Source organism: Candidatus Zixiibacteriota bacterium (assembly GCA_018820315.1).
Lineage (GTDB): Bacteria > Zixibacteria > MSB-5A5 > JAABVY01 > JAHJOQ01 > JAHJOQ01.
On record JAHJOQ010000030.1, the window covers coordinates 1 to 56,167 of the forward strand.

Consider the following 56,167-nt stretch of genomic DNA (forward strand, 5'->3'; position numbering starts at 1 on the left):
CTGACATCGCAGTTGGCATAGCCGCCACCGATTTCTGAGATGTCTTTGCCGCCTGAGAGGCCACTGCTCCATGCCCATGTTCCTGTTCCTTCGTCAGCACGCGAGTTGTAGCGAACTGTCCGGGGACCATGATCGGTTGACCACCTTGACCAAACAAAATGAATCCGATTGTTCGCGCTTGACCATGCGATTTGGCGTCCCATCGAGCCATTCTGCTGGAATTCATAATACGTGCAGCCGATAGTGTCACCGGGCGGATATGGCGCGGGAGATGATCTCGATGGTCCTATGCCAGGGGCAGTGGAAACCGCCTCGTCGCCGATGAAATGCCGTGAGGTCGTTTCTTTCAGTGGAACGCGGACGCGGCTTTCTCCGATCGCCTCAAACCGGAAGATTGATAGCGTCGATGCCAGCAATATAGATGAGAATACGACTTTTGTTCTGAATGACATTCGAGTTCCCCTTTGTTTCAGCAATCAGCTCACGTTGAACCGATCAGTGAGTTTATCGACGGCACCAAGAGTCCCGTTTGGTTAGCTCAAACGTGCGCCAAGTGAGTTATACGATTTTGCCTCCTTTGCCCAGATCAATCCAGCCATATTGGCTGTTCGCATTGAACAGGACGTTCCCAATGTAATGGATCGCGGTCGATACTGTCAAGTGTGGAGTTGCATTTCTCCTGAAGCACCCATTGCATCCTGCCATTTTCAGTTGACATCAGCAAACCAATACAATATCATTCAACCGGTTGAGCGCGCCAACTTGTGAAGCAATTCACATAACACCTGACCACAGAATCGCGTTCGCTCAACGTAATAGAAGGTGACAACATGCGATAGCAGAGGTGATACATGGATACTGAGCGTGAAGTTCTTGAAATTGATGTTCTCGTTGTTGGCGCTGGTCCTGCCGGACTGGCGTGTGCCTACCGGCTGAAGGAACTTATAGACAGCCATGAAGAGAATCGACAAGCAGGAGATACGACTGCTGAGAAGGATCTCTCGGAAATCATGATTGCTGTCATCGAGAAGGGCGCGCATGTCGGCGCGCATTCGCTGTCTGGTGCAGTCATGGATCCGAAAGGTATCGAGGAGCTGATTCCGGATTACATCGAGAGGGGTGCGCCACTCGAGAAAAAAGTTGAGGATGACACGCTGTACTACCTCAGTGAGACTAGTCGGTTCGCGGTTCCATGGCTGCCCAAGGACATGCACAACCATGGATTCAATATCGTCTCGCTCAATCGTCTGACGGCGTGGCTTGGAGAGAGGGTAGAGGAAAAAGAGGTAGACATTCTCACCGGAGCAGGTGGCGCGGAGATTCTCTATGACGGCGATCGTGTGATAGGTGTACGCACGGATGACAAAGGACGCGATAAAGAGGGCAATCCGCGTGAGAATTTCGAATTGGGCACGGATATTCAGGCTAAGGTCACTGTGCTGGCAGAGGGCGTGCGCGGTTCTTTGACAAAAGCGCATGTAAACAAGTTGCATCTCGATAAAGGCAAGAATCCACAATCTTATGTTACAGGCGTGAAAGAAGTGTGGGAGATTCCCGAGGGAAGATTCACGAAGGGCACGATCATTCACACGCTCGGGTATCCGCTCGATTCTCGCACCTTCGGCGGCGGGTTCATCTATACCATGAGCGAAAATCTGCTTTCGATAGGTCTTGTTGTCGGTCTCAATTATCGAAATCCGCTGACCGATCCACATAATCTCTTCTCGAAATTCAAAACGCATCCGATGGTGAAATCAATTCTCGATGGTGGCAAAATGCTGCGATACGGAGCTAAAGCCATTCCCGAAGGAGGCTACTACTCTATGCCGAAAATGTACGGGGATGGATTTCTGATTGTCGGCGATTCCGCCGGTTACCTGAATTCACAGAGGCTCAAGGGAATTCACCTGGCAATCAAGTCTGGCATCATGGCTGCAGAGACGACATTTGAAGCTCTGTTGGCGGATGATTACAGTGAGAAGCAACTGGGAGCTTACGATAAGCGGTTTCAGGAGTCATGGGCGAAGCAGGAGTTGTGGAAAGTCAGGAACTTCCATCAGGCGTACGAAGATGGCCTGTTCAGCGGTTTCCTGCACACGGGGCTTCAGATGGTAACAGGTGGCAAAGGCACGAAAGAGAAGTATGAAATCGTCGAGGACTACAAGCACATGAAGAAAGTGCGCGAGTTCTTTGATGTCGATGCCGTTGATCCGAAGCGAGATCGTATCGCTCACGACGGGAAGCTGACATGGAATAAGCTCGACAGCGTATATTACTCCGGCACCAAGCATGAGGAAGATCAGCCGTCTCATCTTGTCATCGCTGATTTCGATACATGCAATGACAAGTGCACTTTTGAATACGGCAATCCCTGCCAGCATTTCTGCCCGGCAAATGTCTATGAGATGGAAGAGGATGAGATCGGTAAGCCAAAACTCAAACTGAATCCGTCGAACTGTGTGCATTGCAAGACTTGCGATATAGCGGATCCCTACGCTATCATTACGTGGGTAGTTCCGGAAGGCGGTGGTGGACCGAATTACTCGGACATGTAGCTGTCATCCGGCTTCAAAGAAAATGGCGCGATCTCATGTGAGTTCGCGCCTTACTTGTCTTGAAAATTCTCTAGAAGAGACTCTTAATAAAACCGCCGTCCACCTGAATGGCTGAACCAGTTATGTAGGCGGCGCGCTCAGATGCCAGAAAAGCTACGGCAAAAGCCACCTTTTCCGGTTCGGCAAGTCTGTTGGCCGGGATCGAACGTTGCCACGAGGCATAGATTTGAGCCACAGACACCTTAGACTTCTTGGACAGCTCTTTAGCGAAGTTCTTAAGGCGATCGGTCAACGTATACCCGGGGCAAATGCAGTTGACCGTGATCCTACTGGCTGCGACCTCATTGGCAAGAGTCTTTGAGAATCCGAGCACTCCCGCGCGTGCGGTGTTTGAGAGCATGAGATTGTCGAGAGGCTGCTTCGCAGAGATCGAAGTCAGATTAATAATCCTGCCCCATTTGCGGCTTTTCATCCCCGGCAACGCCAGGCGGCAGAGATTGATGGTCGACATAAGATTCTGATCTACGGCCCATCTGAAGTCAGAGTCGTCAAGTTTGTCGAATGTTCCAAGCGGTGGTCCACCTGCATTGCAAATGAGAATATCGATGTGACTGAATGCCTTTTCGACACTCTGTACCATAGACTCGATCTGCTTCTTGCTGGTGACATCTGCCTTGATGGGAAGCACTTCGGAACCTGTCATTGTACTGATGTTGTCTGCGGTACGCTTCAGTTCGTCCATATTCCTGGCGCAGATCGCAACACGGCATCCTTCCCTGGCGAGTTCGGTGGCGATTGCCTTGCCCAGACCCTTTGACGCCGCCGTGACCAGAGCTGTTTTTTTGTCAAGCCCGAGATCCATAGACTCACACCTTCATTTCTGAGAGTTCTTTGTATAGCACCACTGCGCTGCGGATGCCGCGATGGAAATCATCGAGTCCGAAAAATTCATTCGGAGAATGAGCGTTGCAATCCGGCTGGCAGAGGCCGAGCAGGATAGTGTCGACGCCGAGAAGTTCCTTGAACGTATTGACGGTTGGAATAGATCCTCCCTCTCTGATCCAGAATGGCTTCCTACCGAATCCGTATTCGAGAGCCTTTTCGGCCGCCTGCATTATGGGATTGTCTCTGGATACTATTGCCGCTGGTGCGCCGCTGACTTTGGTCACCTCGACTCTGACAGAAGGTGGTGCGATTTGTTTCAGATATGCCTCCAGCAGATCACAGACTTTCACGGGGTCCATCTTCGGAACGAGCCTCATAGTGATCTTGCAGCCTGCCCACGACGGCAAAACAGTCTTCTGACCTTCTCCCATATATCCGCCGAAGATGCCATTGCAGTCGAGCGTCGGTCTCGCCCACTTCCGCTCAAGCGTCGTATATCCTTTCTCTCCCAGGAGTTCATTGACTTCCAGGTCGCGCTTGTAAGCCATCTCATCGAATGGCAGCTTCGCAAATTCCTCTCGCTCCCAGTCCTGTATCGGCATCACGTCATCGTAGAAACCATCAACTGCAATGCGATTATCGTTATCATGGAGCTTGGCAATCATGCTGCAGAGGACAGTTATCGGATTAGCGACCGCGCCCCCGTATGATCCGGAATGGAGATCGCGATTGGGTCCGATGACTTTGACCTCGCACGGAGCGATGCCTCGCAGCCCGTAAGTAAGCGCAGGCATGTCCTTTCCGAATTGAGCTGTATCTGAAATAATCGCCAAATCCGACTTCAACATTTCCTGATTCTTCTCGATGAACTCATCAAGATGCAGCGATGCAATCTCTTCCTCGCCTTCAAATACGAGTTTCACATTGATCGGCAGTTCGCCTCCGTTGTGCATGAACGTCTCGAGAGCGTGGACATGTGCCATTAACTGTCCCTTGTCATCGGCAGCGCCTCTAGCGTAGATAATGCCGTCCTTGATGACCGGGATGAACGGCGGAGAGTCCCACAAGTGGATCGGATCGACAGGCTGAACATCATAATGTCCGTAAATCAGCGCTGTCGGTTTCCCCCCAGCCTTCAGGTGCTCGGCATACAGGATCGGGTGGCCCGGGGTCTCTATAATTCGTGGTGAGAAACCAATCCTGGATAAGTAATTGCGAAGAAACTCGCATGCCGCACGAATATCTTTCTTGTGCTCCGGCTGAGCCGAAACTGATGGTATTTGGAGAAACTCAACTAACGTGTTATCGAAGCGCTTGATATTCTGACTGATATACTCCTCGTGTTCCTTCATTACGACTCCTTGTGTGAATGGCCTACCTTATGGAAATTTGGTGCGTCTGTCAACACATTTTGAAACAGAGGGGGATGTTAGGTATCTGTCTCCACGACTCTTCGGTGCACAACATTTTTCTTGCAGAAAGACGTAAATGTTCGTAAAATCGGAAACTTATGGCTGCAGAAATGATCAGAATAGATGGAAGCTTCGGAGAAGGCGGAGGGCAAATCCTCAGAACAAGCCTGTCGCTCGCAACTCATCTCTGCCGTCCGATAGAGATAGTCAATATCCGAAAGAGCCGCCGGACCCCCGGCCTTATGCCGCAGCATTTAACTGCGGTCAAGGCTTGCAAGAGAATCTGCGGTGCCGAGGTGCAGGGGGACAAGATCAAATCGGAGAGTCTGCAGTTCCATCCCCAAAAGGTCAAACCGGGCAAGTACACTTTCGACATAGCTGAAGGGAGGAGATCTGCTGGGAGCGCCACCCTCGTCATACAGACCCTTCTCCTGCCGCTCTTCTTCGCCGGTGGTGAGTCGCAGATCAAGGTAAAGGGCGGAACACACGTCCCATGGAGTCCCCCAGCCACATATCTAAAACAGGTGTTCTTGCCTTCATTGGCGATGATTGGCCTTCACTCGCAGATGAAGATATCACGTTGGGGATGGTATCCTGAAGGTGGGGGGGAAATATCCTGCTCGATACAGTCAGCCAAGGGAATAAAACTTCACGACTACACTGACAGAGGGAAGTTTGTCAGATTGACTGGTCTATCGGCTGTTTCAAACCTGCAGTTTTCGATAGCGGAGCGCCAGCGGAAACGTGCGCATCAGATTCTCAAGGAAGCCGGCTATGGAGCGAATATTGTCAGCAAAGAGGTCCGATCATCCGGCAAAGGGACAATCCTCTTTCTGACAGCAGAATTCGAGAAAATTATCGCGGGATTCTCGGTTCTGGGCGAGAAGGGCAAGCCTGCTGAGATAGTCGCTGAAGAAGCAGCAATGCAGTTCATAGATTTTATCGGTAAAGATGTTTGTATCGGCAGTCACCTCGCTGATCAGATATTGCCCTATCTGTGCCTGGCGCGGCGCAAATTCAAGCTTGATGTCTCTGCTCTGACCACTCACCTCATCACCAATCTCTGGGTAATAAAGAAGTTCTTCGACTTTAAGGTCGAGATCAAAGGCCAAGTGGGATTCCCCGGGTATATCACTGTCGAACCCAATAAGTAGGCTTGTATCCAGTCTGACGTGCAGTCGGACTGAAGACATGTCGTAATCTGATTCTAACGACAGGCGTCATTTCTATGTCGGAACCCGTCAAGTACAAAGGCCATGTCGAGGGCTCAGTCCTGAGGAGCATATTCAGGATGGGTCTGCCTTCCATGATTGGGTTTGGTGCCGCAAATGTATACGACATCATCGATATGTTCTGGCTTGCGAGACTCGGTGTAGACCCACCCGCCGCAATCACATTCTTCTTTGCGTTCTTCTGGGTGATATCATCTGTGAACATGATCGCCGGTACTGGAAGTGTCTCTATCATTTCACAGAATTTCGGATCGGGAAATATTGACGCCACTGAGGTCTCAATTAAGGAGACATTCATTCTCAAAGCTATCCTTGCAGTCGGATTCGGCGCCATCGGCCTGCTGATTCTGGAGCCTGTTCTGACACTGCTTGGGGCTGAAGGCAGCGTGCTTCGGATGGCACTCGAATACGGACGTATCCAGCTCTATGCCATGGTGTTTCCCTTCTGTGCGTTCACAGTTTACACAGCCTTGCGGGGAATAGGCAATCCGAAATGGGCAATGACACTGATGCTGACCTCAATCGCTCTGAATATGATTCTCGATCCAGTGCTTATCTTCGGATGGTGGATATTCCCTGAACTTGGAGTTGCCGGAGCTGCGTGGGCTTCCATAATCGGCTACGCATTCTCAGTGATTGCCGGACTTGCGCTGTTTTGCGGAGGTGTCTTTAATGTGAAATTGCACCTGGTCGGAAAGATTCGGCTTGGAATCAACACTATGTTCAAGATTATGCGAATCGGAGCGCCTTCGGGGATAAGCGCGGTATCTTTTTCACTCTCTCGCTCGGTCCTAATGTGGTTCGTAGGCTATTACGGTACAGAGATTGTCGCAGCTTATGGGGTTGGAAACAGGATTTCCGCGTTTGGCATTATGGTGGTTGTCGGGCTCGGGCTCGGTATCTCTGCGCTTATCGGTCAGATTCTGGGTGCTGAGAATCACGAACGCGCATGGAAGACATCAAAGCAGTCGATCTGGCTCTCCACGGTAGTCATGACTGCCTTCGGGGCAGTCTGTTTCTTTGGAGCAGATTTGCTGATGCGAATGTTCTTTGACTCGTCAGCAGGCGGACAATCGGCGCAGGTTCACCATGCGGGAGTAGTCTTTCTGAGAATCATCGCCTTTTCATTTCCGTTTGTCGGGATCTTTATCACTATTGAGCAGGTGTTCTGCGGTGCAGGTAAGAATCTGCCCCCAATGCTCTTCGGCATAGCTGCAAACTGGCTTCTGGAGATTCCGCTTATCTGGGGATTGGCCTGGATGGCCGGCATGAACGAGACCGGGGTCTGGTTAGCCGTAACGGCTGCGCATGTAATCGCTACAGCGGCTTTCATCGTCTACTATCACAGAAAGACCTGGCTGCATTATCGTGTCAAGACGACTGCCCCGGCATGAGACGCTCAGTCGATGCCGAACTCAGCCCTGAGTGCCGTGGCGGCCTCATCAATCTGAGAGACTTTCACCACACAACTTATCGAGGAGAGGGACGTCGAGATCGCCTCGATGTTAATGCCTGCCTTCGATAGAGCCGAAAACAATCTTCCTCCCGATCCGGGCTGGCCTGACAGCATGTGCCAGGAAACAGTGAGGATGGCTATGTCGGAGCGTGAAGATATGTCGTCGAACTGAAGTGTGCTCTTCATATCGTTGAGGAGCTGGATTGCTGCGTCGACATCCTTCTCTCTCAATGCGAATGCAATATTGGCACGATTGTGCTTGCCGGGACTCGAAATCACTAACTCGACATTGTATCCTCGCGCTCCCAGAGCCCCGAATATGTCTGCTGCAATGCCAGGACTGTCAGGCACGTTGTGAATAACGACCTCTGCAACATCGCATATGGTAGTCAAGTGAACATCAGGCATAGGATCTCCTTTTCTTGTTAGGGTAAGACGTTGGTGTATTGATGTCAATTTCTTTTTGAATTGACATCGAAAAAAGAGATCGCTTAAATAACAACATGACATCTCTGCGTATTAGCGGTTCGACCGTTCTTTTGGGAGTAGGGGTCGTATTTATGCTGGTGAGCGGTCTATATGCCGACCTTACCGGTAACATGCGTCCGGCCTCGGTCGTGCACAAAGTGGACGGACGAATCTACTTATCTATGGGACATCTCGAAGGTCTCACGGGAAACTGGATGGTCAGCAGGCTACCGAATAACCTGAGCACACCTCATGTGCCTCTTACGTGGATTGGAGATGATCTCTGCCGCATTGAGCCTGCTGCATTCATTTACGAACAGATTGTTGTTGGAGATACGGTTTGGCTGACGGAGGTCCGGTTGCCGGATACCGAACGAACCGGAACATCCGTCAAACTGGCGGTCACCAAGCTTCCAGTATCGACTGATGAAACGCCTGTCACCTGGAATGATTGGGATTTTCGAGAGGCGGTGTACACACACCTCGGAGAAACAGTAGACAGCTTGTTGGAGGATGAAAGCGGCAATTCCGTCTGGTTCCTTTGGCCCGAGGCAGAGGTGCGGTTCTCGAACGGAAAAGTTCTTCGAGCGGATGCGATCGGGGAATCGCTCAGAAGACTCTGCTCGAACTGGGATCCGTTTTCAGTATGGATCGAGCATTTCAGGCACATCAATGACACCCTGGTGGTGGCGAGGACGAATGAGTTCACATTCGAAACCAATTTTGCCAGCCGTTGTGGCAGACGGCTCTCGTTCATAGATTCCCCAGGATTCTACGCTGTCGACATGACGGATACCGGAGGTATAGCTGAGAGATACGGATTTGGTGCTGGTGCGTATGAAATCTCTGATATCACTGCATCGACTCTAACACTCGTGAAACGCCCTACCTATTACGATCTCAATGCGATCGACACGATTTTTTACGATGCGCACGATTCATACGACGATGCCAAGCTCGCTTTTGAATTGGGTGAGGTGGATATATTGGAGATCGCCCCATTCGATGTAAGGAAATTCGAGGACAGTTATGAGATCATATCTCACAAACTTGATGCCGCAGCATTCCTGAGCGTGAACAATCAGAAACCATATTTCTCCAACAATCTTTTCGCGACGGCACTGAATTATCTCATCGACATTGAGTCGCTATGCCGCGTCCCTCTCGATCGTATGGTAAGTCCGATAAACGTGTCCGCTCTGGCTTGCGACAGCAGTCTGACGGCTACTTTTTCGTACGACAGACGGAAGGGCAGGAAGCTTCTTCAGCAGATTGATGATCTTCCGGAATTTATGTCGCTCTTGCTGACCGACGCTGATGATGTGGCACTTGTCAGAACTGCAGAGTTCATTCGAGGAACACTCGAGCGCGAGAATATTCATCTGACCATATACACTACTCCATTCACCTCGGATACTTCGAAAGTGAATGATATCTTTCGTTCATTTGATCTGATGCTGGCCAGACTCGATAATCCGGCGGGGTTAGATGCTCAGCTCCTGTATCAGTCCTACTTCCACGGAGGAGTCGAAAATCTGCAGTGGAATCGGTCATTGTACCACACCACTGAACTGGATGAACTCTTCGAGCGGTACTATACTTCCTGCTTTGACAATTCGGTCGCCGGACGAAACATGCAGCGGCGGATAGTCGCGTCGCACCTTCATGCGCCCTCCGGAGTCTGGCTGTATCGCCCGGTCAGGTATCTCGCTGTGTCGCCCCGAGTACTCTCTGTGGAGTTCGGTGAGTCCGGCATCATTGATTTGAGACGAATCGAAGTCGAGCAACAATGAAAATCGGCACCAGGTACACCCTGTTCTCTCTTGTTGCAGCCGCTGTGCCTATAGGGTTGATTGTTGCGGTTCTGTTCGTTTTCACGCATCATGAACTTGAGAGGATGCAGGCGAAAGACCTGGAGAATGTCAGGCAAGCAGTCAGTTCCGATATTGCTGATCTGCAGCGTGCGGTGGTTTCGGATATTGGCGTGATTTCGGAAGATCTCGAATGGACAAGGCTCCTCCTTCAGAAGGATGCTTCCGAGCGAATTGACCAGCTTGCGCTGATCGAAAAAGCGACGAGCCACTGTGAGCTGCTTGGCCTCAAATATATTGAATTGATATCACCCGACTCGATTCTTCTCGCGAGATCGGGAGATTACTCCGACTTCGGGCTGGGCATAGATCGCCCTCTGCTTGATACGACTTCTGCCAAATCTGGCGGCGGCGGGCTTGCAGCTCTCGATGTGGCGGGTGATACTGAAGCATGCATGATCGCATCCAGAGGCATCTACTACAGGGGGAATCTAATCGCGTACCTGCAGGGCGGAAAGGTACTGGATTCGAATTACCTATCGCACTTGAAAAGTGTCACCGGGTGTGCATTCGCACTCCTCATTGACGGGAGATTACATGGATCAGGTCTGGATAGAACTGATCGCGATCTAAGTCTGAGCGGGACCGTTGCCTTCACCAGCATTGACGGATCGAGTGACATATTAGTTGGGTTTGAGAAACCGGAATCGAATGTCGAGAGACTGCTCGCGCACAGCCTGTGGCTCTATGGGCTCGTTGCTCTTGCCGGCATTGTTCTTTCCGGAGTGATAGGATATTTCAGCTCACGCCACCTCACAGTCCCGGTCAATGAACTCGTTCGGGCCGCCGAAGATATCTCCCGCGGGAAGTTTGAGCAGAGGATCATTTGGTTCGCCAAAGATGAACTGGGCACGCTTGTCGAAGGCTTCAATTCAATGTATGACAGGCTGAAAGTGTCTCAGGAGAAGCTGATCCAGACCGAGAAAGTAGCTGCATGGAAACAGATGGCACGCAAGGTGGCACATGAAATCAAGAATCCGCTCACGCCGATACGGCTCTCTGTCGAAGACCTCAAAAGGAGCTATGATTTAAAATCACCGGAGTTTGAAGAGATATTGAATGGAGCAGTGGAGACGATAGGGAGCGAAATTGCAAGGCTGACACGCCTGACCGATGAATTTTCGCAGTTCGCTCGTCTTCCTGCGCCTGAATTGCTGAATCGGGACATCCGCCCGGTGATCGCGGACGCGCTGAGAATATATGGAGAGAAGATCAGAGCAGAGAAGCTGAGAGTCAAGTTCCCTCAGAACGTGGTCTCTGTCGCATTAGACGCGGATCTGTTTTCTCAGGCGCTTGTCAATCTTGTCAAGAACGGTTTTGAAGCGGCGGGTGAAAATGGAATAGTCGATGTTGTTCTCGAAGAGGGGAGCCGCATTGCCCGGGTGTGTGTCGAGGACAACGGGCCGGGTGTTTCCGACGAGGCTGTGCAGAAGTTATTCACGCCGCACTTTACGACAAAGAAAGATGGGACCGGCCTTGGACTTGTTATAGCGTACAGGATCGCTTTTGACCACGGCGGTCGGATTCGATTCGAGAAACGCGACCCCAATGGATCGCGCTTCATAATCGTCCTGCCGTTGGTGGAAAGGTAGTTATGAGCAAAAGGATTCTCATAGTCGATGACGAGCCGAATATCCTCAAATCGCTTTCAGGGCCATTGGGCCGCGAGGGGTACACTGTCGAGACTGCAGCGGACTTCGCCGATGCTGTTGGCGCAAATGACGGCAGCTTTGATGTCCTGCTGCTCGATGTGTGGCTGCCGGATGGTGACGGCGTCAAGCTTCTGCAGCAATTCAAGAAGGACTATCCGGATCAGGCTATAATTATGATGTCGGGGCACTCTACAATCGGGACGGCTGTTTCCGCTGTCAAACTCGGGGCGTTTGATTTCCTCGAAAAGCCGCTCTCACTTGAAAAAGTTCTTGTCACGATAGAAAATGCGATTCACTTCCTGTCTCTGAAGAAAGAGAACGTTGAGCTCAGAAAGGCAGTCGAAAAGAAGTACGAACTTATCGGTGCGAGCGACGCTATTCGTGATGTTCAATCGAGGATTCAGTCTGCGGCGACATCAAATGCGCGAATACTGATCCGCGGGGAAAGTGGTACAGGCAAGGAGATTGTAGCCAGGCTCATTCACATTAAGAGCAATCGTTCGAGAATGCCTTTTGTGGCTATCAACTGTGCTGCTGTACCGGATGAGCTGATTGAGTCTGAACTATTTGGCCACCGAAAGGGTGCATTTACAGGCGCTGTCAACGCCAGAGTAGGAAGATTCGAGAAGGCTGACGGGGGCACTCTGTTTCTTGATGAGATCGGTGATATGAATCTCAGGACTCAGGCAAAACTCCTTCGCGTGATCGAAGATGGTGAAGTGGAAATACTCGGCGGTGGGTCTGTCAGTGTTGATGTGAGGATCATCTCCGCAACCAACAGGAATCTTGAAGGAATGATCGCCGATGAGAAGTTCAGAGAGGATTTGTTTTTCAGGCTGAATGTCTATCCAATCGACATCCCGCCCCTGAGATTTCGCAAGGATGATATCCCGCTCTTAGTCGAGCATTTCGTATCGAATATCTGCAGTGAGTACGGCAGGAAGGATATTAATACAAGCAAGGATGCAATGAAATCCCTCATGAAATTCGATTACCCGGGCAATGTCCGCGAGCTGGCAAATCTTGTAGAGCGCATCCTGATCGGAAATGATTTCTCCAACATAAGTGCTGATGACGTGAAGGATGCTCAGGGTGCATCAATACGCATACGATCGACCAGCACCAAACTCAAAGAGGCCACCGAAGAATTTGAGTCGGAATTCATTCAGAGAGTCATCAAAGAAGTCGGGGGCAACATGACCGATGCTGCTGCCCGTCTTGGCCTCGAAAGAAGCCACTTATACAAAAAGATGAGTGCTCTGGGGTTGAAGCGGGATCAGAACCATTAGTTTTAGGCTTCGATCACAATCTACCAGCAGGGTCACATGATCCACAACGGTGAAATCAGCTATGAGCAGAAGGCTCTGGAGTGGTGGCAAGCCGTCCTGCTGGCCGTAGCGTTGTTTTTCCTTGGGATTTTAGTCCTCTCCGCCCTTTCGTTCTTTTTGCACCAGAGAGTGGCTGCACTCATCATGGAACTATGCGTGTACTTTCTGCCCGCGGCTGTCATTGTTCACGTACTGAAACTGCGATCGGCCGGTGTGGGCAGGATCAGACGACTTGCGGACCTGCGCTTGATACTCCTCATACCCATTGCAGGACTTGGCTGGGCAGCTGCAGTCACCCCGCTTGTCGAAGTGGCTCACTCGGTCTATCCCATACCGAAGATCATCCTCGACTCGCTGGTAACGTTGATGATGGCGGACACTGTCCCGGAGTTTATCTGGGTAGTTTTTCTTATTGCCCTTGTCCCCGCAGTTGCTGAGGAGCTCGTGTTTCGCGGAATCGTGCAACCGGCACTGATAGTGCGTTTTGGGCCGATTGCAGGCATCGGGCTGACTTCTCTCGTATTTGCGACAATCCACCTGAACCCCTGGTCATTCGGTCCACTTTTGATTCTCGGAACCTTTTTTGGAATAGTGTCGTACAAAATCGGTACTTTTTGGGCGGGTGCGCTCGCGCATTTTGGGAATAACCTGTTGGCGCTCGCAACGCTTAATAGCATCCGTGCTGTAGATTATACCAGTTTGACTGAGACGACCCCATGGTATATATTCGTTCCAGGCTTGATTGCGGCGATTGGAGGCACGCTCATTATCGCGAGGCGGAAAAGTGATGGCAGTTCTCCGACCGATGAAGATTCTGGTACAATTGCATTGACGAATGAGCCGGTTGATACGATATAGGATATATAACTCATGAGCAAAAACTCGAATGATACATTAATCGATTCCCTGAAGCTGTTCGCGCAGACTGCGAAGATAATGAATCGCACGCTCAATAAGGGCGAGCTGGTGGACATTGTCCTTGAGGAATCACGCGGTATTTCATCATGTCGCGCAGCTACACTGTTGCTGACGGGTCTCGATCCGGCCCACAATGAATTCTACGCGTCCGCTGATCGAATGAAACGCCGTCTTGAGCTGCCTGCCGATTATCTGCCGCAACCGGGAGATGCGGGTTCGTTCGCTGAATTCGTCACAGTTCCCGAAGATGATCGTCTGCGGGCTGTTATTCGCGATCAGTTTGAGGTTGATGTCTCGACTCGTCTGCGGCTCACCCTGCGCAGCAGGGACTCGCATTTAGGTTTCGTGGATTTGTACGATCCTCAGGATCAGTCCGGATTGAGCCGGCATGTTTTCGAGGTACTCGCAGCTTTATCGGATTTGTTTGTGATCGCATGGGACAACGCCGAGTTGTATGAACAGATGCATCGGAAATCACTCCAGAATAAGCTCCTGCTGGACTCAACACAGATGCTGTCATCATCAATTGAACTTGATGAAGTGCTTGAGAACATGATGATCGCTCTTAAGAAAGTCGTCGATTATGACGCGATCGGGATCTTTCTCGTGAAGAAAGAGACGAACCGACTAGAGCCGCGCGTTTGGAGAGGATTCGATCAAAATGACAGCATGCATCGTCTTGGAACGAAGCTCGGTGAAGGTCTGGTCGGTTGGGTTGTCGAACACGGAGTCGGTGTTTACGTTCCAGACACGCTGAAGGATAATCGCTACATAGAGGCGCGACCGGAGACACGGTCAGAACTCGTTGTGCCGATAAAGGCGGATGATAAGATAATAGGCGCATTCAATGTCGAATCGGACCTGGTGGACCCATACTCCCAGGAAGATCTTGATTTCCTGACAGTCTTCGCCTCGCAGGCTGCAGTGTCAATCGAGCGAGCGCGAATGTACAGGCAAATCATGTTCAACCGGCAGTTTGAAGAGCAGTTGAATGTTGCGAGAATGATCCAGCAGACGTTCTTGCCGCGCAAGAATCCTACGGTCAAAGGGTTTGATATTGCCGGAAGGAACATTCCTTCGCAGAAGGTCGGCGGCGATTACTATGATTTTATCCAGATTGTTGACAATCAGATAGGAATTGCCATCGCCGATGTATCCGGTAAAGGCATGCCGGCAGCTCTGATAATGGCAGCATTCAGGGCGTCACTCATCGCTGAGATACGAAATAACTATGCAATACGAACCATACTGCAGAAAGTGAATCGCTTGCTGCATGAGAGCATGGACGGCGGAAGCTTTGTTACGGCAGTCTATGGAGTTCTCGACTGCAAGAACAGGATTCTGACTTTCTCGAACGCAGGTCATAATCCGCCGATACTTCTGAGAAAGGACGGCACGTCTGAGGAGCTTGTGGAAGGTGGTCTGGCGCTCGGAATCCTCGATGACCGTGTATATGAGGAGCGGCCCGTATATGTCGGGTCGGGCGATCTAATTGTCCTTTTCACTGATGGTGTCAGCGAGGCTACTGCCGCAGACGGGGAGCAGTACGGTGAAAAACGGATTGTCGATAACCTGGTGGATAACCGTGAGAAGTCTGCGGAGGAGCTCGTGCAGCTGATAATAGACTCTGTGAACGAATTCTCTGCTGATGACTTTGTGCCGGATGATTTGACCCTCATCGTAGTCAAGGCATTGTAGTCAAAGCGTTTGTTATCATCGAGGAACTGATTATACGAAGCTGCAATCGATGGCTTAACGGGGTTGACAAAACGGGGAACTGCCTGTACCTTGTCCCGTACAATTCGCAGGATTGTGTTTGATTTAACAGGAGAAAGACATGTTCGCAAAGCATTATGGGAAATTGACGATTATGATCGCATTTGGTCTTCTAATATTAGCACTATCCTGCGGCGATGATCCGCTGGAGCCCATTATTATTGAGTTGGGTGGTACGATGGTCGTGGCTCACGTGCCATCTTCCGACGCAATAACCATTGATGGCGTGCCTGACGCTACATGGGACAGGGCCAAGAAATTCCAGATTGTCGCGAAGAGCTCAATCGGGAGCCCTACCGTAATCGATATGAAGGCTGCCACCGATTCGGCGTTTTTCTACATGCTTGTATCCTGGGAAGATCCCACACGGGATGTCGAGCCTGATCATTGGCTCTTTACAGACTCGACCGGTGGACATGTCATGACCGGCGGTCAGGATTTCTTTTTCATGGTGCTCGACGATGGAAGGAACGGCGATGTTGGCGGGGATTGCGCCCAGATGTGTCATACAGTTGAAGTACCTTCCGGTGATTCTACGACTACCGTGGATTCTATGCGCAATAGCGGCACGGGAATGGTTGATGCATGGATTTGGAGATCGGGACAAACCGATCCATCATCTGTTCTTGACGATATGCATTTTCTCGCTGGCGATATCGTCGGATTCGATCTCACCGTGTTGACTGATCCGATCTGGGGATGGAATATAGTAGACCCTGACTCCGTTCGCGATCCAGTTGCAATGCACCGCGATTCTCTTTTCTACACCGGAGAGTTTCTTTATCGAGCAGATTCGGTCGAGTTTAAGGGCGGATTCAAGGGCCCGCAGGGTGAGGCGGTATTTTGGCCGTATCTCGCAACTGTGCCCGGATACGTAGTCGAAGGTTCTCCTCCCAATAATCCGGATGAGAGCTTGTGGGAAGTTGTCGCCAAAGGTGCATACGATGACCTCGCAAACCGATGGACACTCGAGATCAGGCGTAAGATGAATACGGGTCACAGCGACGACATACCGTTTGTCCTTGGGGAGCGGCTTAATTGTTCGGCCGGCATCAAGAACAGCCCTGTCGGGAACTCTCCATACCCGCACTACGCTACCGAGCCGTTCGACATACAATTCTAAGTTATATCCTGTCGAGTTATGGCCGCACATGTCATGTGTGCGGCCTTTTTTGCTGTCCCATGTAATATGTGACTGAATTGCACTCAATTCGATTCGCAGAAGGCAATTCGGCTTGTGGCATCCGCCCATTTTTGTTACTTTTGATCATTGTAATATGTGTGGCTTATAAGGAGGAACCATGGCCCTCAAGACATATGACGAGTATAAGGATTCGCTGAGGAAAATGCGTCCAAATGTGCACAAGTTCGGTGAGCTGATCAATGATGTCACAACGCATCCAGCTACAAAGAGAACTGTAGAAGGACATGCTCAGATTTACAAACTGCAGCATGATCCGGATATGAAACACATGGTAACCGTGCAGTCCGACCTGATCGATGAACCGATCTCGCGATATCTCTCGATCATAAAATCCCCAGAGGAGCAAATCGCCAACTCGATGATGAAGAGACTTATGTTCCACACCACGGGGACATGCACCGGCGGGCGCTGTGCCGGTTGGACCGCCTTGAATGCAATGTACATATCGACATTTGACATGGACAATGATCTTGGCACGGGCTATCATGATAGGCTCCTCACATGGCTGAATGACGCTCAGAAGCGCGATATTACGATCTCCGGCGCGCTAACCGATCCGAAGGGTGATCGCACGAAGAAACCGCACGAGCAGGAAGATCCCGACATGAACCTGCGCATTGTCGATAAGCGCGAAGATGGAATCGTCGTGCGCGGCGCGAAGGTAATGATATGTGGCATAGCAGCGGCCAACGAGGTCTTCATTCTGCCCGGCTCGGCATATAGAGATGAAGATAAAGACTATGCGATATCTTTCGTCATTCCGCGCGATATCGAGGGCCTGACGATTGTCGAGGCGAGGCATATTAGCGATGGACGAGAGGTTGAGGAGGAAGCAGGATTCGATGCGCCGATAGATGGCGGTGGAATCACACAAGCTTACCTGTTTTTCGAAGATGTGTTCGTTCCTAACGAGCGGGTCTTCATGTGCGGGGAGGCCAGATACACGGGGCCGACCGTTGTGAATTTCATCCTGCCGTACAGATCGGCGATAGGCGGATGCGTAGCGGGGCAGGGGGATATCAAGATCGGTTCCGCACTATTGACATCGAGAGCTGGTGGCCTTTCCGATAGAGTGTTCTCCGACAAAGTGACGAACATGATCATAAACAACGAGACGACATACTCAGTCGGCATTGCTGCCGCAGCACTCGGAAGGAAACATCCATCGGGAGCATGGCAGCCCGATCCGCTCCTCGCCAATGTGAACAAAGTGCATGTTGCAACACTGCCGTATGAGACTTCGCGTCTCGCGCAGGATATTGCCGGCGGAATCGGCGAGACCGGCTGCATGCCATCGGCGGTGGATTTCAACGATCCGAACTATGGTCACCTCGTCAGGAAATATCTGAAAGCGGCGAAATCGGCTGAATCCCGCGCGAAAGCTGCACGTATGGTAGAGTGGTCGACAATCGGCGCGGGAGTGCCGGGATGCATGCATGGTGGAGGATCGCCGGATGGTGCGAAGATGTTCGTAAGAATGTTCTACAACACCGAGAAGTCTGTTGAAATGGTGAAGCGCCTGGCAAAGATAGAAGAAGATATTCCCGATCCGGGGAAGAAACCGAAGAAGTAGCCGGGGAAATTATGGTATCTGGAGAAATCGAAATTGCTATATCTGAAATGAGTTCGCCCGTCGGACAGCTGATCGTTGCATCAACATCGAAGGGGCTTTGCAGGATAGCCTTCGGAAGAGATCCGGAGCCCGGCCTGTATACATGGTTCGAAGAGAACTTCCCGACAGCGGTCCCGATCAAGAGTCGTTCTGCGAACAGAGTAATCACTGACGCGCTCAAGGAATACTTCGCTGGCAAGAGAAAGAAGTTCGATTTCAAACTTGATCTCATTGCCGAAGGTTTTCAACGTAAGGCGCTGCTCGCCCTTGCCAGGGTGCAGTATGGCCGCACAGTCTCCTACGGAGAGCTAGCAGCCGAAGCGGGCAATCCGAGAGCAGCACGGGCGGCTGGGACCGCATGCGCGCGAAATCCGATCGCCATTGTGATCCCGTGTCATCGAGTGATAGCCGGAGACGGTTCGCTGGGTGGATACGGAGGGGGTGAAGACCATAAGCGCTTTCTACTGAAACTGGAAGGCGTTAGTATATAGAAATAACCACTCTGAGTATATTTGAAAGGAAGTAGGGATGGATCCTCGCGTGGAAAAACTGGCTGAAGTCATGGTCAACTATTCGCTGGAGTTGAAGAAAGGTGACTGGGTCAAAATTCAGGGCACGGTAGGTGCGATGCCTTTTATTAAGGCGTTTTATAAGAAGGCTGTCGAGGTCGGTGCAAATCCGTTCTACACGGCTGTTGTCGATGATCTTGCTGAGATTTTTCTCAAAAACGCGTCCGATGAGCAGTTGAAGTTCGTTTCCGAGACGCAGAAATACGAAGCGGAGCACATGGATGCACTTATGGCTGTGTTCGGCTATGAGAACACCAAGTTCCTGAGCAACACCGATCCCAAGAGGCAGGCCATGGCTCAGTCTGCCAGAAAACCGCTATTCGAGAAAATCCTCGAGCGCACCTCGAAAGGGGAAATGCGCTGGTGTGGAACCGGATTCCCGCTGCTCTCAGCCGCTCAGGATGCCGAGATGTCGTTATCTGAATACGAGGAATTCGTCTATGGTGCGGGCGCGCTCGATTTGAAAGACCCGGTATCGCATTGGAAAGAGGTCTCTCGCAAGCAGGCTGAAATCTGCGAGTTTCTTGACACAAAGAGCGAGTTCAAGATCGTGGGCAAAGATACGGAATTGACATTCAACGCAGGTGGCCGCAAGTGGATCAATTGCGATGGCAAAGAGAATTTCCCGGATGGTGAGATTTTCACCGGCCCAATCGAAAACAGCGTCAACGGCAAAATTCACTACTCGTTCCCCGCCTGCTATGCCGGTCGTGAAGTGCAGAATGTCGCGCTCACTTTCAAAGACGGCAAAGTCGTAGATTTCACTGCTGACAAGAACTACGATTTCCTCGAAGAGATGCTCAACATGGATGAAGGCGCAAAGTACGTCGGCGAGATAGCTATCGGCACGAATTATCAGATCAAGCAATTCACTCGGAACACGCTCTTTGACGAGAAGATCGGCGGAACGTGCCATCTCGCAGTGGGTGCATCGCTGCCGGAATCGGGTGGAGTCAACAAGTCGGCGCTGCATTGGGATATGGTCTGCGATCTCCGCGAAGGCGGCGAGATTCACGGAGACGGCGAGATATTCTATAAAGACGGCAAGTTCCTGACTCACGAGTGGTAAGAACGTATTGTGAAGGACGAACGTGATTGATGTCGTGATCATAGTCTGGCTGCTCTGCGGCCTCATAGCAATGCTGATTCAGTGGATTGGCTGGTATGATTCCAAGGGCGTGAAGATGCAATATGGTGACACGAGCGATCTGGGCTGCGGGACATTTATGGTCGCGCTACTTGGACCTATTTCGATCATTATTGTACTGGCTATTCGTCACAGAGATAGAAAAGCCAAGTAGGGTGGAACGTGTTCCACCGATTCATCTGACGACCATCTGTGATTCGCGGCGAAGTATTATGTTTACCGTTCCTCGATTGCGAGTTTAGTTTATCATTGCAAGCCGCAGGATGGTGGAACATGTTCCACCCTACGTGGCTTTGCCTAATCTCCGACTAATTCGACACGTGAGAAATCCACGAGTGAAACGACAGCGATTGTCTTCTGGATGGCTATTCCTTCTGCGGGAGCAAATATGTTTACGACTTTTCGACCTTCGACATAAAGAATATTGGCTACTCCATTGTATACAACCGCATTGTCAGACTCTGGATGCTTGTTCAGCCACGCCTGAGAGCGGTGGCAGATTGCCTTTCCCATTTTGTAACTCCATCAGCCCCCGTCATTGGTCATGTTCTTCAATATCACACCAATCATACCACGTTCATTGCGCTGTGTCAAGGCGTTCTAAGCGAGTACAAGACTCCATTCTTAAAGGATGCATAGTAAAGTATCGTGCTGCGCTCCCCTAAGTTAGCTTCCGAAGTGGAGACAGGGTGAATTACCCAGTAGTAACGTATTGTGCCGTACTCTGTCTTCGACTCTTCAGTAACCACCCACCCGCATCGGCGGATGATTACCTCTTTCTTGGCTATGGTGTCTAGGTAAATGGAAGCCTCGCTGACCCAGTTCCGGAACTGATCTTCTGTTGTCGTGCCCGGCTGCATTTGCGAGTATGCCGTTAGACATAATTGCAGATCTCGCGTGTACGTGCTCGTCGTGCACGTGCACAAACATGCTAAGATTAGGCAAGTAGCGAATCCAAAGACGCTCTCCTTGACATCCACATTTACACTCCTTTCCGGCGCTGTCAGTTAAGCAGCGCACGAGCTATTCGGCCACCTCTTCTCCAAGAGAATCACCGTCGCATATCAGCACCCACGTCCCTTCCCGATTGGCTTCCTTGACGGGTTCTTCAGCCTCGTAGGTGATCGGCTTTGCTTTGAGGTTCTCAAGTTGCGCGTCATAGTTTGTGTGGCACTCGTTGGGATTGGATTGTCGTCCGAAAATCCGCGTAAGTCGGCAGTAAAACATCTCTTCGCAGAGCGGGCATGGCACTCGCTGATATTCGTTTACCACTCTCCACTCGCTTCCGTTTTTCAGTCGATACAGCCGATTAGTCTGTTCTGAACGAATCCAGCTACTTTCTTCCATAGTCGCTCTCCAGTTTACATTCATCGGGACAGGGGCGGCATAGCCCTTGGACGGGTGCCCCACAGCTTGCTGTGGCTTAGTCACGTTACCAACCCCGTTTACCCCTGTTGTCAATCACACATTTCAATATCTAACCAATCATACCACGTTCGCTGTGCTATGTCAAGCCAAATGCGGGCCGCGGACATTGCGAGCGTAATGTGTGAAATGTCAGGACCACAAGGGTCCTGACCTACGCTAGAATATTGCGAGATTTGCGGGGAGGTAGCATTCGAGGTCGCCGAAGCGCTTGTTCGACATCAGAAGATTGATTTCACGAATTTGCATCCCAATCTTGAGAAGATGCTGCACCATCTTTGCATTTGACCCGGGGCAGAATATCAAAATCACTTTTGTCTCTCGATCAAGCTGACGCCTGATCGACCAATTCACCATGTCAGCGAGATATTGCGGTTCGCGTGCCGAGATTGGAGCGATAGGACCTTCGGGCTGAAGGACAGAATAGCCGACCGGCCTGCGACCATCATAGAACATCACAACTTCCGTGTCCGGCTTATCGAGTGCGAATTTGTGATCCTCCGGACGCGCGAGCCCTCTGTTCTTCACATCAAGTTTGTTAATGAACCCGAGCTCTTCATAGTCAGTGATGATTCTGGTTGTAAGCTTTGCCGCAGGTTTATTGACTTTGAGTTTGACCTTGCTATCGCGCGGCCACATGAAGACAGGAATCGGCTCCATAGGTGTCATCCCAAATGACGAATAGAGCGCGACGGCGGCAGGATTATAGCTGAATGTGCATAGAGAGAACAGACGAATGCTCTCTGTGTCCGCGATCTTGAGTGACCTTGTCAGCAGCTTGCGTCCGACTCCCTTGTTCCACTTGCCGGGTGCCACGAACAGAAAGGCAAGATACCACTGGTAATCGCGGATTATAGCTGAAGCATAGCCAACCATTCTGTCGCCATCAAACGCACCGATACATCCATCAGGATCAGTCCGCTTAAGATGCAGCAGAAATGGATCGGGCCGAGTGGCTCTATACTTCATCGGATTCAGGTTATTCTTCCTTCTTAAAGCGTTGAAGGAATTCATTACCAGCCGGTATGCCTGCTTCAGCTCTTCGTCCTTGAGCTTTCGGATCGATATTCGATTCATAGCGAACTAGGATGTACTCGCGCGAATCGAATGTCAAGCAAAAAGGCTCATTTTGCTGCGGTTTGAGCGGCCACCCGCATCAATAGTGGCCAAGATTTTGTTTGACTATTCGAGGATGCTGCCGTTAATTCGATGTAATTTGCTTGTGGAGTCGCATATATGATCGGCATGCTGAGCAGAAATGTACTGGTTCTGAACCAGAATTATGAGCCACTTTCCGTGTGTACGGTCAGGCGGGCGGTGCTGATGCTCTTTCTTGGGAAGGCGGAGATGATCGAAAAACACGACGGAGCGCGGATCAGATCGGTAAGTACTAGTATATCAGTACCTTCCATCGTCCGTCTCGGTGCCTACGCGCGAGTTCCCAAGAAGCAGATCATACTTACACGAAAGAACATCATAAAACGTGACGGTGGGCAGTGCATGTATTGTGGATCGCGAGAGGGTTCGATGACGGTCGATCACATAATACCGAAGCGATACGGCGGCACTGATACCTGGGAGAATCTGGTTGCTGCCTGTATGAAGTGCAACAATAGCAAAGGCAACAGAACGCCGGAGCAGGCCGGTATGAAATTGCTTAAGAGACCGCGCCGTCCCAATCACATAATGTTTATTCAACGCTTTATCGGAGTTACGGATCGCCGCTGGAGACCGTATCTATTTCTTGGGGAGAACTGACACTGATGGCAAGAAAAGTTGTGCTTTCGGGAATGCAGCCTACCGGCAGACTCCATCTGGGTAACTATGAAGGTGCTCTCAAGAACTGGGTCGGCTTGCAGGATGAATATGACATGTACTGCTGTATCGTTGACTGGCATGCACTCACATCCGATTTCGATGATACCTCGGGAATGAAGGACAATATATTTGATATGGCCGTCGATTACCTCGCTTCGGGGCTTGACGGGAAGAAGTGCGCAATCTTCATCCAATCACAGGTGAAGGAGCACGCCGAACTTCATCTGCTTTTCTCGATGATAATTCCGATACCGTGGCTCGAGCGCGTGCCATCGTACAAAGAGAAGTCACAGAGCCTCGGCCTCGACTCGTACGGCTTTCTCGGTTATCCGTTGTTGCAATCTGCGGATATCCTTCTCTATAGGGCGGATTTTGTGCCGGTGGGCAAAGACCAGCTGCCGCATATCGAGCTGACCAGAGAAGTTGCGAGGAAATTTCATGCGCTTTACGGTGACGTCTTTCCTGAACCACAGGCGAAGCTGACTAAGTTCGCAGAAGTTCCCGGCACTGACGGCCGCAAGATGAGCAAGTCATATGAGAATGATATTTGCCTTGCTGACACCCCCGAGGAGACGGCGAAGAAGATATCTACGATGTTCACCGATCCGGAGAAGCTGAGAATGGGTGATCCGGGGCATCCGGAGCGTTGCCCTGTTTACTCGCTCCACAAGATATATACGACTGACGGGCTCGATAAGATTGCCGAGACATGCCGATCCGGCGAGTTGGGGTGTGTCGCGGATAAGAAGCACTTGATCGAATCAATAAATTCTGCACTGGCTCCGGTGCGTGCCAAGCGTGCTGAACTCGAGAGCCATCCTGATGTTGTATGGGATGTTCTCAGTGATGGCGCTTCTCGTGCGAGATTGAGAGCCGCTGAAACAATGGAAATGGTTCGCTCTGCAATGCGGTTGATATATGAATAGAGAAGATTTGTTCGCAATAGATCCGATTTCCGGTGAGGAATCGACCACATACTCTGTCAGGCTCGAAAAGTTCGAGGGGCCACTCGATCTCTTGATGTATCTGATTCACAAGGACGAGATCGACATCTACGATATCCCGATTGCCAAGATCACCCGTCAGTATCTCGAATACATTGACTTGATGCGAATGCTCGATCTCGACGTTGCCGGTGAATTCATCATCATGGCAGCGACGCTTATCAGGATCAAGGCAAGGCTGCTTCTTCCAAGGCAGAAGGACGAGTTTGAAGAGGATCCGCGCGAAGAGCTGATATTGGCGCTGCTCGAGTATAAGAAATTCAGGGAAGCATCCGGCATACTTAAAACTCACGAGACAAAAGAACGCGATATTCTCAAGCGTGTAGATTTCAGCATCGTTGACAAGAGTCCGACTGAAGAGTTTGTGTTTGAAGCGACGGTTTTCGATCTCCTTGCCGCATTCAAGAAAGTCATGGATGAATTCGCCCGCGAAGAGCGCCACGATGTCGTCAGTGAGGATGTTAAGGTCGAAGAGTGCGTGGAGCGGATTCTGTCCTTGCTTGCGCGGGAGGATGGGATCGAGTTTGAGAAGCTGTTCACTGACAAGCCGTTCAAGCTGATGATCATCGCCACATTTATTGCAGTCCTGGAACTGGTTAAGCAGAACAGGATCTGGGCGCGGCAGGTGACGAGGTTTGGCGAGATTAGAGTTTACCGACGGGAGGCCTCAGATGACTGATACGTTTGACGAGCGGCTGGTTATGCTGGAAGCATTGCTGTTTGCTTCTGAGAGCCCGCAAACTCCTAATCGCATCTCTCAGTTTCTAGGGAGATCCGTAAGAAAAGAACTTCCCGACCTCATTCAGGCGCTGAACGATAATTATGCCGATGCAGGTCGTTCGTTTCGGATACGCGAAATTGCTGAGGGGTATCAGATGTATCTGATGCCGACTTACACACGTGCGGTCGAGAAATTCCTGAGTAAGCAGAAGGAGAGGCGCCTCTCTCAGGCGGCGCTTGAAACTCTCGCAGTTGTCGCCTACAAACAGCCGGTAACAAGAGCCGATGTTGAGCATGTCCGCGGTGTCAACTCTGACGGAGTAATCTCATCGCTGTTAGAGAGGAAGCTGACCGCGATTGTCGGTCGATCCCACAAAGTAGGACGCCCGCTGCTCTACGGCACTACAAAGCAATTTCTTGAGTATTTCGGCCTGAAGTCCCTTGAAGAGCTCCCTCGACTCGATGAACTCGCTTTGCCGGAGGAAACCTCGATGGTTAAAAGTCAGGTGGAGTTGAACCTCGACAACGGCGGCGATGATGATCAGCGCGAAGCTGCTCTGTATCCCATTGATAATGAGGAAGATGAGAAAACTGGAATCATGGGTCAGGAAATCGCGCTGGAAACCGACGTAATTGAATAGGAGAATCATGTCGATCGGCTCTATAATATGAGACTAAACAAGTATCTATCGAAATGTGGCGTAGCATCAAGGCGAGTGGCTGATCGCATGATCGAGCAGGGGCGAATTAATCTTAACGGGAAAACCGTCACTGAGCTTGGTGTCCTTATCGATCCGGACAGGGATCAGGTGGAAGTTGACGGAAAATCCGTAAATCTGCCGCCTGAATCAGTCTATATTGTGCTCAATAAGCCAAATGGATATGTGACTTCGCTCAAGGACGAGTTTGGTCGCAAAACTGTGACAAGCCTTATCAAGAACGTTGGACAGAGAGTCTATCCTGTCGGGAGACTCGATCTGGATACTGAGGGCGTTCTGCTACTGACGAACGATGGCGAGCTTGCTTACAGACTGACACATCCCAAGTATCAGGTGAAGAAGGAATACCACGTGACTGTCAAAGGCGAGTTTCCGCTTGAGTTGGTTGCCAGGTTCGAGGAGGGCATTAAACTGGAGGACGATTTCGTAGCGACAGCCAGGGGTAAACTCGTAACTGCGCAGAGTAAGTTCTCGACGCTGGTCCTTGAACTCACTGAAGGCAAGAAGCGGGAAATCAGGCGAATGTGCAGAATGCTCGGTTTTCCTGTTCATCAACTCACACGTGTCAAGTTCGCCGATCTTACATGCAAAGGCATGAAGGTCGGAACCTGGAGATTCCTGAGCCGCAAAGAAGTGGAGAAGCTTCAGAAGAAAGTCTCTCTAGCCTGAATTATCCTTGCCTTTTCTATTCCCATACTTATTGTATATCCCTAACCAAACTTGTTGGAGTGTGAGTGAGTCACAAAGTCATCGCCATTGATGGACCCGCAGGGTCCGGCAAATCGACAACTGCGCGGATTGTAGCTGCGCGTCTCGGTTTTGTGTATCTTGATACAGGTGCGATGTACAGGAGTATTACATATCTTGCGCTCAGGCAGCGGATAGCATTGTCAGACGAGGAGAGCCTCGCAGAGTTGGCGAAATGCACGGTCATCAGGTTTTCGATACGCGACGGCATTCAGTTGACTCTTGCCAACGGAGAGGACATCACCGTAGAGATCAGATCTGCGGAAGTTACGGCGTCCGTGTCCGAGGTATCGGCTCATCCCGCCGTGAGGAGAATCCTTGTACAGCAGCAGCAACAGTATGGCGCATCTGCGGATCTTGTTGTGGAAGGAAGAGACACTACTTCAGTAGTATTCCCACACGCATTCCTGAAGATTTATCTTGCTGCAGATGTGGAAGAGCGCGCAAAAAGGCGTGTGAAGGATTTTGAGAAGCTAGGCAAAGGAACTGCTCTCGAAGAGCAGATTGAAGACATCAAGCGTCGTGATAAATACGATTCTTCACGGAGCGCAAGCCCACTGACATGCACTCCCGATTCAGTAATCGTCGACACAACAGATTTGACCATAGAGCAGCAGTCCGAGCGTATAATTGAACTCTACAGAGAGAGAGCCAGCCGGTGAATCTGTATTTCCGCTTTGGCCGGTCTATGGTAAAGGTATTCGCTAATCTCTTTCTCGGATATTCGGTTAGCGGTTCCGAGAACATTCCTGACACCGGTGCCGCAATAATAGCGAGTAACCATATATCGAATTTCGACCCACCTCTCGTCGGCTCCGGATCGCGAAGGGAGGTGTTTTTCTTCGCGAAATCAGAGCTTTTCGGGAAATGGTATTCTCCAATCTTCATCTCGAATTTCAACACGATACCGGTCAAGCGGGGCAGGTTTGACAGGGAATCCTACATTAGAGGAATCGAAATCCTCAACGCGGGTGAACTGCTGCTTCTCTTTCCCGAGGGGACAAGATCCAGGGATGGTAAAGTGAAAGAGGGGAAGACAGGAGCTGCCAGGTTGTCACTCGAAACAGGTTCGCCGGTCGTTCCGGCATGCATTCAGAACTCTAACCGAATCAAGGATACGATTTTCTCGCGTGAACGAGTCATGGTATCGTTCGGAGCCCCGATATTGCCACAAACGTACGAGAATGAACAGAATGAGAAGGAAAAATTGAGGCAGTTTACGGATGATATGATGGCTGCAATAAGGCATCTTCAGCGGGCATTAACTGAGAGGACTACCTGAATTCACGCTGCTGGAATGTGTCAAAAATGGTGCTTTCTCGTCGTGAAAAGCTTTGACAATGGCGAAATCTTATACTATACTTCGAGACTGTAGCCCTTGTGGCAGAATGCTTGTTTAAGGAGGAATTCTTTTAGACATGACTGAATCAGAAGAAAGACAGATCGCTGCAACTGCAAAGTCAGGAGGTGATGCCAACCCAGAGTCCCAGCCGACTGTACGGCTGAGGACGAAGAAGGGGAAAGCCGGTCAGAAGAAGGAAAGAACCAGTAAGGCTGAACAGAAAGGCCACGCACTGGTTACCGAGCGGGCCAAGCAGATCGCTACTGCGGAGACATCGCGTCGGCGCAGGGTGTCACAGAAGGCGGCTGAACGGAGCCGTATTCCTGTCGCATCGCCTGACGAAATTGCCACCGTAGATGCCATCAAGCTCACTGACCTCGACAGGGATGAGTATTCGCCGGAGGAATTCAGCGAAATGCTCGCCATGTACGATGAGACTCTCTCTGATATCAAGGAGGGTGAAATCGTTCAGGGAACCGTGATGGGTGTGACACGTGATGACGTAATCGTCGACGTTGGATTCAAATCGGAAGGCATCATATCGATGTCTGAATTCCCCGAACCGATTCAAATATCGGTCGGTGATTCGATTGAGGTCTATCTCGAGGCGGTTGAAGATCAGAACGGTCAGCTTGTGCTTTCAAAGCAGAAAGCCGATTTCCTTCGAGTATGGGATAACATCCGCGATGCTCACGAGTCCGGCAATCTCGTACCGGGAAGACTGCAGCGCCGAATCAAGGGTGGTATTGTTGTCGACCTCTTCGGAGTTGACGCATTTCTCCCCGGATCTCAGATTGCGTTGAGGCAGGTCCCGAATTTCGATGAGCTCATCGGCAAAGTGATGGAGCTCAAGATCATCAAGCTGAACAAGAATCGACGCAACATCGTCGTTTCCCGCCGTGTTGTGCTGGAAGAGGAGCGCGAGCACCTTCGACAGCAGCTCCTGAAAGAAATCGATGCAGGGCAAGTTCGAGAAGGCACTGTCAAGAACATTACCGATTTCGGTGTATTCATCGATCTCGGCGGTGTCGACGGCCTTCTTCATATCACCGACATGTCATGGGGAAGGGTTTCGCACCCGTCCGAGATGGTATCACTCGGTGACAAGATCAATGTCAAGATACTCGATTTCGTGAAGGACACCGGTCGGATCTCGCTCGGCTTGAAGCAGCTCACTCCCTATCCGTGGGAGAACATCGAAGAGAAGTACCCGGTTGGTAGAAAAATCAGCGGTCTGGTAGTCTCTCTGACAGACTATGGTGCATTTATCGAGTTGGAGAAGGGCATCGAGGGATTGATTCATATCTCGGAAATGTCCTGGACCCAGCATGTCAAGCACCCATCGAAGCTGATGCAGGTTAGCGACAGCATTGAGGCTGTTGTGCTATCAGTCGACAAGGAAAACGAGAAGATATCTCTTGGCATCAAGCAGATGGAACCGGATCCATGGCGCACACTCGACGAGAAGTATCCGGCGGGCGCTCGCGTCAGTGGTAAGGTTCGAAATCTGACCACCTTCGGCGCATTCATCGAGCTCGAGGAGGGAATCGACGGTCTCGTACATATTTCGGATATGTCGTGGACCAAGCGTATTCAGCATCCGTCCGAGGTCATGAAGAAGGGCGATGTCGTCGATGTGGTTGTGCTGAGAGTAGACAAAGATAACAGAAGAATATCGCTTGGTTTCAAGCAACTTTCGGAGGATCCGTGGCCACAGCTTTCGAAGAACTACGCTGTCGGGGCTGAGGCTCTCGGTCAGATCATCCGTTTGCTTGACAGAGGCGTGATTGTGGAATTGCCGGGTGGTGTCGAGGGCTTTGTCTCGACCAACCAGCTTGGCAGACCAGACCTCGAAAAGCCGAGTGACAATTTCCAGATTAATGATGAGCTTCCCCTACAGGTTGTCGAGTTCGATCAGCCCGGTCGAAAGATCGTGCTTTCGGTTGATGCCTATTACAGGCAGCGCGAGCGGACAGAACTCGATCAATACCTTGCCAAACATGAATCTAAAGGCATGACTATTGGCGAAGCCGTAGGCGAGGAAGTCCCTGCAGGTTCAAAGACTTCAGAAGTTGCTGAAACGTCTCCAGAGGATGCTGCTGCGGTCGAATCGCAGCCGTCCACTGAGGAGGCCGGAGTTCCGGAACCGGGTGAACCTATTGCTGAGGCAAGCGAGCCGATAGCAGAGGTTTCCGGGGAAGAGGCATCTGAGGAGCCGGAGGACCTGGACAAACAGAGCTAAACTGCATAGCGGTTTATGAAGACGGGCGATTGTCGCCCGTCTTTTTTGTGGTTGCAAGTCAGACCACTCCTCAATTTCCCCTCCGTGTTTCCGCAAATTGGCAAATATCTCCCAGTCATCAAGGAACTATTTTCCGCAAGCTGACTCGCCCGTGTATTGACCTGACGTTAATCCTTGATTCGTACCTGATTGAATCTCTGCGAGTTAAGCCGATTTTACTCTGCTGATTCGGGGTTGGCATGCCCCTTGCAGAAGGCATGGCTGGAGAAATGGTATCATCGTACGCATGAAAGGCGATAGTGATGGCTGAAAAGACTGATAATGAAGTAACGAAAGAGGCTGTGACGGCTCAGCCACAGAAGTCCAGACTGGTGCTTCTGGCTGGAGCAGTGGGAGTACTCGCATTTGTGCTCGCACTCGCCGGATTCTCGATAGGTATGGGAGTGTTTTCCGATTCCAACGTGATATCGGATGGAACAACACGCGAAATCGAAGAGCCTCAGCAAGAAGAGAAGGTGGCTGCTCGGGAGCACGCAGCATTCGATGCTTCCTATTATGATGATCATAACAATGAAGCCGAGTCCCATTCAGCTGACAGCGCCGAAGGTATGTCGGAAGAGGATTCCGTTGCGCAGATGGCATGGTACGATGGACAAAAGCGCGAGATTGAGAAAGAGAGACTTCAGCTTGAAATGGATCGTCTCGACGTGGAGAAGCTTCACAACGAGACTATGAGATTGATAGAGATGCGAAAGCGCATCGAAGAGTCGAATACTGTCGAGATGGCGAAGCTGTTCGACTCAATGAAAGCCCAGGAAGTGTCCGCGATTATGGAGAACATGACTGACGAACAGGTCGGCACAATCGTGATGAAGATGAAGAAGCAGAATGCTTCCAAGGTGCTGGCGGCGCTACCTGCCGAGCGCGCAGCAAAAATAACATCGCAGATGATAAACCTTGCGGAAGGTTACTGATAGCTGATGAACGATCTCTTGCTCAACATACTCCAGCCGAGGCCCGCAGAGGGTGGCGATGTGCTTCAGCCGAGAAGCAGAGGTGCGGCTGCTCCTGATCCGGAAGGAATCGGGTTTGGTGCGCTTCTGGCGAGTTTTCTTCCTGCCGGACCGAATGTGGACGCCGATGATCAGCTTCTGTTCGGAGCTATGACCAACGGATCTGAAAACACGATGCAGGAAATCTCGGAAGGAAAGATATCGAGTCTGTTGAGCGACGTATTGCCGACCATGCACGAATCTGCAGTGGCTGACACTGCCGTCGGCATAATCTCCGAGCCGGCGCCGGTGGGTGAGGGAAATCTCAAGCTAACACCTGTCGAACTCGTGCTTGGTTCGAAAGAAGCTTCACTTGCTCAAGGTACAAATGCTGATCATGAGATCGCAAATCTGCTCGAATCGGTAACGCCGACGCTGCAATCATACTTGCAGGATGCAGGTAGTGTTATCGATGGGAAGAGTATCTATCCAGAACAGGCGGTCTCTCTGAAGTTAGAGCTTGGTAAGAGTACAATGGTCGTTCCTGTGGAGGTTTCGACTGACACTTCCGGCCGCATACTAGAGTTGAGCATCATGACTGATGGTCGACTTGCGCTCAGCAATGTCGATCCCTATACAATGGCGACACTTGATGTGAAGGCTGCAATCGAAAAGGCGATTCCGGCTCAAATCCTGGAAAACATCACTGATGGTACGGAAGTCTCTGTAAAGCAGATTATTGTACTGGCAGAACCTCAGAAGTTCGCAAGGAAGTATCTGACAGACTTAGTGGAGAGTGAAAGCCGTAAGAGCGACGACCCAAATCCTGGAACCAAGACCGACACGAGCGTTAAGACAGCTAATCCCGAGAGACTTGGCATTGCTGACAAAGCATCGGCGTCTGTTGCAGATGCACGAAGTACAGCCGACAATCAGAGAACGATTGACCAGCGCCCCATGGGCTCGCACGATACAAACCATCAGTCCGAAGTAAAACAGCAGTCGAGGCCTGACGTCAGGTTAGACATTGACAAGTTGGCGCGGCAGTCGATCATGTTGCCGGAGACCGGCGATAAGAATTTACCCAAAATCGCATTTACTGATGGCGTTCCGCAGGTAGTTGAAATAGCTGCGAAGCCGTCTATTCAACAAGTGGCACTACCGGAAAGTATCTCAGGATCAACAAATGCGGCGCGACGCGTTCCTGCAGAACCGGTAGCTTTCAAAGTACTTCTACCAGATGCCCAAATCAAGATTGCAGACATGAGCACATTCAGGATCAGTATACAACCTGAATCACTCGGTCATGTGAGGGTGCATCTCTCGGTTGTGGATGATCAATTGACAGCGCGATTGAGCGTAGAGTCGGCTGCGGCGAAACATATGGTCGAGTCGAATCTTCCCGTCCTTCGCGAGAGTCTGCAACAGCAGGGAATAAAGGTCGAAAGCTTTGCCGTCAATATCAGTGATAGAGATCATCCCGACAGACAGCATGGACATAAGCGGGAACCGTTATCGAGAAAGCAAAAGGGGGGCATGTTCTCGCTTGATTCCTTTGATCGGACTGATGCTCAAGTTCCGGCGAGAGGAGTAACTTCGAGCACCAACCTGTCAGGCCACCTAAACCTTGTCGCTTAAGGAAAGACCGATGCCAGATACATCTCTTTCTGCACAGAATATTGCCGATCTGACTGCGTACGCCGGCGATGCAACTTCGACAGTGCCCAATTCTCAATTGGGCAAGGATGAATTCCTGCAAATGCTCGTGGCGCAGTTGCGCTACCAGGATCCACTTGAACCGATGAAGGATCAGGAATTCATCTCCCAGTTGGCCCAGTTCTCGAGCCTTGAGCAGATGTCCAACATGAACGAGAATCTGACCGAGAATCTCAATTGGAATTATTTGCTGTCTCAGACCATTAACAACACGATGGCAACATCACTTCTGGGTCGTGAGGTCAAGGCCAATGGAAGTGATGTCTATATCAGCAGCGATTCGTCAGCAAAAATGCACTACAAACTCGGCGCGTTCGCTGAGACCGTGACGATCGATGTTTTCGACGGCAGCGGAAAGAAAGTAGCGAGCCACACAGTCGATAAAGTCGGCGAAGGCGATCAGGTGTTCGAGTGGGACGGCACGATGTTGAGCGGAGACCGTGCACAGGCCGGGACCTATTCCTACACCGTCACGGCTGTAGACAGCGCGGGCAAAGAAATTGTCGCAGCTCCATACATGAAAGGCATAGTGACCGGTGTGCACTACATCGAAGGTCAGGCATACTTGATCATGGATGGTGCAAGGATATCTCTCGGCGACGTAATCGAGGTCGGGACAGGAGAAGAGAATGGTTAATAACATCGAGAGGATCGGCTCTGCTCTTCCCGTGCAGGGGAAACGAGTTCCCACCGGGCAGCGAGGAAGCGGAGATGACTTCAAGAAGATTCTCGATTCAGGTCTCACGTTGTCCAAGCATGTCACAGACCGTATTGGACGCCGGCAGCTTGACCTGGGTGCAGAACAGATGAAAGCGATCGAGTCAGCGGTTGATAAGGCTGCCGCCAAAGGTGCGAAAGACTCGCTGGTGCTGCTCGATGACCTTGCAGTTCTGGTTTCAGTCAAGAACCGGACGGTCATTACAGCAATGAACAGAAATGACATGAAAGAAGGGGTGTTTACCCAAATCGACAGTGCGATAATAGTATAGTGATATGATAACCTAACCAGGCCGGACCTCTTTGAGGAAGCCTGAAAGCGAGGAGTAGACGATGTTAAGCTCACTTTTCTCAGGAGCATCGGGACTTCAGAATCACGTAGTTAGAATGGACGTGATCGGCAACAACATTGCCAATATCAACACGACTGGATTCAAACGCAGTCGTACGACCTTTCAGGAAGCGTTGATCCAGACGCTGCGCGGTGCCGGTAGACCATCGGCGATCACCGGCGGTACAAACCCTATTCAGCGTGGACTCGGGATGACGGTTGCTTCAATCGATAACATCTTCACACAGGGCGGACTTGAGACAAGCGGTCAGATTACAGATCTGGCTATTCAGGGTGCGGGATTCTTCATCCTTTCAGATGGCAATCAGGATTTCTACAGCAGAGCTGGATCCTTCGGATTTGATGCAAACAGCGACATGGTCAATACTGCCAACGGGCTCTATGTGCAGGGCACCCTGGCGGATGCAACCGGAGTGATTCCTGCCAAGGCCACCGTCGGTAATATTCGCCTTCCATTCGGTCAGCAGGACCCGGCAAAAGAGACTTCATTCATAGAACTTGCAAACAATATCAACTCGGTAGCAACCACTTCGACTGCTTCACTTCAGTCAGGTGGGGCAACTAATATCGATAGAGTCTTCGGGCAGGCTCGCGATGGTGCGGGTGGTTCACACGCAATCACGGTAAGCGGTAACCAGGCCACCCAGAGCTCAGCCCTGTCTGCTCTGACAGGTGGAGTGCTGACCGGATCGGAGACGCTTCAGAGCCTCGGCGTGACAGCGGCAGGATTGGCTGAGACTACGAGCATATCCGTTGACAACGGCGCTACGGAAACTCCGCTGACTGGATTAACGCTGACCTCTACAGTGAATGATCTGGTGCTTGCTCTTAACAAGATCCAGGGTGTGGAGTGCGAACTCGATGGGGGAGACATTCGCGTCACCAGAACATACGCCGGAGAAGGGGCTAACCGGAATGTTTCGGTTGAGAGTTCACTGGTAGCCGCTCCAGCGGGAGAGACTATCGTGGGAGCGCTCTTCGACGCAACCGCCACATTCGACGTTAACAATGGACTCAACCATACGATGACCGCAACTGATGTATTCACGCCCTCAAATGGGCTTGCCCAGCCTCCGCTTGCACTCGGTCTCGAAATTAATGAGACCACAGGTCTTGTGAGTGGTATTACCGGGCTTGGCAGTGGAAATGTCACTGTGGAGTCGAGTTCTGCTCTCGCGGCTGGCAGTGCGATCATAACCACAGACGATACGGAATATTCAACTTCACTGTCGGTGTACGATTCGCAGGGTGGAAAGCACACGCTGGTGCTGACTTTCACCAAATCATTCCTGTCGAATCAGTGGAGTTGGGATGCAACGCTGGCCGGATCTGAGCAGGCTCTGTATGGGGACAGCGGTGAAGTCACTTTCAATGGTGATGGATCTCTTGCTTCATTCGATTATGATGGCGGCAATACATCACTCGGTATCGACCCGAAGAATGGTGCTGCGCTTATGGACATTAGAATTGACGCCGGTACGGCTGGACGATTCGATGGGCTCACGGGGTTCGCATCGACTTCAACTGCATCGATCATAAACCAGGATGGATATGGACTCGGAATCCTGAATAAGATTGCTATCGATCCTACCGGGCAGGTGCTCGGGATATTCACGAATGGCGTAACCAGGACTCTCGCCCAAATCGTGCTTGCTGATTTCAGCAACGAACAGGGTCTGAGAAAAAATGGCCAGTCTCTGTATCAGGAATCGGCTAACTCGGGCGAGGCAGCTGTTGGCGTTGCCGGAGAGACGATCCCGGCGACTATTTCATCGGGAGCACTCGAGGCGTCGAATGTCGATCTCGCTCAGGAGTTCACCGGCATGATCATTGCTCAGCGCGGATTCCAGGCGAACGCCAGAGTGATTACGACATCCGATAGCATGCTCGATGAACTTGTGAACCTTAAGAGGTAATGATGATAAAGGTCACCCGCTTAAATGACACGCAACTCGTAATCAACGCGGATCTTATCGAATTCGTGGAAGCGATTCCCGACACGATCATTAGTCTGACAACAGGCAAGAAGATCATGGTCAAGGAGTCGATTGACGATGTGATAGAGCGTGTCGCAAGCTTCAGGAGGCTCTCCAGCGGCTTTATCGCCTCTGGGGAACCTCAGGAGCGTAGCTAGGAGCAGATATGCCGGAAGTTAAAGAAGCAGATCAGGCGGTAAAGAATCCGGAAGATGTCAAAGCCGGAGCATCTGCCGGACGTACGACGCAGCTCTTCGTCAAAATAGCGGTGATTGCCGTTGTGGCGATTGTTGCTGTTCTATCAGGTTACATCGTTACTGCCAAGGTTCTCAAACCGATGTTGGCACATGATCCATCGGCTGCATCAGAAGAGGTGGCAGAGGTGCCGGAACCGGAGCATAGCGGCGGCGGTCACGGAGAAGCTGCTGGCGCAGGCGAAGAACAGTTGTTTGAGGTCAGCCAGATTATCGTCAACCCGGCCAGCACAGTCGGATCGCGCTTTCTGTCGTGTTCGGTGGCGTTCGAATTGAGAAAAGCTGGAGATTTACAGATCTTCGAGTCCCGAGAAATAAAGATCAGAGACGCACTGATAACAATTCTGTCAGCAAGAACGGTCGATGAACTTGCAGATACCAGATCGCGGGAGTCTCTCCGGACTCAAATTCTGGACAAGATTAATCAACTGGCCGATCCTGCGAAGGCTACGGCTGTATACTTCAAGGATTTCGTGCTCCAGTAGGGCGACTTAGATATGGCGAAGATTCTATCACAGGATGAGATTGATGCGCTGCTGTCGACGGTGTCGTCGAATGATCAGACAGATGAGACGTTCGATGAAGGCGAACAGGAATATCGCTCCGTAATCGCATACGATTTCAAGCATCCTAACAGGATTTCCAAAGATCAGATCAGGAATCTTGAGAATATCCACGACAACTTTGCGGGACATCTGGCGTCTTCTTTGTCGACTGTCACGCGTTCTATGGTTGACGTGAGGCTTGCATCTGTCGATCAGATCACGTATTCCGAATTCCTGATGTCGCTCTCGAATCCCAGCTGCACATTTACCGTGGGGATGGACCCGCTTGACGGTGCGGCGATCGTCGATTTCAATCCGACGCTCTGCTTCCTGTTTGTCGACAGAATGTTCGGCGGCACGGGGAAGATTCTTGAGACGGATCGGGAACTCACCGGAATCGAGAAGAGCGTGATGATCAGAATAGGCAACAAGGTCTTCGATGAGCTCGGCACGGCCTGGGCTCACATTGAAAGCCTCGATTTCAAACGGGCCGGTTTCGAGACAAACCCGCAGTTTGTTCAGATCATCCCTCCGGGTGAATCCGTGATCGTGATATCTTTTCAGATCAGAATGTTTGGGTCATCCGGTTTGCTGACGATTTGCTACCCGTACGTTACTCTCGAGCCACTTGTAGATCGGTTGACTGCCCAGCATTGGATGGACTCCGAATCAAAAGCAGGTGGTGAGCGAGAGTCGCACGATATGCAGAACAGTCTACAAAAAGTCAGAATCCCGATCTCAGCTGAACTCGGGACAACAACGCTAACGATACGCGATTTCCTGAGGTTAAGGGTCGGAGATATCGTGACTCTGGAACGAAAAGCTGCCGAACCGATCGAATTGAATGTCAACGGTCGCCCCAAGTTTCTGGCGAGACCTGGATTACATGGAAAGATGCGCGGCTGCGAGATAGTTGGCGCTTACTCAGAATAGGAGATGAGAAATGACTGACCAAGCACTGCCACAGGAGGAATTGGTGACAGAACCCGAAGATGGTATGGAGGGCACTGATTCGCCTGAAGGGCAGCAGTCACCGGAAGCTGAGAAGAACGACGGTGCTAATCCATCAGAGGATGGAGAAGCTGCTCAGTCAGGTATGGACAATATGTCCCCTGATGACGCTTCTGATGGCGACCTTGTCGATTCTATTGACTCCATGGATGGTGTCAGTGACTCGGTGGAGTCATCGTTCGCCGACATCGGTGGGTCGTTCTCCGAAGATGCTGCAGCTGGTGTGACAGAAGCCAAGTCTGCTAATTTCAGGCAGCTTAACAACGCAGGGAGAGCATCTGGACCACAGAATCTGGATATGCTGCTTGATGTTGATCTGCCTGTCTCGATCGAACTTGGCAGGACGACGATGAGCATTCAGGAGATACTGAATCTCAGTCCGGGATCTGTTGTTGAGTTGGACAAGCTAGCGGGGGAACCGGTTGACCTGCTTGTTAACAACAAGGCTGTTGCAAAAGGCGAAGTTGTAGTAATCGATGAGAACTTCGGACTTCGTGTGACAAGTCTCATATCTACGGATGAGAGACTGAAGAGTCTGGGGGCTTAGATGCGAATATTCCCGACACTGTTCGCAGCAGCGGCTACCGCGATGACCTCTCCTGTGTTCGGTCAAGAGGGAGTGGAGCCTGTACCGTTACCTGATGTTTCCGACGGCCTCTGGCCGGCAATGATGAAACTTGCGATTGCGGTCATTGTCATCGTCGCGCTGATATATGTCTCGATGATAGTGATGAGGAAATTCACACTGGGGAAATCAGGCATCCTCGGTGGCAAGGGATCATTGGAAGTTCTCGAACGTAGCTACTTTGCACCCAAGAAATTCGTATGTCTAATGCGCGTTGGGGAGAAAGTGCTTCTGTTGGGAGTGTCTGAAAGCAACGTTAACCTGGTCGCGGATGTGAGCGATCAGAATTTCTCCGCTCCCGTGAAGAATGGAGCGAGAGAAAAAGGATCGCCATTTAGAACATACCTGCAGCAGGCGAGGTCGCATCTATCGACGCTGACTTCCAAGCTGTAGTAAAGAAAGTGCTAAGCTGATGCCAAAAAAAGGACTAATAGGAATAGTTCTGTCGCTGGCGGGAGTAGCAATTGTGTTGTACATGCTGCTTCCCACAGATCTGGCCGCGCAAGGATTGCCGAAGATCTCCGTTGAAGTTACCGAGGCGAACAGTCCGAAGGATCTTTCCACAACGCTTCAGATTGTACTTCTGCTGACAGTTCTGACACTTGCGCCATCGATTGTGATGATGCTGACATCCTTCACGAGAATCGTAATCGTACTGTCGTTTGTAAGGCAGGCGATCGGCACTCAGCAGATGCCACCGGCTCAACTGATTGTCGGACTTTCGCTAATCCTGACGATTTTCATCATGGCACCTATCATCGGTCAAGTTCACAAGGATGCAATCAAACCATATCTCGACGGTGAGATTTCACAGGAAGAGACGTACGAGAGAGGCATGCAGCCTATCCGGGAATTCATGCTCAAGCAGACCAGAGAGAAGGATATTGCGCTGTTTGTTAAATTCTCCGGAATGGAACGACCACAGAACGCGCAAGACATTCCGATATGGGTCCTGATTCCTGGTTTCATCATATCTGAATTGCGGATTGCGTTTCAGATTTCATTTGTCGTGTTCATACCGTTTCTGGTAATAGACATGGTGGTGGCATCGGTCTTGATGTCAATGGGTATGCTCATGCTGCCGCCAATCATGGTGGCACTACCTTTCAAGATACTACTGTTTGTGCTGGTGGATGGGTGGTATCTGTTGGTGAATTCACTTGTGATGAGCTTCTATAAGTAGGAGTACCATGACTGTAGATTTCGTACTGGGGCTTGGGAGAGAGGCGATCATGCTGACCTTGCTGGTTGCAGGCCCCATGCTTGCTTTCGGACTGATCATCGGATTGATAATCTCGATTTTTCAGGCTGTCACACAGATTCACGAAATGACACTGACATTCATCCCGAAGATTGTGGCAGTTGCATTCGCACTGATCCTGTTCCTGCCGTGGATGATCTCAATCGTCACTGACTTCACAACCCGACTCTTCGAGTCGATTCCGGGTCTGGTCGGGTAAAAAGCGAAACTCGGCTGCGGATAAGTGCCTGAGAGCCAGCCTGCTTTGTCGATTCTCGCGAAAAGATTTCCTCATTTTGGAAAATAATTCCCCCAAACAAGCCTCATAATGTCTGCGATTGGTTCCCGAATGGGCGCAACATGCCGTAACACAATAGCTTAGGTAGTGTGGCGGAGTCGGGCATAAGGTTTGCAAAGTGTCAGTGCAGTATGATTGACACGAAACACCGACTTGCGAGACCGACTGAATGAACTCAATCTTCGATATCACACAAAGCCAGATAGAGATCTTTCTACTGAGCATGTTTCGTTCGGCCGGCATAATGGCCACAGCGCCGATCTTCAGTCACAAGACACTCCCGGTGCAGATCAAGTTCGCTTTCGCGATGATTCTTTCATTCCTAATCTTCCCGTTTGCGAAACCAGCTGTGTTTGTTTCACCGTCTGGCCTTCTTGAGCTCCTCGGCGTTGGCGTGACAGAATTCTTGCTGGGCGCTCTGATCGGATTCATGTTCTACCTGCTGTTCATAGGAGTTCAGTTTGCCGGTGGGCTCATCGGTTTCCAGGTTGGCTTCGCTATTGTCAACGTCATAGATCCAACGACATCACAGAATATATCGATCATTGGTCAGTTCCAGTTTTTGCTCGCGACACTTCTCTTCCTGATGATGGATGGTCATCACATGATTTTGTCCGGCATGGTGGACAGCTTCAAGCTGGTTCCCATGGCGACTGTCCAGTTACACATTCAGAATGCAAATGAGCTGATTCGCATGAGTGCCGGGGCGTTTGTGATCGCCGTGAAAATAGCCAGCCCGGTAATGCTGGCACTTCTCCTTACAGATTGCGCACTCGGTGTGCTCTCGAGGACCGTCCCACAGATGAACATTTTCATAGTTGGCTTTCCACTGAAGATCATGATCGGCTTGTTCGTCGTGGGAATATCACTACCGATATTCGCATACATTTTTCAACAGAGTCTGATGAGGCTTCAGGACGGCCTCAGTCAGATGATAGTCTCGTTAGCGAGGTAACCATTGGCTGACCAGCCCGCACAGGAAAAAACCGAGCCGGCAACCCCGAGAAGGCGTCGTGAGGCGCGCAAAGAGGGAAAGGTCGCAAAATCGCAGGAATTGTCATCGCTGATGATACTCCTGTTCGGGCTAGCGACTATGTACTTCGCGATTCCCTTTTCGATTGGGCACATAAAGGAGCTTGCGATATTTGTGTTCTCCAACGCCGCTGAACACGCAGTAACTGCATCGAGCTTCAGCCTGTATTTCAAGCAGGGAATGATGACATTTGCAATCGCAACCGGTCCTATAGTCCTCGTTTTGGTCGTGATAGGCACCGTATCAAACGTCCTTCAGGTCGGTTTTGTCGTCAGCACAAAGCCTCTTGAGCCGAAGTTGGAGAAGCTTGACGTGTTCAAGGGCATAATGAAGCTTCTCTCAACCAAGTCACTTTTTGAACTTGGGAAAGACGTGTTCAAGCTGGCGCTCATCGGCGTTGTCGGGTATTACGCTGTTAGTTCAGAATTGAAGTTCGTGAATCAGCTTCCCGACATGTCTGTCTCTCAAGTGCTCAGCTTCATCGGAGCTGCAATGTTCCGTGTCGCACTCAAGTGCAGTCTGATGCTTGCGGTGTTGGCTGTAGCTGATTACGCCTTCCAGAAATGGGATTTTGAAAAATCGATAAGAATGACCAAGCAGGAGATAAAGGAAGAGATGAAACACACAGAAGGTGATCCCCTGGTCAAGAGCCGCATCCGCCACTTACAGCGGGATGCCGCATTCCGACGGATGATGTCCGACGTGCCGAAGGCTGATGTAGTGGTGACCAACCCGATTCATCTCGCCGTAGCGCTAAAATACGACACGGAGACTATGGATGCCCCTGTTGTCGTCGCCAAAGGACAAAGGCTCATAGCAGAACGCATAAAAGAAATCGCGAGGGAGCATGACATCCCCGTGATCGAGAATAGGCCATTGGCCCGCGCTTTGTTCAAGGCGTGTGATACCGGCATGCAGATTCCGGTGAGCCTATTCAGAGCGGTGGCTGAAGTGCTGGCATACGTTTACAGATTGAAGGGCGGATATTGATGCCATCAGCTCCGTCGACAACGAGCGGATTCGGTAAACACGCCGATATCTTCCTGGCGCTTGGCGTAATGTGTATCTTGATTGTACTCGTTATACCTGTGCCGCCGGCTCTTCTCGATGTGCTTCTGGCATTCAACATATCGTTTTCGATTATAGTACTGCTTACGACGCTCTATATCAATCGTCCGCTCGAACTCTCCGTGTTCCCCGGTATGCTGCTCGTTGTCACGCTGCTTAGACTATCACTCAACGTGGCATCGACGAGATTGATTCTGGGCGAGGCCTTCGCGGGCGACGTTATCAATGCATTCGGCACATTTGTTGTCAAAGGCAATTATGTCGTTGGTTTCATCGTATTCCTGATTCTGGTCGTTATCCAGTTTGTGGTCATCACTAAAGGAGCCGGCAGGATTTCCGAGGTGGCCGCGAGATTCACTCTCGATGCGATGCCCGGCAAACAGATGGCTATCGATGCTGATCTAAATGCGGGGTTGGTCACCGAAGCTGATGCACGTAGGCGACGAGAAGATATTTCCAAGGAGGCGGATTTCTACGGAGCTATGGATGGTGCCTCCAAATTCGTTCGCGGTGACGCCATTGCCGGAATACTGATTACGATCATTAATGTCATCGGTGGATTCATAATCGGCGTGCTCCAGAAAGGCATGCCGATCAAGGAAGCACTGACTACATATACACTGCTCTCTGTTGGTGATGGTCTTGTGTCGCAGGTCCCAGCGCTGATCATCGCAACATCGGCGGGACTTCTGGTGACGCGTGCAGCATCAAGCGCCAACCTCGGTTCGGAAATGAGCCGACAATTGTTGAGTCGTCCCAGGGCAATTCTCATAGCGTCCGGAATTCTTTTCTTCTTTGCACTCATGCCGGGTCTTCCATCGATTCCTTTCGGCATCCTCGGAATTCTCGTCGGAATCACCGGCATCACGCTCTCCAAGTCACAGCGAGAGGCGAAGAAGAATGCGCAGGGTGACACCGAAGTACAGCGTCCAGAACATGAAGAAACTCCCGAGGCGCAGGCTGAAGATTTCTTACGACTCGACACGCTGGAGCTGGAGATCGGTTACGGACTGATCCCCCTCGTCGATGTACAGCAGGAAGGTGATTTGCTGGCACGGGTCGGCATGATTCGCAAGCAGCTCGCACAGGAGCTTGGAATTATAGTACCTCCGATCAGGATTCGCGATAATGTCCAACTGAAGCCGAATCAGTACGAGTTGAAAGTAAAAGGCATCACGGTCGCTAAATACGAGTTGATGGTCGACCACCTTCTCGCGATCAATCCCGGCAATCTGAAAGATGATCTGGAAGGATTCAAGTCTGTTGACCCGGCCTTCGGACTGCAAGCGAAGTGGATCATAGCGAATCTCAAGGATCTTGCTGAAATGAAAGGCTTCACAGTCGTCGAGCCTGCTGCCGTAATCGCCACACATCTAACAGAAGTGGTGAAGGAACATGCTGCTGAAGTGCTCACCAGACAGGATGTTCAGAATCTGATCGACGGAGTCAAGAAGGATGCGCCGGCGGCGATCGATGGAGTCATTCCTGAGATCGTCTCACTCGGTGTGCTCCACAAAGTGATGCAAAACCTGCTTGAAGAGCGGGTTCCGATCAGAGACATGCAATCGATCCTCGAAGTAATAGCCGACTACGGCGAAGCCACCAAGGACCCGGATGTGTTGAGCGAATATTCACGACTTGCCCTGCGGAGGACAATCACGAACATGTTCCTCAATCCAGAGGGTAAGATCAATGTCTTCACACTCGATCCGAATATCGAAAAAATTCTGACTGACTCAGTGCAGGCGCAGAAGTCGGGGCTTACATTTGTTCTGCCCCCGGAGGTTTCGGAAAGAATATTGCAGAAGGTAACAGTCGAGGCAGAGAAGCTTGCCAGTGCCGGAGAAATTCCGCTCGCATTGGTTCCCGCCAATCTGAGACTCGCGTTGCGCAGGCTGTTGGCATCAGTCAGGCCGACGGTATCCGTACTCTCGTACAATGAGATTATACCGGAAATCGAAGTTTATTCAGTAGCCATAATAGGGTTGGGCGAAAATGCGAATTAGAAATTTCCAAGCGGAGACTGTCTCCGAAGCTCTGGGATTGGTCAAGAGGGAACTTGGTTCCGATGCGATCATCCTGAAGACGACCCCACTCGATGCACGCGATGGACGAAATCATCCCGGTGGAAGAGTCTTCCAGGTCACTGCCTGCGTGGATGATGGCACAATCTCATCGGGCGGAGTGGGGCATAACAATTCAAAGAGTGTCGAGAATGTTGCTTCTGCAGAAAGCATTTCTGAAGTAATGGACATTCTTAGAGAGCTTCAAAAAGATGTCAGATATCTTGCCTTCGCAGGCAAGACCTGCGCTGTCGGTGAGCGCATAAGCGAGCACCTGACTCCACACTACATAAACCTCGTCGACCAGGATATCGATGCGACATTGGCCGAGAGCATTCTTGCAGACATAGAAAAATCTGAGATCGACCTGACTGACGAGATATTGGTCCGCAGTGCGATAATCTCGGAGATCAGCGAAAGACTCACTGAGCCTGCCGACGTGAAGCTGTATGCAGGGAAGGCGACCAGCATCGCGCTGATTGGGCCTCCCGGCTCAGGGAAGAGTTCTCTGACAGCCAAGGTGGCGTCGCATTTCCTTTTCAAGAAGAAGACGAAAGTCACACTATCGACACTGGACGATTTCAAGCCATCCGCTTCGGATGAACTCAAGAGATTCGCCGATATTCTCAAAATACCGTGCGTATCGGGTGCACCGTCTCATCGCGATCTCGCATCAGCAGGTATCGTGCTGATCGATACTCCCGGTATCCCGGTAGGAGCGGTTTCAGAGCGAGACAGCATCTTAGAGAAACTCGATCGGCTTAGCGTAGATGAAATCTGGCTTGTTTTTCCTGCCTACTGTCGATGGCAGGATTTGCGAAGATGGCATAGTTTCTTCAAGCCAGTAGGAATAACGGCAACGGCACTAACATTTCTCGATCAGACTCATGTGTATGGTTCGGCTATTAACCTCTCGATTCTCGAGAAGGTCAGATTTTCTTTCTTCTCGACGGGCAGAGCCTCTGCCGCAGATTTGCAGGTCGCCAATATGAAGAATCTGGCTGGAAAGGTGGTCGGTACGATTGGGGTGCGCATATGACACAAACATCTGACATGAAAACCAGGCTGGCAGCCCTTTCTCGTCCACTCACTCTGACGGTGACTTCGGGTAAGGGAGGTGTCGGCAAGAGCGTTATTTCGCTTTCGTTAGCGGTCAAGCATGCTTTCGATGGCATCAGGACTCTTTTGATTGACGCTGATCTTGGACTCGGAAACCAGCACATACTGACCGGTCAGACGCCGGTGTTCACTATCGAAGATGTTCTTGCAGCCACTTGCAGGCTTGAAGAATCGATTCTCTCGATTTCGGAGAATTTCAGCCTTCTGCCGGCAGGTAGCGGGTTCAGCAATGCTGACTGGAGATTCGCGCACAGCGTGGAAGATAGCAGGACAATGCTGGAATGGCTGAAAGCAAATTTTGATTTGATAATTGTAGATAGTGGCGCGGGGATATCGTCGAAAGTTACGACCGTAGCCAGACTGTCCGATATAGTCCTGCTCGTGACAACACCCGACATCGCCGCGGTTGCAGATTCATATGCGGTTGCAAAGTACCTGCTAACGACTGACCCATCTGCCAGGATAGGAGTCACAGTCAACCGCGCAGATACAGATCAGGAAGGAAAACGCACATCGGAGAATCTTCGCCTGATGATGGAGAAGTTTCTCAAGCACAAGATTCCAGCTATGTCTCACATATGTGAGTACCGGGGTCTTCGGCCTATCGTGTTGAATCACAGTATCTTGACTGCTGGATTTGGCGATTCGCAGTGGAGCGACTCGATTGAGACGACTGCCCGGATGCTGACGACGTGCATTCCACCAGACCTAAGCCTATGGGCGAAAGCTCATTGGGGTGCGAGAGATCCACTCTCAGCACTAAATCTCAAATCAGAAAATGACGATATCATTAATATAGCTCCAGAGCCGACGGTGAAATCTGTCCAAGTTGAGGGCTCTCTGCTAACTTCAAGGAAGGACTCTCTATGAAGGCGAAGGAAGAAATCTGGGTGGCCTATCGCCAGACCGGCGATCCGGAAACCCGGGAACAGCTTCTGGTTAAGTATCTGCCTCTCGTGAAAAACGTGGCTGGCCGCATGGCTATGGGATTCCCGAAGTCAGTCGAACTTTCTGATCTTGTAAATACTGGAGTAATCGGTTTGATAGAGGCCTTCAGCAATTTCGATCCGGATCGTGGTGTGAAGTTTGAAACCTATGCAGTACCGCGTATCCGTGGTGCGATTCTCGATGAACTCAGAGCACTTGATTGGGTGCCGAGATCCACGCGAGCCAAGTCGCGCGAGATCGATAGAGCGCTCGTCAAACTTGAAAACGATCTTGGAAGAAATCCCAACAATGACGAACTCGCGGATCATCTGGATATCAGCTTGTCCGATCTGCACCATGCTCTCAGGGATGTGTCCGGCACTACAATACTCTCGCTCGACGAGATGATATACGGCGAAGAGGATAACAGACAGATTCCCCGCGTGGAGGCTGTCGAAGATCACTCTAGAGACAGCGTGATTGCCACTATCGAAAAGGATGAGTTGAGGGCATTTCTGGTTGTGGCGATATCGAATCTCTCTGAACAGGAGAAGCTTGTCATCGCGCTCTATTACTACGAGGAGTTGACGCTTAAGGAAATAGGCGAAGTAATGCAGATCTCCGAGTCTCGCGTATCTCAGATCCATACTAAATCGATCATGAAGCTTCGGGGTATGGTGAGGGAGAAGTTTGGACTATAGTCTTTTGAGGTATTTAGCATGGTTCGGCCAATTGACATAGCTGACCACATGGCCAAGACGCTGGCGGCTGAGAAGGTCAATCAGATTCAGAAGGCAGCACCAGACATGGATCAGCGGCAATTTGCCATGCAGCTCGAAAACAAGATGACTCAGAAACAGGAACAAACTGCACCACTGCCAAAGACGGACGAAGTGATTATTCACAGAGACAAGCAACAAAATGAGAAACAGAAAAAGAAAAGGGATATGAATAAGGATAAGAATAAGAAGCAATCGCAGCCTCACCTGGATGTGAAGGCTTAAGAGGGTGGGATGAGCAATTACCAAATATTGGAAATCGTATTGGATGGACTGTTTTTCGCAACAGTCGCCGCGATCGCTGTCATATTCGCGGTTATCCGCGAAAGGTCTGTCCGTGAAGCTCAGTCAGAGCAAGTGCCGAACCGCTCGATCGCATTCCCCAAAATCATGAATGACGTTGTCACATGCATGCCGACTTCAGCCGATCTCATCGAGAACACTGGCATGGGAGCGAGAGTAATCAACCGACTGACCGGTCCATCTGTTGGACACAATAGCAAGGACACAAGGCTGGCAGTCAGTTTAACCAGAGCGGAACGCGAGTTCATGTCAAGCATCATAGAAGAAGGATCTCGGCAGACAGCCTGAGGAAGGAATTCAAACATGACACATGATTCACCACTATACCTGCAGAAGATTGAATGCCCCGTATGCAAGACGGTGAATGAATTTGATACGATCAAAGTAGGCGCATACGTAGAGGGAGGGCGAGACACTGACTTTTGTCCCACAGAAATCAAGTGGAAAGACACAAGATATCAGAGATTCCATCCTCTGCTATACTTCATGGCTACTTGTTCGAGCTGCTTCTTCACAAGAGAATATACGGCCAAGTTTAAGGACTGGAAGAATGACACGGCGTTTAGAAACTATAAGCTAGCGCCAATGAAGCAGAAGCATGCGCTAATCCTTGCGGAAGACCAGAATGTCATCAAGATGCTCGGTGACAATATAGATATTCAGAAATGCCCTCATCAGACAGCGATAAACAAGCTACTTCTGGGAATATACGATGAGATGCTGTCCGATCGTCCGTCGGTACTTGATGTTGCAAGGTATTTCGTCAGAGTCGGCTGGATGTTCAGAGAATGCACCTCTCCCAAGTCCGAAGTCGAAAACATCTATTTCAGCTATGTATCCAACCTTGAGGATCACGTGAGGAATCTCGACAGCATATATAATAAGTTCGAAGACGTCCGTCTTAAACTTCACAATTCTGTAAAGAATCATCTAGAAGATACAGGGTTTACGACTGAAGCGATCTCCGGCGAATTACGTGAAGGATACAGCCAGGCTCTGGCATTCCTCTCAGGGGCAGGAGAGCGTCTCGAAGCTTCCGTTCGTCGCTTCCAGGAAATGATTCGCATCAGCACTGACAGCATTCAGATTGTCGGCGATGATGATGTGTTTGCGACGCCATACGGTGGCTACGATTCCTACCGTGAGTTCCTGAAGCAGTTGAGGACCAGTTGGGACTTCGTCCCTCTCAGCGAGCATGATGCGCTCAGGATGTCATTCAGATTCTACAAGAACGCTTATGAAGCGGGTCATCAGGTATCATCAGGAAATCAACAAATTCAAGTGGAGTACATACTTGGCGAGCTTTGCAGGAGACTTGGAACTCACGACGAGGCGAAAAAGTATTTCAATGCCGCAATCAGGAGTTCGCAGGAGTTTGTCTATCAGAACAAGGGAGATATGGCTCGAACTGCACTAGCGCGCAAGATTCTTGAATTAGCACTTGCACAGGGAAAGCTGAATCTTAAGGAAAGCGAAAAGGTCTGAGATAGATGCGTGCAGATAAGACAGGCACTGTAAAATTAGTCACCCCGGAATTGTCGATCTGGGACAAGCTTGAACTTGAGTTTCTGCTCGGGGGCAGGTCCGGGACATATCTGACGCGCATTGAGGGTTTCGAGGAAGAATGCCCCATAATTGCCCGACCGGAGTGGCTTAGCGGAGAGCCTCTATTCTGCGAAGGCTCTCCCTGTGGTGTAACCTACTTCGGTCCAGTATGTGCATACAGGTTCGCGAGCAAAGTGCTGCGGAGTTTCACGTCGAATCAGAGGGAGATGTACGTTCTTGCGGCACCGCGGAGTTTCGAGCGGATTCAGAGAAGAAGATTTGCGAGAGTAGAAATATCAATTGCATTTCGATTCAAGGAAGTCTCAAGAGTTATTGCAGGCACCGAAAGATATGATGACCTAGAGTGGCAGCACTCATCCACCCATGACCTGTCCGCTGGCGGCATTCTTTTCAGTAGCGATCATGCGATCAAGCCCGGTTCAATCCTTTCAGTGCAGCTATCATTGCCCGCGACTGGCTGGGTGTTTCGAACTCTGGCGAAGGTCGCGCGCTGTGAGAGAGATGTCGCCGGGATGTGGCTAATCGGGTTCGAACTGATCTCTCGTGAGGAGTTTTCAGTGAAGATTGGTAATATCGATCTGTCGTTCTTTCCAGAACCTTATCAAACGTTCGGTGAGAACGAACGCAATCTGATTTCGAACTTTGTATTCAACGAAGAAGTGAAAATCCGACGAAGAGAATATCACAAGGAGAGTGAATTGTGAACATGGATGTGAGATCAAAAACAGAGCGCGGCGAGTGGTCCGTCCAGTTAGAAGAGGCGCGAAGTGTACAATCGAAACAGAGACGGCGCTATGTCAGACTTGATATTACGTCGCCCATCGACATTAAGCTTCTCGTCCCTGCATCAGAAGAGAACGAAACAGCCGGAATGATCCCGTTCCGTGGTGAAGTGATTAACGTCTCCGCTGGCGGGATGCTTATCGAATCTACTGATGCGATGCCTGAGGACGAATATATTGTACTCGAATTCGAGTTGAATGCTACAGCGAAGCTGACTGGGATAGTCGGAAAGATTAAACGCTGCGACACAGAGGATGAATCGAGACATTATATCGGTATCGAGTTCTGTACGAAAGAGGATATCGATCGGAACTGTCCTGCAGAGTATCAGCAGTTACTCAAGGAGCAGTGCACGAGCTTTGACGAGAAAGTGCGCGAATTGATTAATAAGCATGTATTTAGGTTGAAGACTGCCGGAGGCGTGACGGGGAAGGTCAAATGATCAAGTCGCTCGCAATCGCGCTGATCATTCTCGTTTGGGTATCGAATTGCGCTTACGCGGACCGCGATCAGTCATTTGCAATCTGTTTCCAGGGCGCTGAAGAGGGCTTTCAGGAACTTCAGCTGCCGGACAGGATTTACAGTAGAATTGTCGGATTCCCTGGAATAGGAATTGCAACACCAGAAGCAACTGAAGCTGCGTTGAAGGAGAATCCCTTCCCTGAAACCAGGTACTTCGTGCCAGACGCGATGATAAACCTTGCTGGAACTGTAGGGGTGAGGTACCTGATCTGGTTGAAAGTCGAGAAGGCGGATACTCAGAAATCTGCACACACGTTCATTCCTTACGTGTTCAGGAGTCAACACAGAAAATACATTCTCGGTGTTCGCATGTACGTAGTGGACTCCTTTGTCGGTGAGACAGTTGCTGCCGAGTACTTCGAAGCAAACAGAAAAGGTCCGGCGGTGATGTCGTATCTCGATTACGATAAGAATGATCCGGGGCTTGTCCAGGATTACACTTCTGTTAGGGCGAAATTTGTCGAGATGGCAGAAGAGATATCCGACAAGATCGCTGAAGAGATTATGAAGGTGGCCCATAACCGATAGGCGGCAGGATGTCGACAGCTATTGAATCCAGGAATCAAACCCCGCACCGTCAGCGGTTAACACCCATCGAATTATCACATCTGCCATTTCCGACATTCTTCACGGAGCAGGACTGCGACTCTATAGTCGTTAATGACCTGTTCAGACCATACATCGATTGCGAAGATACAGGTCAGTACACGACATCTCTCGAAAAACTCGAAAGTATGTTCGGTGTATCTCTGAAGCAGTTGATTTGTAATGTGATCGACTCCGGTGCCAGAATAAGCCTTGAAGAGATCAACTTCTCGGACTGTTCGGGATTCATGAGATGTGCGACACTTCACCTCATCCCAACAGTAGTCACGAATGATGGCAGCACCGGTTGTGCAGGGATTCTTGTAGATCGGACCAAATCCTGGAGGCTGTCGCAACGACTCAATCTTGTGCAAAGCGAGCTCTCTATAGTGTCACAAGTCAGCGCCCAACTCGGCGCCACAATGGAGGCTGAGAATATCCTCAAGATCGTGCTCATAGCGGTTACTGCCAGAGAAGGACTCGGATTCAACAGGGCATTCGTCTTTCTTGTCGATGAGAATTCCCGAGAACTGGTTGGGTGTCATGCTATCGGTCCGATCAATGCGGAAGAGGCTGGAAGAATTTGGGGGACGATCCCTGACGAAGGCAAAGACTTAAGAAGCATCATCAGGAGCTATCGCAGGAGCATCCAGTTGTCGAGCATGGAAACCGATCGAATTGTCAGACAGCAGATACTCCCGTTCGACGACAAGCATTCACCGTTAGCCAACTCGATCCTATCGAGAAAGCCAATCCGTGTTACCGACATGCAGCAGCTGTCGACTTTGGCAGATGCCACGGGCCGATTGCTGTGTGCCCCTGAACTCGCAATTGCCCCGCTTTACACGAGGAAAAGAGTGCTCGGAGTGATTGCTGCTGACAATCTGATTACTGGACGTCGAATCTCCGAAACCGACCTTGAACAGCTGCAGATGTTCGCAAGTCAGGCCGCCACAGCGCTTGAAAGAGCGCACTTGTATGAAAATCTTCAATCATATACTGGGAAGATTGAAAAAGTTAACAGGCAGCTTGAGGAAACTCAAAAAGAGATAATTCGCATGGAGAAGCTCTCATTGATGGGAGAGATGACATACCGGATCGCTCATGAATTGCGCAACCCTCTAACAGTAATAGGAGGGTTCGCTGGTCTTCTCGTGAAATCTGATGGACTCTCCGAGACCGCAATTGAACGTGCCGAGATTATTCAGAAGGAATCGCGGCGCATTGAAAAGCATCTCGACATTCTCCTCGACTTCTCGAAGTCATACTCGCAGGAATGCGAAAGCGTCGATCTCAACATGCTTGCTCGCGATGTCGTGCGGATGGTGGAACCAGCATTTCTGAAGCGTGGCATTAGTGTGCAATCTGTAGCAGGTGACAGCGCTGTGATTGTGCAGGCTCACAAGGACCTGCTTCTCCACGGTCTTTACAACGTTGTCGGAGTTCTCGGCGAACTATCTCCTAAGGGCGCCCTTTGGAGATTGATAAGCACGGGTGAAGAGGATGCCAGTGTGATCGAAGTGCTGCCGGATGATCAGACGATGGATCGCGAAACGGCCATTGGAGTCCTTAAAGGCTTTGTCCAGAGTCAGACGAGTACAGCCGATTTGCGACTCGCTCTTGCAAATGAGGCAATAAGCTATAACGGCGGACATCTGGGCTGCGAATTACACGAACAGCAGCCTCGAATATACATGTCATTTCAGAAGTAGGGGTGTAATGATGCCTAACAAAATACTGATAGTCGATGATGAGGAGAACATCAGAAAACTGTACACGGCCGAACTCAAGGCCGAAGGTTATGAAGTATCGTCGGTCGATTCCGGCGAAGCGGCATTGGATTGGGTAGCGAAAGAAGCACCGGATCTTGTGGTGCTTGATATCAAAATGGCCGAGAGAGATGGTCTTGATATTCTCGGCAGCATCAAACGAGACAACCGTGAACTGCCGGTGGTGTTGAATTCGGCATACACTATCTACAAAGATGATTTCAACTCATGGCTGGCTGATGCATACGTCGTCAAGTCCTCAGACTTAAATGAATTGAAGACCAAGATTAGGGAGATTCTATCAATCTGATGGTGAGAACTGTCGCAAAATCGGAAACCGACTGGGGAGCAGTGGAAAGCCTGGTCGAAGAAATTCGAGTAACGACGCTGAATCTGGCGATTGCTGCTACGAAATTCAGCGGAGGGAGCGAGGCGAGAGCCTCGGTTCGCAAATCGACAAGTGATCTTGTGAACCTATGTCTCGACACTGTCAACAGGGTGACGAGTGTCCTCAAGACGGCTGCTGCAGGTGAAGCGGCACGGGAGGTAGATTCCGAGAAGTATCTTTCAGAGCTCGAAACAGTGGAAATAAATATCCGCGATAGGTCGAAGCAAATAATGGAACTCCTGCGCGGAATTGATATCTCTGATCCCGAATGACCGACAAGACAGAAGTATTTAGCCAGATTCGTGCCGGTGCCCTTCAGATTGGCTGGGATCGTTCCGATACAAATATCAGATTGTCTTGAAAGGATGAAGCTTGAACAAGCGCATAGAAAGACTCCTGGTGATCATAACTTCAGAGGGCGGACCTCCTGTAGTTCACTCAATTCTGTCACAGCTGGAGACTGATTTCCCGGTCCCGATTGTGATCTGTCAGGGATATCAAACAGGTACGGTTAAGGCTCTCTGCAATGTCTGGAACAAGACATCGCAGTTGACCGTCAAATACGCGGGTGATGTTAATCCTCTACTGCCCGGTTCAGTGTGTGTGCTGCCACACAATTGTAAAGCGAAGATCGACACCTCCTCAAGTGTGCCATGCATGGTGAAAAGTAGAATGGGAAGCGGGGAGAATGAAGGGGACCCGGTTGCGAAGTTGCTTGAATCGGCAGGGGAAGCGTATGGTAGTGAGTTGAAGCTCGCGCTTGCAGGAGGACAGAAGAAGGGTATGGATGAATTCCAGGACATCGTGCAGGTGGTTTCAGGCAGCGGAGGCACTGTATGCTCTGTCATGGAGACTGGAGCGATTGCTACTGGGAAACTCTTGCGAAAAGGCGATGATGTTTCTCTTGTGAGCTCTGACGAATTCGTCGCTTCACTCTATGCGTGGATAGGACGATCCAGGAAGACATCACAGACGAGTTGACCGGATTCGTATCCGAGCTACCGACAATTCGAGAAAGAAGATATTGTTATGGATATGCACTGGAGGTCACGTGGATGAGACGTTGAATGTCCTTGTCGTGGATGATGAGGCGATTCTCCGAAATCTTCTCGACAAGATCCTGAAGAGGGAAGGTTATAGTGTGTTTCTGGCACAATCAGCAATGGAAGCGCTTCAGACTCTGAGCGACAACAAGATCGATATTGTGCTTTCTGATGTGAAGATGCCGGAAATGGATGGTTTTGCGCTGCTTAGGAAAATCAAAGAGGAGCATCCCGGGGTTGGCACTATTATGATGACCGGATACGAAGATGCGTTTTCGGTCAAGGACGCATTGCTGCTCGGCGCCGATGATTATATCACCAAACCATTCAAGAGTATCGAAGTCAGCATGATTATTGAGCGAGCCTACTGGCGGAGTCTCGCGAACAAGAGGAAAGCCGAGTCGACACTAAGACAGTAATTAGATCCGTCACACCACCGACATCGCAATAATCACATAGAACGGGGCACCTTCTTGCGTAATGCACAACTGCGCCTTTCGCATTCCTCCTGTGACGCTAGATAACTTCATTGTGAGCATAGCGCGGCAATCCCGCTATCGCTCCATGCAAAGTCGCGTCATTGCGAGCGAAGCGTGGCAATCTCGCTATCTCCCCATGCAAAGTCGCGTCATTGCGAGCGAAGCGTGGCAATCTCGCTATCTCCCCATGCAAAGTCGCGTCATTGCGAGCGAAGCGTGGCAATCTCATCGCTTCCCGCGACGATAGGTGCTACAGTGTGAGCCGAGGCTGTGTCTCTGCACGAATATAGTTGAAATAGAAAAAGAGCACCGGACGGGACTCGAACCCGCGACGTCAAGCTTGGGAAGCTTGCATTCTACCACTGAATTACCGGTGCACTCTGCACAAGTATACAATCCTGCAGTATGGTATGTCAAGCTTAGAAGCGGATGGGTTTCCAGTTGACAGTCAGCAGCTCTGACTGAATGTTGATGCTAGCTAAAGGGGAAATCATGAATCCGTTCGCTACGACATTGAGACTCGATTCATTCCTGACGCACGGAACAAGCAAGAAGTACAGAATTCTTCTTTCGGGACAAGTGGCTGTGCCGACGCATTGCTTTAAAGCAGCTCTATTTATGACAGACGATAGCGTGATCACAGAACTGGCGTATCTGATGCCGAATCAGTCGGAGACGTTGCCGGGCGATCCAGAAGATTACGAGATCGGAGTTGAGAAGATTGAGGAGATTACCGGATGGGAGTTTTTTGTAGATGTACCGTAAGGATGGGGAGTGGTTGTGAGTGAATTAGTGATCGGCGTGCTGATTGCCGGGTTGATCGGTATTGGTACGACCCTGGTTCTTGATCAGTTTCGTCGGTGGAGACTTGGGTCAGACCTGAAGAGCGCGCTCATTCCCGAATTGGAGTATTTACAGGTCCTCCTGGCGCAGGTAATAGTCGATTTGCGCCTTAAGGACCGCTCCATCGATGAAGAACTGATTAGATGGATTGTAGACATAAACTGTACTTATGACGGCCCTGACGCGCGGTCCGATGAGCAAAAGAAGCGGTTCGCCGACCTAACTTCTTTGTCGAATGATGAACTGCTCAAGTACGCGGACGCCACCGCCGTCAAAGGGAAAGGTCTTGAACTCAAGAAGTACGATCTCGCATTCATGAGATCCCAGCTGACCCAACTCTCGGTTCTTCCCACCCGAGTTCAGAGCAGCTTGTTGATCCTCCTATTTCGAATCGATATCTGGAACCAAGGAGTCGAACATTATTGGCTGTATTTTAATTGCACTTTCACAGCGAATGCCAGTCCCCAATTGATCACTGCGGCCTATGATAACTTGGGGCGAAGCTATGGTTTTCTCGCCACACAAGCGAAGAGAATCTGTGATAAGATCTCGGATACAATAAAATTGCTCCAATAGCCGCGTCATTACGCTGTGAAGTCCAAAGCCGTGCAGGGAGATGAGTAGATGGAAATAGTGCAGCTAATTCGAGATTATCTGGCAGTGATCTTGTCGTGGCCGGTTATGGCATTTATATTCGCGATGATAGCCATGAAACTCTTCAGATCTCAGATCAGCCGATTGCTTGAGAGGAAGGCTACAGTGAGAGTGGGGAACACTGAATTGCAGATCAATCAGCAGCCAGCAGAAGAGGCACCGAACAGGGAGAAAGTGTATACAGAGACAGAGCTGAATAGCCTCATTGGTGATGTTGAGAAAGTTATGGCAGAGGATCTGATGCGAGCGGACGAAGAGCTGCAAGTCTCCAAGCAGGAGATATATTCAAAAGTTGTGGATAGAATAGAATGAGCGTATCCTCTTAATAGTAAACAAGAGAACTCGGGTTTATCCGAGCAGGAGGACACGCTCATGAGGAATAGTAATGTAAGTAATTTGGAAAGTCGAGTGGAAA

61 protein-coding genes and 1 tRNA gene are annotated in these 56,167 nt (G+C 50.5%); 53 read left to right on the forward strand and 9 right to left on the reverse strand.

Features of this window, described 5'->3' with window-relative positions; translation table 11 throughout:
• On the reverse strand, nt 1-452 hold a 452-nt coding region (locus KKH67_02700; GenBank protein ID MBU1318085.1), incomplete at its 3' end, for a hypothetical protein.
• Between the two features lie 399 nt (nt 453-851).
• On the opposite strand from KKH67_02700, the gene KKH67_02705 reads away from it, so the two are divergent.
• Nucleotides 852-2,555 (forward strand): electron transfer flavoprotein-ubiquinone oxidoreductase, encoded by a 1,704-nt coding sequence (locus tag KKH67_02705; GenBank protein ID MBU1318086.1) that lies wholly within the window; start codon nt 852-854, stop codon nt 2,553-2,555.
• A gap of 70 nt (nt 2,556-2,625) precedes the next feature.
• Here the strand turns inward: KKH67_02705 and KKH67_02710 are convergent, their stop codons facing one another.
• Both KKH67_02710 and KKH67_02715 read right to left on the reverse strand, forming a co-directional pair.
• Nucleotides 2,626-3,417, reverse strand: coding sequence for an SDR family oxidoreductase (locus tag KKH67_02710; protein ID MBU1318087.1), 792 nt, complete (start codon nt 3,415-3,417; stop codon nt 2,626-2,628).
• 4 nt (nt 3,418-3,421) lie between these two features.
• On the reverse strand, nt 3,422-4,792 hold the full coding sequence (locus KKH67_02715; GenBank protein ID MBU1318088.1) for a dipeptidase: 1,371 nt from the start codon (nt 4,790-4,792) through the stop codon (nt 3,422-3,424).
• Nucleotides 4,793-4,950: 158 nt separating this feature from the next.
• Here KKH67_02715 and rtcA point away from each other — a divergent pair, with 158 nt between their 5' ends.
• Entirely contained in the window at nt 4,951-6,006 is a 1,056-nt protein-coding gene (gene rtcA, locus KKH67_02720) for an RNA 3'-phosphate cyclase (protein ID MBU1318089.1), read from the forward strand.
• A 74-nt stretch (nt 6,007-6,080) separates the two neighbouring features.
• Entirely contained in the window at nt 6,081-7,478 is a 1,398-nt protein-coding gene (locus KKH67_02725) for an MATE family efflux transporter (GenBank protein ID MBU1318090.1), read from the forward strand.
• Between the two features lie 5 nt (nt 7,479-7,483).
• Here the strand turns inward: KKH67_02725 and KKH67_02730 are convergent, their stop codons facing one another.
• Complete coding sequence (locus KKH67_02730) at nt 7,484-7,948, reverse strand: ACT domain-containing protein (protein MBU1318091.1); 465 nt, start codon at nt 7,946-7,948, stop codon at nt 7,484-7,486.
• Nucleotides 7,949-8,100: 152 nt separating this feature from the next.
• On the opposite strand from KKH67_02730, the gene KKH67_02735 reads away from it, so the two are divergent.
• From KKH67_02735 to KKH67_02780, 10 genes are all read left to right on the forward strand, one after another.
• Nucleotides 8,101-9,801: a hypothetical protein gene (locus KKH67_02735; protein ID MBU1318092.1), complete on the forward strand. Its 1,701-nt coding sequence runs from the start codon at nt 8,101-8,103 to the stop codon at nt 9,799-9,801.
• Entirely contained in the window at nt 9,798-11,471 is a 1,674-nt protein-coding gene (locus tag KKH67_02740) for a HAMP domain-containing protein (GenBank protein MBU1318093.1), read from the forward strand. Before KKH67_02735 ends, KKH67_02740 begins: the two co-directional genes overlap by 4 nt.
• A gap of 2 nt (nt 11,472-11,473) precedes the next feature.
• Nucleotides 11,474-12,820 carry a sigma-54 dependent transcriptional regulator gene (locus tag KKH67_02745; GenBank protein MBU1318094.1) on the forward strand — a complete coding sequence of 449 codons (1,347 nt, stop codon included), beginning with the start codon at nt 11,474-11,476 and terminating at the stop codon, nt 12,818-12,820.
• A gap of 36 nt (nt 12,821-12,856) precedes the next feature.
• Nucleotides 12,857-13,717, forward strand: a complete 861-nt coding sequence (locus KKH67_02750; protein ID MBU1318095.1) for a CPBP family intramembrane metalloprotease — start codon at nt 12,857-12,859, stop codon at nt 13,715-13,717.
• Between the two features lie 12 nt (nt 13,718-13,729).
• Nucleotides 13,730-15,475, forward strand: a complete 1,746-nt coding sequence (locus KKH67_02755; GenBank protein ID MBU1318096.1) for a SpoIIE family protein phosphatase — start codon at nt 13,730-13,732, stop codon at nt 15,473-15,475.
• Between the two features lie 139 nt (nt 15,476-15,614).
• Nucleotides 15,615-16,676, forward strand: a complete 1,062-nt coding sequence (locus KKH67_02760) for a hypothetical protein (protein ID MBU1318097.1) — start codon at nt 15,615-15,617, stop codon at nt 16,674-16,676.
• A gap of 178 nt (nt 16,677-16,854) precedes the next feature.
• Entirely contained in the window at nt 16,855-18,330 is a 1,476-nt protein-coding gene (locus tag KKH67_02765; GenBank protein MBU1318098.1) for a 4-hydroxyphenylacetate 3-hydroxylase, read from the forward strand.
• A gap of 11 nt (nt 18,331-18,341) precedes the next feature.
• Entirely contained in the window at nt 18,342-18,860 is a 519-nt protein-coding gene (locus tag KKH67_02770; protein ID MBU1318099.1) for a methylated-DNA--[protein]-cysteine S-methyltransferase, read from the forward strand.
• A gap of 37 nt (nt 18,861-18,897) precedes the next feature.
• Entirely contained in the window at nt 18,898-20,007 is a 1,110-nt protein-coding gene (locus KKH67_02775; protein MBU1318100.1) for an aminopeptidase, read from the forward strand.
• Between the two features lie 22 nt (nt 20,008-20,029).
• Entirely contained in the window at nt 20,030-20,239 is a 210-nt protein-coding gene (locus tag KKH67_02780) for a hypothetical protein (GenBank protein MBU1318101.1), read from the forward strand.
• Between the two features lie 143 nt (nt 20,240-20,382).
• Here the strand turns inward: KKH67_02780 and KKH67_02785 are convergent, their stop codons facing one another.
• The 3 genes from KKH67_02785 to KKH67_02795 form a co-directional block, all read right to left on the reverse strand.
• Complete coding sequence (locus KKH67_02785; GenBank protein ID MBU1318102.1) at nt 20,383-20,598, reverse strand: hypothetical protein; 216 nt, start codon at nt 20,596-20,598, stop codon at nt 20,383-20,385.
• A gap of 510 nt (nt 20,599-21,108) precedes the next feature.
• On the reverse strand, nt 21,109-21,432 hold the full coding sequence (locus tag KKH67_02790; protein ID MBU1318103.1) for a hypothetical protein: 324 nt from the start codon (nt 21,430-21,432) through the stop codon (nt 21,109-21,111).
• Between the two features lie 237 nt (nt 21,433-21,669).
• Nucleotides 21,670-22,587, reverse strand: a complete 918-nt coding sequence (locus KKH67_02795; protein ID MBU1318104.1) for a GNAT family N-acetyltransferase — start codon at nt 22,585-22,587, stop codon at nt 21,670-21,672.
• 168 nt (nt 22,588-22,755) lie between these two features.
• On the opposite strand from KKH67_02795, the gene KKH67_02800 reads away from it, so the two are divergent.
• From KKH67_02800 to KKH67_02980, 37 genes are all read left to right on the forward strand, one after another.
• Nucleotides 22,756-23,268: an HNH endonuclease gene (locus KKH67_02800; GenBank protein ID MBU1318105.1), complete on the forward strand. Its 513-nt coding sequence runs from the start codon at nt 22,756-22,758 to the stop codon at nt 23,266-23,268.
• A gap of 5 nt (nt 23,269-23,273) precedes the next feature.
• Nucleotides 23,274-24,254, forward strand: coding sequence for a tryptophan--tRNA ligase (trpS, locus tag KKH67_02805; GenBank protein MBU1318106.1), 981 nt, complete (start codon nt 23,274-23,276; stop codon nt 24,252-24,254).
• The gene (locus KKH67_02810; protein MBU1318107.1) at nt 24,247-25,011 is read left to right on the forward strand and encodes a segregation/condensation protein A; all 765 of its coding nucleotides are present in this window, start codon (nt 24,247-24,249) and stop codon (nt 25,009-25,011) included. The genes trpS and KKH67_02810 overlap by 8 nt, the downstream gene beginning before the upstream one ends.
• Entirely contained in the window at nt 25,004-25,693 is a 690-nt protein-coding gene (scpB, locus tag KKH67_02815; protein ID MBU1318108.1) for an SMC-Scp complex subunit ScpB, read from the forward strand. Before KKH67_02810 ends, scpB begins: the two co-directional genes overlap by 8 nt.
• Nucleotides 25,694-25,720: 27 nt before the next feature.
• Complete coding sequence (locus tag KKH67_02820) at nt 25,721-26,440, forward strand: rRNA pseudouridine synthase (protein ID MBU1318109.1); 720 nt, start codon at nt 25,721-25,723, stop codon at nt 26,438-26,440.
• A gap of 65 nt (nt 26,441-26,505) precedes the next feature.
• Nucleotides 26,506-27,180 (forward strand): (d)CMP kinase, encoded by a 675-nt coding sequence (cmk, locus tag KKH67_02825; GenBank protein ID MBU1318110.1) that lies wholly within the window; start codon nt 26,506-26,508, stop codon nt 27,178-27,180.
• 26 nt (nt 27,181-27,206) lie between these two features.
• Nucleotides 27,207-27,800: a 1-acyl-sn-glycerol-3-phosphate acyltransferase gene (locus KKH67_02830; GenBank protein MBU1318111.1), complete on the forward strand. Its 594-nt coding sequence runs from the start codon at nt 27,207-27,209 to the stop codon at nt 27,798-27,800.
• A gap of 136 nt (nt 27,801-27,936) precedes the next feature.
• Nucleotides 27,937-30,102, forward strand: a complete 2,166-nt coding sequence (gene rpsA, locus KKH67_02835; GenBank protein MBU1318112.1) for a 30S ribosomal protein S1 — start codon at nt 27,937-27,939, stop codon at nt 30,100-30,102.
• Between the two features lie 302 nt (nt 30,103-30,404).
• A complete protein-coding gene (locus KKH67_02840) occupies nt 30,405-31,076 on the forward strand; it encodes a hypothetical protein (protein ID MBU1318113.1) in 672 nt (223 codons plus the stop codon).
• Between the two features lie 6 nt (nt 31,077-31,082).
• Nucleotides 31,083-32,732, forward strand: coding sequence for a flagellar hook-length control protein FliK (locus KKH67_02845; GenBank protein MBU1318114.1), 1,650 nt, complete (start codon nt 31,083-31,085; stop codon nt 32,730-32,732).
• A gap of 10 nt (nt 32,733-32,742) precedes the next feature.
• The gene (locus KKH67_02850) at nt 32,743-33,447 is read left to right on the forward strand and encodes a flagellar hook assembly protein FlgD (protein ID MBU1318115.1); all 705 of its coding nucleotides are present in this window, start codon (nt 32,743-32,745) and stop codon (nt 33,445-33,447) included.
• Nucleotides 33,440-33,799 carry a hypothetical protein gene (locus tag KKH67_02855; protein MBU1318116.1) on the forward strand — a complete coding sequence of 120 codons (360 nt, stop codon included), beginning with the start codon at nt 33,440-33,442 and terminating at the stop codon, nt 33,797-33,799. Before KKH67_02850 ends, KKH67_02855 begins: the two co-directional genes overlap by 8 nt.
• A gap of 61 nt (nt 33,800-33,860) precedes the next feature.
• The gene (locus KKH67_02860; GenBank protein MBU1318117.1) at nt 33,861-35,795 is read left to right on the forward strand and encodes a flagellar hook-basal body complex protein; all 1,935 of its coding nucleotides are present in this window, start codon (nt 33,861-33,863) and stop codon (nt 35,793-35,795) included.
• Between the two features lie 2 nt (nt 35,796-35,797).
• Nucleotides 35,798-36,013: a flagellar FlbD family protein gene (locus tag KKH67_02865; GenBank protein ID MBU1318118.1), complete on the forward strand. Its 216-nt coding sequence runs from the start codon at nt 35,798-35,800 to the stop codon at nt 36,011-36,013.
• 8 nt (nt 36,014-36,021) lie between these two features.
• On the forward strand, nt 36,022-36,594 hold the full coding sequence (locus tag KKH67_02870) for a flagellar basal body-associated FliL family protein (GenBank protein MBU1318119.1): 573 nt from the start codon (nt 36,022-36,024) through the stop codon (nt 36,592-36,594).
• Between the two features lie 12 nt (nt 36,595-36,606).
• A complete protein-coding gene (gene fliM / locus KKH67_02875; GenBank protein MBU1318120.1) occupies nt 36,607-37,587 on the forward strand; it encodes a flagellar motor switch protein FliM in 981 nt (326 codons plus the stop codon).
• Between the two features lie 10 nt (nt 37,588-37,597).
• Nucleotides 37,598-38,212 carry a flagellar motor switch protein FliN gene (fliN, locus tag KKH67_02880; GenBank protein MBU1318121.1) on the forward strand — a complete coding sequence of 205 codons (615 nt, stop codon included), beginning with the start codon at nt 37,598-37,600 and terminating at the stop codon, nt 38,210-38,212.
• Nucleotides 38,213-38,683, forward strand: coding sequence for a flagellar biosynthetic protein FliO (locus tag KKH67_02885; protein ID MBU1318122.1), 471 nt, complete (start codon nt 38,213-38,215; stop codon nt 38,681-38,683). It abuts the gene before it with no gap.
• A 19-nt stretch (nt 38,684-38,702) separates the two neighbouring features.
• Nucleotides 38,703-39,473, forward strand: a complete 771-nt coding sequence (gene fliP, locus KKH67_02890; protein MBU1318123.1) for a flagellar type III secretion system pore protein FliP — start codon at nt 38,703-38,705, stop codon at nt 39,471-39,473.
• Nucleotides 39,474-39,480: 7 nt separating this feature from the next.
• Complete coding sequence (gene fliQ / locus KKH67_02895) at nt 39,481-39,750, forward strand: flagellar biosynthesis protein FliQ (GenBank protein MBU1318124.1); 270 nt, start codon at nt 39,481-39,483, stop codon at nt 39,748-39,750.
• Between the two features lie 247 nt (nt 39,751-39,997).
• On the forward strand, nt 39,998-40,783 hold the full coding sequence (gene fliR, locus KKH67_02900; protein MBU1318125.1) for a flagellar biosynthetic protein FliR: 786 nt from the start codon (nt 39,998-40,000) through the stop codon (nt 40,781-40,783).
• Between the two features lie 3 nt (nt 40,784-40,786).
• The gene (gene flhB / locus KKH67_02905) at nt 40,787-41,851 is read left to right on the forward strand and encodes a flagellar biosynthesis protein FlhB (GenBank protein ID MBU1318126.1); all 1,065 of its coding nucleotides are present in this window, start codon (nt 40,787-40,789) and stop codon (nt 41,849-41,851) included.
• Nucleotides 41,851-43,935, forward strand: coding sequence for a flagellar biosynthesis protein FlhA (gene flhA / locus KKH67_02910; protein ID MBU1318127.1), 2,085 nt, complete (start codon nt 41,851-41,853; stop codon nt 43,933-43,935). Before flhB ends, flhA begins: the two co-directional genes overlap by 1 nt.
• Nucleotides 43,925-45,031 (forward strand): 50S ribosome-binding GTPase, encoded by a 1,107-nt coding sequence (locus KKH67_02915; protein MBU1318128.1) that lies wholly within the window; start codon nt 43,925-43,927, stop codon nt 45,029-45,031. Before flhA ends, KKH67_02915 begins: the two co-directional genes overlap by 11 nt.
• Nucleotides 45,028-45,981, forward strand: coding sequence for an AAA family ATPase (locus KKH67_02920; protein MBU1318129.1), 954 nt, complete (start codon nt 45,028-45,030; stop codon nt 45,979-45,981). The genes KKH67_02915 and KKH67_02920 overlap by 4 nt, the downstream gene beginning before the upstream one ends.
• Complete coding sequence (locus tag KKH67_02925) at nt 45,978-46,739, forward strand: FliA/WhiG family RNA polymerase sigma factor (GenBank protein MBU1318130.1); 762 nt, start codon at nt 45,978-45,980, stop codon at nt 46,737-46,739. Before KKH67_02920 ends, KKH67_02925 begins: the two co-directional genes overlap by 4 nt.
• An 18-nt stretch (nt 46,740-46,757) precedes the next feature.
• Complete coding sequence (locus tag KKH67_02930) at nt 46,758-47,042, forward strand: hypothetical protein (protein MBU1318131.1); 285 nt, start codon at nt 46,758-46,760, stop codon at nt 47,040-47,042.
• 9 nt (nt 47,043-47,051) lie between these two features.
• Entirely contained in the window at nt 47,052-47,408 is a 357-nt protein-coding gene (locus KKH67_02935; GenBank protein ID MBU1318132.1) for a hypothetical protein, read from the forward strand.
• A 15-nt stretch (nt 47,409-47,423) separates the two neighbouring features.
• Nucleotides 47,424-48,605 carry a DUF2225 domain-containing protein gene (locus KKH67_02940; protein ID MBU1318133.1) on the forward strand — a complete coding sequence of 394 codons (1,182 nt, stop codon included), beginning with the start codon at nt 47,424-47,426 and terminating at the stop codon, nt 48,603-48,605.
• Between the two features lie 5 nt (nt 48,606-48,610).
• On the forward strand, nt 48,611-49,390 hold the full coding sequence (locus tag KKH67_02945; protein ID MBU1318134.1) for a flagellar brake protein: 780 nt from the start codon (nt 48,611-48,613) through the stop codon (nt 49,388-49,390).
• 2 nt (nt 49,391-49,392) lie between these two features.
• On the forward strand, nt 49,393-49,911 hold the full coding sequence (locus KKH67_02950) for a PilZ domain-containing protein (protein ID MBU1318135.1): 519 nt from the start codon (nt 49,393-49,395) through the stop codon (nt 49,909-49,911).
• A complete protein-coding gene (locus tag KKH67_02955) occupies nt 49,908-50,519 on the forward strand; it encodes a hypothetical protein (protein ID MBU1318136.1) in 612 nt (203 codons plus the stop codon). Before KKH67_02950 ends, KKH67_02955 begins: the two co-directional genes overlap by 4 nt.
• 8 nt (nt 50,520-50,527) lie before the next feature.
• Nucleotides 50,528-52,288: a GAF domain-containing sensor histidine kinase gene (locus tag KKH67_02960; protein ID MBU1318137.1), complete on the forward strand. Its 1,761-nt coding sequence runs from the start codon at nt 50,528-50,530 to the stop codon at nt 52,286-52,288.
• Nucleotides 52,289-52,295: 7 nt separating this feature from the next.
• A complete protein-coding gene (locus tag KKH67_02965; GenBank protein MBU1318138.1) occupies nt 52,296-52,655 on the forward strand; it encodes a response regulator in 360 nt (119 codons plus the stop codon).
• Nucleotides 52,655-53,005, forward strand: a complete 351-nt coding sequence (locus tag KKH67_02970; protein ID MBU1318139.1) for a hypothetical protein — start codon at nt 52,655-52,657, stop codon at nt 53,003-53,005. The genes KKH67_02965 and KKH67_02970 overlap by 1 nt, the downstream gene beginning before the upstream one ends.
• Nucleotides 53,006-53,105: 100 nt before the next feature.
• Nucleotides 53,106-53,714 carry a hypothetical protein gene (locus tag KKH67_02975; protein ID MBU1318140.1) on the forward strand — a complete coding sequence of 203 codons (609 nt, stop codon included), beginning with the start codon at nt 53,106-53,108 and terminating at the stop codon, nt 53,712-53,714.
• Nucleotides 53,715-53,784: 70 nt separating this feature from the next.
• Nucleotides 53,785-54,195, forward strand: a complete 411-nt coding sequence (locus KKH67_02980) for a response regulator (GenBank protein MBU1318141.1) — start codon at nt 53,785-53,787, stop codon at nt 54,193-54,195.
• 97 nt (nt 54,196-54,292) lie between these two features.
• On the opposite strand, the gene KKH67_02985 is transcribed toward KKH67_02980, so the two are convergent.
• Together KKH67_02985 and KKH67_02990 are read right to left on the reverse strand one after the other, a co-directional pair.
• Nucleotides 54,293-54,478: a hypothetical protein gene (locus KKH67_02985; protein MBU1318142.1), complete on the reverse strand. Its 186-nt coding sequence runs from the start codon at nt 54,476-54,478 to the stop codon at nt 54,293-54,295.
• 82 nt (nt 54,479-54,560) lie between these two features.
• Nucleotides 54,561-54,632, reverse strand: a tRNA-Gly gene (locus KKH67_02990).
• A 94-nt stretch (nt 54,633-54,726) separates the two neighbouring features.
• Here KKH67_02990 and KKH67_02995 point away from each other — a divergent pair.
• The 3 genes from KKH67_02995 to KKH67_03005 are packed head-to-tail and all read left to right on the forward strand — an operon-like array spanning nt 54,727 to nt 56,064.
• A complete protein-coding gene (locus tag KKH67_02995) occupies nt 54,727-55,020 on the forward strand; it encodes a DNA/RNA non-specific endonuclease (GenBank protein ID MBU1318143.1) in 294 nt (97 codons plus the stop codon).
• Nucleotides 55,021-55,035: 15 nt separating this feature from the next.
• Complete coding sequence (locus KKH67_03000; protein MBU1318144.1) at nt 55,036-55,674, forward strand: hypothetical protein; 639 nt, start codon at nt 55,036-55,038, stop codon at nt 55,672-55,674.
• Between the two features lie 48 nt (nt 55,675-55,722).
• Entirely contained in the window at nt 55,723-56,064 is a 342-nt protein-coding gene (locus KKH67_03005) for a hypothetical protein (GenBank protein MBU1318145.1), read from the forward strand.
• The last annotated feature ends 103 nt before the right edge of the window (nt 56,065-56,167 follow it).

What these genes read in the sequence shown, in the direction of transcription:
- KKH67_02705 (MBU1318086.1), top strand. Translation starts at nt 852, where the DNA reads ATGGATACTGAGCGTGAAGTTCTTGAAATTGATGTTCTCGTTGTTGGC.
- KKH67_02710 (MBU1318087.1), bottom strand. Translation starts at nt 3,417, where the DNA reads ATGGATCTCGGGCTTGACAAAAAAACAGCTCTGGTCACGGCGGCGTCA.
- KKH67_02715 (MBU1318088.1), bottom strand. Translation starts at nt 4,792, where the DNA reads ATGAAGGAACACGAGGAGTATATCAGTCAGAATATCAAGCGCTTCGAT.
- rtcA (MBU1318089.1), top strand. Translation starts at nt 4,951, where the DNA reads ATGGCTGCAGAAATGATCAGAATAGATGGAAGCTTCGGAGAAGGCGGA.
- KKH67_02725 (MBU1318090.1), top strand. Translation starts at nt 6,081, where the DNA reads ATGTCGGAACCCGTCAAGTACAAAGGCCATGTCGAGGGCTCAGTCCTG.
- KKH67_02730 (MBU1318091.1), bottom strand. Translation starts at nt 7,948, where the DNA reads ATGCCTGATGTTCACTTGACTACCATATGCGATGTTGCAGAGGTCGTT.
- KKH67_02735 (MBU1318092.1), top strand. Translation starts at nt 8,101, where the DNA reads ATGCTGGTGAGCGGTCTATATGCCGACCTTACCGGTAACATGCGTCCG.
- KKH67_02740 (MBU1318093.1), top strand. Translation starts at nt 9,798, where the DNA reads ATGAAAATCGGCACCAGGTACACCCTGTTCTCTCTTGTTGCAGCCGCT.
- KKH67_02745 (MBU1318094.1), top strand. Translation starts at nt 11,474, where the DNA reads ATGAGCAAAAGGATTCTCATAGTCGATGACGAGCCGAATATCCTCAAA.
- KKH67_02750 (MBU1318095.1), top strand. Translation starts at nt 12,857, where the DNA reads ATGATCCACAACGGTGAAATCAGCTATGAGCAGAAGGCTCTGGAGTGG.
- KKH67_02755 (MBU1318096.1), top strand. Translation starts at nt 13,730, where the DNA reads ATGAGCAAAAACTCGAATGATACATTAATCGATTCCCTGAAGCTGTTC.
- KKH67_02760 (MBU1318097.1), top strand. Translation starts at nt 15,615, where the DNA reads ATGTTCGCAAAGCATTATGGGAAATTGACGATTATGATCGCATTTGGT.
- KKH67_02765 (MBU1318098.1), top strand. Translation starts at nt 16,855, where the DNA reads ATGGCCCTCAAGACATATGACGAGTATAAGGATTCGCTGAGGAAAATG.
- KKH67_02770 (MBU1318099.1), top strand. Translation starts at nt 18,342, where the DNA reads ATGGTATCTGGAGAAATCGAAATTGCTATATCTGAAATGAGTTCGCCC.
- KKH67_02775 (MBU1318100.1), top strand. Translation starts at nt 18,898, where the DNA reads ATGGATCCTCGCGTGGAAAAACTGGCTGAAGTCATGGTCAACTATTCG.
- KKH67_02785 (MBU1318102.1), bottom strand. Translation starts at nt 20,598, where the DNA reads ATGGGAAAGGCAATCTGCCACCGCTCTCAGGCGTGGCTGAACAAGCAT.
- KKH67_02790 (MBU1318103.1), bottom strand. Translation starts at nt 21,432, where the DNA reads ATGGAAGAAAGTAGCTGGATTCGTTCAGAACAGACTAATCGGCTGTAT.
- KKH67_02795 (MBU1318104.1), bottom strand. Translation starts at nt 22,587, where the DNA reads ATGAATCGAATATCGATCCGAAAGCTCAAGGACGAAGAGCTGAAGCAG.
- KKH67_02800 (MBU1318105.1), top strand. Translation starts at nt 22,756, where the DNA reads ATGCTGAGCAGAAATGTACTGGTTCTGAACCAGAATTATGAGCCACTT.
- trpS (MBU1318106.1), top strand. Translation starts at nt 23,274, where the DNA reads ATGGCAAGAAAAGTTGTGCTTTCGGGAATGCAGCCTACCGGCAGACTC.
- KKH67_02810 (MBU1318107.1), top strand. Translation starts at nt 24,247, where the DNA reads ATGAATAGAGAAGATTTGTTCGCAATAGATCCGATTTCCGGTGAGGAA.
- scpB (MBU1318108.1), top strand. Translation starts at nt 25,004, where the DNA reads ATGACTGATACGTTTGACGAGCGGCTGGTTATGCTGGAAGCATTGCTG.
- KKH67_02820 (MBU1318109.1), top strand. Translation starts at nt 25,721, where the DNA reads ATGAGACTAAACAAGTATCTATCGAAATGTGGCGTAGCATCAAGGCGA.
- KKH67_02830 (MBU1318111.1), top strand. Translation starts at nt 27,207, where the DNA reads ATGGTAAAGGTATTCGCTAATCTCTTTCTCGGATATTCGGTTAGCGGT.
- rpsA (MBU1318112.1), top strand. Translation starts at nt 27,937, where the DNA reads ATGACTGAATCAGAAGAAAGACAGATCGCTGCAACTGCAAAGTCAGGA.
- KKH67_02840 (MBU1318113.1), top strand. Translation starts at nt 30,405, where the DNA reads ATGGCTGAAAAGACTGATAATGAAGTAACGAAAGAGGCTGTGACGGCT.
- KKH67_02845 (MBU1318114.1), top strand. Translation starts at nt 31,083, where the DNA reads ATGAACGATCTCTTGCTCAACATACTCCAGCCGAGGCCCGCAGAGGGT.
- KKH67_02850 (MBU1318115.1), top strand. Translation starts at nt 32,743, where the DNA reads ATGCCAGATACATCTCTTTCTGCACAGAATATTGCCGATCTGACTGCG.
- KKH67_02855 (MBU1318116.1), top strand. Translation starts at nt 33,440, where the DNA reads ATGGTTAATAACATCGAGAGGATCGGCTCTGCTCTTCCCGTGCAGGGG.
- KKH67_02860 (MBU1318117.1), top strand. Translation starts at nt 33,861, where the DNA reads ATGTTAAGCTCACTTTTCTCAGGAGCATCGGGACTTCAGAATCACGTA.
- KKH67_02865 (MBU1318118.1), top strand. Translation starts at nt 35,798, where the DNA reads ATGATAAAGGTCACCCGCTTAAATGACACGCAACTCGTAATCAACGCG.
- KKH67_02870 (MBU1318119.1), top strand. Translation starts at nt 36,022, where the DNA reads ATGCCGGAAGTTAAAGAAGCAGATCAGGCGGTAAAGAATCCGGAAGAT.
- fliM (MBU1318120.1), top strand. Translation starts at nt 36,607, where the DNA reads ATGGCGAAGATTCTATCACAGGATGAGATTGATGCGCTGCTGTCGACG.
- fliN (MBU1318121.1), top strand. Translation starts at nt 37,598, where the DNA reads ATGACTGACCAAGCACTGCCACAGGAGGAATTGGTGACAGAACCCGAA.
- KKH67_02885 (MBU1318122.1), top strand. Translation starts at nt 38,213, where the DNA reads ATGCGAATATTCCCGACACTGTTCGCAGCAGCGGCTACCGCGATGACC.
- fliP (MBU1318123.1), top strand. Translation starts at nt 38,703, where the DNA reads ATGCCAAAAAAAGGACTAATAGGAATAGTTCTGTCGCTGGCGGGAGTA.
- fliQ (MBU1318124.1), top strand. Translation starts at nt 39,481, where the DNA reads ATGACTGTAGATTTCGTACTGGGGCTTGGGAGAGAGGCGATCATGCTG.
- fliR (MBU1318125.1), top strand. Translation starts at nt 39,998, where the DNA reads ATGAACTCAATCTTCGATATCACACAAAGCCAGATAGAGATCTTTCTA.
- flhA (MBU1318127.1), top strand. Translation starts at nt 41,851, where the DNA reads ATGCCATCAGCTCCGTCGACAACGAGCGGATTCGGTAAACACGCCGAT.
- KKH67_02915 (MBU1318128.1), top strand. Translation starts at nt 43,925, where the DNA reads ATGCGAATTAGAAATTTCCAAGCGGAGACTGTCTCCGAAGCTCTGGGA.
- KKH67_02920 (MBU1318129.1), top strand. Translation starts at nt 45,028, where the DNA reads ATGACACAAACATCTGACATGAAAACCAGGCTGGCAGCCCTTTCTCGT.
- KKH67_02925 (MBU1318130.1), top strand. Translation starts at nt 45,978, where the DNA reads ATGAAGGCGAAGGAAGAAATCTGGGTGGCCTATCGCCAGACCGGCGAT.
- KKH67_02930 (MBU1318131.1), top strand. Translation starts at nt 46,758, where the DNA reads ATGGTTCGGCCAATTGACATAGCTGACCACATGGCCAAGACGCTGGCG.
- KKH67_02935 (MBU1318132.1), top strand. Translation starts at nt 47,052, where the DNA reads ATGAGCAATTACCAAATATTGGAAATCGTATTGGATGGACTGTTTTTC.
- KKH67_02940 (MBU1318133.1), top strand. Translation starts at nt 47,424, where the DNA reads ATGACACATGATTCACCACTATACCTGCAGAAGATTGAATGCCCCGTA.
- KKH67_02945 (MBU1318134.1), top strand. Translation starts at nt 48,611, where the DNA reads ATGCGTGCAGATAAGACAGGCACTGTAAAATTAGTCACCCCGGAATTG.
- KKH67_02950 (MBU1318135.1), top strand. Translation starts at nt 49,393, where the DNA reads ATGGATGTGAGATCAAAAACAGAGCGCGGCGAGTGGTCCGTCCAGTTA.
- KKH67_02955 (MBU1318136.1), top strand. Translation starts at nt 49,908, where the DNA reads ATGATCAAGTCGCTCGCAATCGCGCTGATCATTCTCGTTTGGGTATCG.
- KKH67_02960 (MBU1318137.1), top strand. Translation starts at nt 50,528, where the DNA reads ATGTCGACAGCTATTGAATCCAGGAATCAAACCCCGCACCGTCAGCGG.
- KKH67_02965 (MBU1318138.1), top strand. Translation starts at nt 52,296, where the DNA reads ATGATGCCTAACAAAATACTGATAGTCGATGATGAGGAGAACATCAGA.
- KKH67_02970 (MBU1318139.1), top strand. Translation starts at nt 52,655, where the DNA reads ATGGTGAGAACTGTCGCAAAATCGGAAACCGACTGGGGAGCAGTGGAA.
- KKH67_02995 (MBU1318143.1), top strand. Translation starts at nt 54,727, where the DNA reads ATGCTAGCTAAAGGGGAAATCATGAATCCGTTCGCTACGACATTGAGA.
- KKH67_03005 (MBU1318145.1), top strand. Translation starts at nt 55,723, where the DNA reads ATGGAAATAGTGCAGCTAATTCGAGATTATCTGGCAGTGATCTTGTCG.